Raw genomic sequence first — 57,671 nt, forward strand, 5'->3', positions numbered from 1 at the left:
ATGGTTCATAGGCCAAGACCCAACTATGGAAAAAAGCGTTGGCCTTACCACCAAGGCTACCATGCCCACTACTCCATGTAAAACCGGTGCACTTCCTGGGAATTTACACATACTTATTGACAGTACCGCTTTCGCCTGGGGTTGGAGCGAGTTTAACCTGGGTTGGAGCGCTTTTTCCTTAGTCTGGAGCGGATTCGGACTCGACTGGAGCGCTTGGACCTTGGTTTGGAGCGGATTCGGACTCGATTGAAGCGCTTAGCCTGGGGTTGGAGCGCTTGGCCATTTTTGGAGCTAGTTTAACCTGAGGTGGAGCGCTTTCCAATATTTCGGAGCGCTTTCCGTTATTTCGGAGCGCGTTCTCCTTTTTTGGAGCGCGTTCCAAAATATAAAAAAATGCCGGGCAAGAAAAATTGCCCGGCATTTTTTTATTCTCCTATTGCTTGTGCAGCGGTGATTAATGCTAAGTTGTACACATCTTCTGCACTGCAGCCTCTTGATAGATCGTTTACTGGTTTGTTTAGTCCTTGAAGGATTGGTCCTACTGCTTCAAAGCCGCCTAAGCGCTGTGCAATTTTATAGCCGATATTACCAGCTTCTAAGCTTGGGAAGACAAATACATTGGCGTCCCCTTTAATCACAGAGTTTGGTGCTTTTTTCTCTGCAACACTTGGTACAAATGCTGCGTCAAATTGAAATTCCCCATCAATTACTAGAGAAGGATCTTTCTCTTTTGCAATTGCTAAAGCGTCTGTCACTTTTTCTGTTTCTGGGGATTTGGCAGAACCAGCCGTTGAAAAGCTTAACATTGCAACACGAGGATCCACATCAAATAATGCTCCTGTTTTTGCACTTTCTACCGCGATTTCTGCTAAATCATTACTGTCTGGAGCAATATTGATTGCACAATCTGCAAATACATATTTCTCTTCATCTCTTACCATAATGAATACGCCAGAAGTTTTCTTAACGCCTTCTTTTGTTTTAATAATTTGTAATGCCGGGCGAACAGTATCAGCTGTTGAATGTGCAGCGCCGCTTACAAGACCATCTGCTTTATTTAAATAAACAAGCATAGTACCAAAATAGTTTTCATCTAAAAGGATTTTTTTCGCATCCTCTTCTGTTGCTTTTCCTTTTCTTCTTTCTACAAATGCATCTACCATTTCCCCGAAACCTTCATAATTAGCAGGATCGACAATTTCAAGTCCAGAAGTGGAGACATTAAGTTCTGCAGCTTTATCCTCTATCGCTTGTTGATTTCCAATTACTACAGGTGAAAGGACGCCATCCTCCGCTAAACGACTTGCTGCGGATAATACACGCTCGTCCAATCCTTCTGGAAATACAATACGTTTGCCATTTCCTTTTACTTTGTCTGTTAATTGTTCAAATAAACCCATTTTATTAACCCTCCTAAGATTTGACACTCCAAAGATTACAATCGCGGGCTTTTTCGCTCGGTAAATCTGTTAGTTTATCATTAAATCCTTTTTAATCATAAACCATTTAAACTTACAAATAAAGTGTTGCGAATACCTTTTTCTTCTAAAAAATAATGTAAAGGATTACATTATTTCTACCTTATTTTCAGTTACTATCCTTGCCTTAATAATCAAAAATATTACCAACCGCAGAAAAGTCTATTTTATTCTCCTTGCAATTTTGACAAAGCCTTGACAATACTTGAAATGACATGATTTTGTAGTTTTTTATATGAATCGTACCAGTTGGTTATGCTATAGTTAATATAGAATCAGTATTTAATTATGAAGGAGTGTATGAACAATGGCAGAAGCAGTAGTAACTGTAGACGGCTGGTCCGCCTTACATGATACGCGTCACTTTGATTGGACATCTTGGAAAGCAATCTCAGAGGACGAACGAAATAAAGCAATCAAAGAATTTGAAGAACTCATAAAACAATGGGAAAAGATAGAAGAAAATAAAGAAGGCAGCCATAGTATTTTCAAGGTCGTCGGAAATAAAGCCGACCTTATGTTTATATTCTTGCGCGAGACCATGGACGAGCTGGAAGAAATTAAAACAGCTATTAATAAAACGCTATTAGGCGATTTCTTAATCCCTGCATATTCTTATGTATCCATCATTGAAATGACCATGCATGATCCAATGAAGGCTGGCGATGACCGTGAACTTTCTCCTTACGTAAAAGAGCGCTTAAGACCTATTATGCCAAAATGGGAGCATGCTTGTTTCTATCCGATGGCAAGACGTCGCGAGCCTGAGGCTAACTGGTTTACGATTGATAAAGAAGAGCGTACCAGATTGCTTTATGAACATGGTATGACTGGACGCAAATATGCTGGTAAAGTTAAAGAAATCATTACCGGTTCCATTGGATTAGATGAATGGGAATGGGGCGTAACTTTATTTGCGCATGATCCGCTGCAATTCAAGAAAATCGTTTATGAAATGCGTTTTGATGAAGTAACAACAAAATATGCAGAGTTTGGCGACTTCATCATGGGGAATTATCTGGCATCAGATGAACTTTCCGATTATCTAGCACTATCCTAGTTATAAACTGGATTTATTAAAAAGAGGCGAAAAGGCCTCTTTTTTTTATGTAAAAATTTATCCTTCTTAATCTCAAAAAACAATCATGAAGACAGCCATATGAACATACATATCATTAATGAGCTTGCACCGAAAAATTGTGAGAAATGGGGTTGGTCCATAGCAATTATTGCTCATAAAGAAGCTGAGGTAGGTCTGCTCGCCCGCTTCATGCGTGCAGAAGCGGAAAGAAATGACGACCTTGGAATGCTGATGGTTGGTAACAAACGTGTCCATCTGTTCTTGCTGATTGTTTCAATTGCCCAGATATTCGAACCATAACAGATGCAGAAAAGAAAGTCCTAGAGGATTTAGGGCCTCAAATGGGATATTTTTTATCCAAGGGTAAGAGAATGGATATACAGTTGACGAAAATTCTTCAAGTATAAACACAGCATCTGCTTCCGATTCACGTTGGTTTTTATGCCTCAAGGTCCGCGCCCTGATTACTGGTACGGTCCATGGAATACAGGACGATATTTTCGCATTGCTTTTATGCTCCATTACAGCGTGAATGCCTGCCTGTTAGAACCAGGCGCAGGCAACTAGTTCTATTACATGAATAACCGTTTTAAGGAGGAGAGTGTAATCATGAGTGATCAAACGAATCCGAATCAGCCAGGAAATTATTATCCTGCTTCCTATCCTAGTCCCTATTTTTACCCAGCATCTACCGGAAGCTTTTATCCCGTTAACGCGTCTAGACAATTCCCACAACCATCAAATGCAAGTGGCGGAGGTCAGTTCACCAATCAGCAATCATTTATTGAAAATATTCTACGTTTAAACATCGGAAGCCTAGGCACTTTTTATCTGACATTTGAAGGCCAGCAGCAAACGGCATTTCGAGGCTATATCGAGGCCGCTGGAAGGGATCATATTTTGATCCGTGAAGAAGACTCCAACCGACGTTTCTTATTATTAATGGTATATTTAGATTACGTCCTATTTGACGAACAAATAAGTTATGATTATCCATTTGGCAACCAATAGCCCATTATCAACCCAATCCTCGTTAAGGGCTCAAAAGCAAAAAAAGAAGCGTAGACTATCTTGTACGTCTACGCTTTTCTTATACCGATAACTGTATTGTGAGGAGATTAAAAAATGAGACATCCTCTAGAAAAATGGATACGAATCGAAATAATTAGTATCATTGCAGGGGTATTCCTTGGTATTTTCGCTTGGATAACAGGGTGGATGCTATTTTTGTTCTTTGCCTGCTATCTTTTTGTACTTAGTATCATTAGTAATGCATTTATATTGCTAAATACAAGAAGAGCTTCTGATGCCCTGAAACAAATGGTCAGAGCAGCCTTATTATTTTTGTTTCTAACCTCTTTGTTCTTTTATCTTTCTTAACGTTTTGCGCTTTATAAAGGTATAAACGCATCTTTTATAATAATTTCATCGCGCCAATGCCTAATAGAACCCATCCTGCTAAAAAGGACAGTCCTCCAATTGGTGTAATCATCGCAAATGTTTTTACACCTGTTAAAGAATACATATAGAGGCTTCCGGAAAACAGAAGAATACCTACCAGGAACAGCCAACCGCTTGACGTAAAAAGATTACTTCCATCAAACTTCCCTAAAATAAGAGCAACTGCAACAATCGCCATCGTGTGAAACATTTGGTAATCAACTGCTTTACCCCAATTTGTCAAAGCTTTTTCCGACAATTTCCCTTCTAGTCCATGTGCACCAAATGCTCCAAATGCAACTGCTAAAAATCCAAGAATCGCTCCAATTATTAAAAATAGTTTCATCTTTTCCAACTCCAATCTTAAATTAAAAGCACGTCTACAAAACGTTTACTTAAAAATGCTATTCCCAAAGAAACCACAAAACTTTAGACTGTTTTGTTCTTAAAAGTCAAAAATTGAATCTCCATTCGCGTCCTCGTCATTTAATTTATTCTTCTGCGGATTAACTACTTTGATACTAGATTCCTTGCCAAGCATTGCTTTCATTTCTGTTTCTGAAATGTGCTCTTCTGTATCTTCTATATTCACCCGTGTTTTACCTGCAGCCATTGTAGCGGAATCAGGCTCTGCTGAAATAAATAACTCACTTAATAAACGGACGTTTTCCATATGTTTTTTCACTTGATCTTGGTGATGGGCTTTTCTTTTGGCTTCTTGTAGCTCATGGATCATTTTATCAATGATGATTTCATTGCTGACAGCCATATAACCCCTCCTTTTATGTATCATTCCATATGAATTATAGCACAGAATTAATTCTGATAAACTCCTCATGCCTAAATGAGAGATAAAAAAAAGAGCTCTAGAAGATTTCGCCTCTTTGCTCTAATGTTATAATGTTATTCATCGCAGTATCCGTTTTTTGTTTAACTTTCTTGATATTTCCTCCACCCTATAGCGTTCATACATCCATTGCAAAAAGGTAACCTCTTCTTCGTAAAGTTCTCTTCCCAAACGTGTTGAAGTTTGCCGATATAGATGAAAAAAGTTTTTCATATTTGAAAACTCCCCCTATACGCTGATGCAGTAAAATATAAAATTAGTATAGCACTGTCTTTTTTTATCTTCAATAGGAAGATATTACAACTCCCTTTTCCATACAGGCATTTTGCACGTTTAGACAAAATATAAAGTTTATGTAAATATTTCATTAAAATGAGCAACCACAGTCCCAAAGCCATATTTCGGATATCATCATCTAAACGGATGAACCTCTACAAAGTTTATAGCATTTTATCTCTTATCCACTCAAGAGGCTGAGAAAAAGTGTTTTTTTATCCAGCAACTTTCAAACTCATTTGTGCGAATATCCGCTTTCTTTTGTCCCAACCTCTTGAATCCATGTTTACTTTTGTTCTAATTCAGATTGTAACGCATATAATTTCTCATTCATTACGTTCATCATCTCGTCCATTGCCTCTTTTCGCGGCATATCTGCAGGTAAATGAATCGGATCTCCAAAAATAATTTTCGGCTTTTTACGCTTAAATAACTCTTTAAAATTATTTGGACCGATATAAGCTGCTGGAATAATAGGCACATTGCTATATGCAGCAATTGTCACAGCTCCTCTTTTGAGCGGCACTTGATTGGTTGTTCTCGTACCACTCGGAAAAATACCGATTACTTTTTCTTGTTTTAAAAGTTTACGGGGTACTTTAATCGTGCTCGGACCCGGATTATCCCGGTCAACTGGAAATGCATTCAGTTTTTTCATCAGCCACTTCAGAGGCCGTGATTCGAATAATTCCTTCTTTGCCATATAATGAACTTTCGTAGGCAATACGCTGACACCAAGCCACAAGATGTCTATCCATCCCGTATGCGTGCAGGCGATAATGTATCCTCCTGATGCTGGTAACTTTTCTTTTTGAAATACGTTCACTCGTCCAAATAAACTTAGAACTATCTTTAATGCGTATGCAGCAAAATAATACATAATTCTCTTCCTCTTCCCCATTTTTAGTACCTGGTACTTACATAAGATACTAATGGAAAAGAAGCGAAATTACAAGAATTTTATGGTGTGTCATGAACAGAGATTTCTTATATTCCTATCTATTCTGAATAAGTTCTTCACTATCTCGTTCTTTCACAACTAGGTTCATAATCAAAATATAAGTGGTAATGTTTTTGACAACCTTCATTAAATACAGAGGCACAATACAGACAGTCGTCCGTATTTACATACTGTTGGATGGTATGCTCTGTTCCGCAAACCCCACATAGGATTGCCAATTCATTAAATTCATCTTTTCCCCATACGGAAATTTTGTGATCTTCACATTCTTCATGACATCGATAGCATGGATAATATTTATTGCAGCATTTAAATTTAATCGCAATAATGTCTTTGTCTGTGTGATAATGTTTGCATCTTGTTTGGTCATCAACAATTGAACCATAAATTTTTGGCACAGCACTTCTCTCCCTCAGCTAGTTAATAGATTTCTATCTATAAAAAACGAGCAAAACACTTTCATAATTTCGAAAGTATCTTGCTCGTATGATTAATCTTCTACTATTTCCTCTTCTATTCCTTCATCCTTCGAGGAAACACCCAATTTCTCTTCTAAGACAAGAACTCTTGCCCGCAGCTCATCCATTTCATCTGCTGTCGCAAGTCCAGATTCTTTTGCTAGAACTTTCTTTTTCTCTTTACTTCTTTCGTCCCATTCGCCTTTTTTGCTGCTGCCTTTTTCAATAAAATTATCTAAAACAGTTTTTGCCTGCTCTTGTGTCAATTCATTCTTTTCCACTAATTCTTTCACTTTTTGTTCAAACTTCTCTTTTCCGCTTACTGCTGCGCCTAAACCCAGTAAGAATCCTTTACGTAAATATTCACTCATCATTTATACCTCCTATAGTATGCACTTTATGATGGTTCTTTAAGAGGATGTTCAAAAAGTCTCATTCGAACACACACTTTATAACTGGATGAACCTGTCTCTTCTTGACCTGTCATCCTTACAATACGTGAAACAGGGCAGTTCTATACATTATTTACGTACATAGAATAAAAATAAGCCCTGTCTTTATTATATATAACATTCCGTCATTCCGTAAATGATTTTGGCATCGGATTTTAAATGCTATGTTTTCTTTATTCCCATCCTATACTATAATTAACCTTCAATTAATAATTTACCATTGAATAAAATTACATTTGGTTGTATAATCATACAGTCAAATGATTTCGTATTATTATCTAGGAGGAAGAAAAATGAAACCTTATTCCTTTAGCAATATTATTAAGTTTATTATCCCGTCTTTATTAGGTTTATTCCTATTCTTATACCCCCTGCCGACAGAAGAGGGTTTTACAATACCTATTGCTTTCCTAGCAGGACATCTGGAAGGGTTTTTAGACAATTATTTATCGCTTATTATGATGATTGTTATTTTACTGACTGCCATTTTCACTATCATTGCAAAAGCAGGCGGTGAATCATCTTTTAGCAGATTCCCTTTTCTACATCAGCTATTTTATACAACTTGGTTCTGGACGATTACACGTATTTTAGCTGCCGTTTTTGCCGTTATGGTTTACTTTCAAATTGGACCGGAATTTGTTTATAGCGAAGATACAGGCGGAATGTTGCTAGACAGTCTGTTACATACGTTGTTTGTCACATTCCTTTTTGCAGGGCTCTTTTTACCTTTCTTAACAAACTTTGGCCTTCTGGAGTTTTTTGGAGGTATGATGCGCAATATCATGCGGCCTTTATTCCGATTACCCGGCAGGGCCTCTGTCGATAGCTTAGCTTCTTGGGTCGGGGATGCTACGATCGGGGTACTGTTGACCAATAAACAATATGAAGACGGTTATTATACAAAACGAGAAGCAGCCATTATCAGTACGACTTTCTCTGTTGTGTCGATTACTTTCACCTTAGTTATTTTACAGCAGGTCAATTTGGAGCATATGTTTTTACCCTTCTATATGACCATTATTATTGCTGGAGGCGTTGCTGCGTTAATTATGCCGCGTATTCCGCCGCTTTCTAAAATGGCAAATACCTATATCAATGGGGAAGAAAGAAATGATGATGAAAAAATCCCTGATTCTGATAATGTATTTACGTTTGGATTCAAAAATGCTGTAAAACGAGCTGAAAAAGAAACAAAGTTCCGTACCTTCTTTGTAGACGGAGGAAAAAATATTCTTGATATGTGGTTCGGTGTAACTCCTGTCGTAATGGCATTTGGAACGCTCGCAGTCGTTATTGCAGAATATACACCTTTATTCCAATGGCTCGGAACGCCGTTTGTTCCGATTTTAGAACTGATGCAGATTCCATTTGCTAAAGAAGCATCGGAAACAATACTTATTGGTTTTGCAGATATGTTCCTGCCGGCAATTTTAATTACTGGTGTAGAAGCAGAAATGACACGATTTATTATTGCAGCATTGTCTGTTACGCAGCTTATTTTCATGTCTGAGGTAGGCGGACTTATTTTAGGAACTAAGATCCCAGTGTCCTTCCGTAACTTGGCTTTTATCTTTTTAATACGTACAGTGATTACACTGCCGATTATAACGATTATTGCCCATATATTATTTTAAGATAACATGGTGACGAATAAAAAATGCGGAGCTCTTATTGGAGAGCTCCGCATTTTTATTCGTTATTTTTTAGGAAGATGTTCCTTTGCGTCGATGGTTAAATAAAGAACGGACCTTCGCAAGGCGTCCCTCAATTAATGGCTGGGAGATGGTTAAAACAGGTTTACTGGACAGCACAAGCACAATCAGTGCCGATAAACCGGCAATCCCAATCACATCAAACCAGTGATTTACCGCTAATAAATCAAATTGACGCAGAAACTGAACGATAAATCCATGTAATAAATAAACGTATAATGTTCTTGTTCCGAGTCTTGTTATCCAGCCAAGGTTTCTTTTAGGAATCCAAGCCAATATACTCATTGTCATTATCGCCGCAATTGCATAAACAAATAATCGGACTGCACCGCCGAAACTATCTGCACCTAAATCACTATAAGACTGTGATGCAAGCAGCCAACCAGAATCCATTTCCGGGAATTTGTAAATGAGAATAAAGAGAACTGCCATCACAGCAACGGAAGCCACTTTTACTTTGTGTTTTTTTACCACCATCATTTGATCTACGGTTAACCAATAACCGACTAAAAAGAACGGGAAAAACACAAATGTTCTCGATAAACTAAATGAATGTCCAATTTCTCCAAAGTAGCCCACCAAGATTCCTATAACAATAGATAAGGAAATACTCCAGGCAGCTGGAATCTTTTTGAATAGCACAAGTAAAATGTGCCAACTAAACAAGCTAAATAGGAACCACAACGACCATTGCGGATAGAAAACACCAGTTTGCCAATCCGCTTTTCCTATAAAGAAGTAGTAGATGGTGTATAACGTTTGAAAGATAAAATATGGGATAATTAACTTCTTCATTAAATTCCATATATATTTTTTGTTACCAGAACCCTTTGCAAAGAAACCAGCTAATAAAATAAATGCCGGCATATGAAAGGTATAAATCCACATATAAATTGCTTCGATTGATTTCGAATCACTTACAAATGGTTGAATCATATGTCCAAAGACAACGAGGAAGATTAAAAAAACCTTCGCATTATCAAAAAATGCATTTCGTTCCATATCTCATCCCTCTTATTGTTTCTTTTTTAACAGCATGAGCGTCCGTAATTCCTACCTGTTGCAGCTATTTATTCCTCGGCGGCAACGGTCGCTTCTTCTCTTCATTAACTCCACTAAGATTTTACGCTGTATACTATACTCTACATATATTTATTGAAAAAGTCTCCTAAAAAACAGAAATTTTATCGTTTTGTAACTGATTTGTTAGTAGAGCGAAAAAATGTAACATAATTTAATTGGATAGATATAATCTTAGAAAAAGTTGGTTTACCTGCAATGTCTGTATACATATTGCATTTTCACGATTGGGAAAGCCATAGAAATTAATTTAAGTTCAAGCTCTCCTTGTTCATATGACGATTGTCCCCTTTATTCTTCTATTTGAATCGTTGGTTCTAGCTCTAGTTGAACATTTCCTTGAATCGCTTTGGAAATCATACAGGTCTTTTCCGCTTTTTCAACAAGTTTTTGAGTTAAACGAATTTGTTGATCTGTTGCATCCTTTTTGAGCGTTACGTTTGGTCGATGGATGATTTTTTCATATGTAAAGATGCCATTTGTTACGTCAACAATACCTTCTGAAGTCATGCCCATCTCCGCAATGGGAAGGTCAGCGCGCTCAAACATGGCTCCTAATGAAATAATATAACAGGTTGCAGCCGCTCCAAGCAGCATTTCGTCCGGATTTGTACCCACTCCTGGCCCATCCATTTCCGGCGGGATAGATATTTTTGTCTGTAAATTTCCTGCATGAATATAGCCTTCACTATTTCGTCCACCTGGCCATTCTGCTTTTAAATGAAAGTGGTGCTGTGGCATTACGATCATCCCCTTCGTTAGATTTTCTCCCACTATTATGGCTTATTGTAAAAGATTTTACAAAAATAACATGTTAAAGTGCGTGTTCAAATTATCCGATAAACAGGCCCATAAAGCCAAGACGAGGGGGGGTTTTTGAATAACATCTTCTTTACCTGAGATAAAACCGCCCTAACTGGTCTATGTCAGGACGGTTTTATCAATCATTTAAGATTGTTCTTTATTTCGTTTTAGTTTTGGACTAGATGCGAACCACCCTACAAGTGCAATTGCTACAAGAACGATATAGAAGGAAGCCTTCCAAATGGTTGAATGCGGGAAGTGTTCTGGAAGTAATCCAATATCCGGGTTTGCTAACACAATAACAGCCAGTTTCACCCCGACCCAGCCAACAATTAGAAAAGCAGCTACTTCCAATGTTGGACGCTTATGCAAGAGATCAACAAAAATATTAGCAGCAAATCGCATAATGATTAAACCAATCATACCGCCCGCAAATACAACTAAAAATTGCCCTGTATCCAGGCTTCCAATATGGCCTAGACCTGTTGGAGGCAATGCTACCGCCAAAGCCACAGCTGCTAAAATGGAATCTACAGCAAAAGCTAAATCCGCAAACTCTACCTTAACAACTGTTAACCAGAATTGCTTGTTTGATACGGGTTCAGGTTCTTGATTAGTTCCAGCGCCTTCTTCCATTTTCTCCGTTGCTTCCTGTTTATCCGGTTCTTTCTTCTTAAATCGATCATAAAGATTTTTACCTGAGATAATTAATAGATATAAAGCTCCTAACGCCTGTACCAGCCAGAAATCGACCAGCATGGAAATGACGAATAAGGATGCAAAGCGCATAACAAACGCTCCTGCCAGTCCATAAAATAATGCTTTCTTTCTTTGTTTTTCCGGCAGGTCTCTAACCATAATAGCCAACACAAGTGCATTATCTGCTGCTAACAAGCCTTCTAATGCAACTAATACCAGCAAGACCCATAAATACTCAAGTAGTAACTCTGTTCCCATGTTCATTCTCCTTTTCTACATGTATTTTTGCAGAAAAGGTCATAAAAAGAGACCTTTACCTGCAATCGGTAAAGGTCTCGCTAACAACTTTTCTGGTTGCCACGTAAAACCGGAGATAATATTTATCTCGTAATGACGATTTTACATGTACAGCTACTCCCCTTTAGGAAATAAATATTCACACACACACACTTTATGTAGTTTCTATGACTGCATCTTTTCACTTTGAATATCAGTATAATTCATTTAAACCTTTTTTATGACCTTTGTCAATATGTTTTACACTATTTTAATCTCTATACGCTTCTTCCTCTAAATCTTTTGGTGATGTTTATGGCTTTCTAATTAAGGTTAATGTAAAATAAGGAATAAAGTGAAACTTCCTTTAGTGGGGGTTTTCTTTCATCCCCCACTGAAGGTTAGTTGAACGAATCGGGCCGTTACTGGCTGTTAGATCTCCCACTTAGAAATATAATTTTTACTCATTTATTTCTTGTAGTGGGAGTCTTACAAAAGTCCTTCGATGGGACGAGTAATCGCAGTGGTTTTCGGTGGGACGAGTAGTCCCAAATGTTTTCGATGGGACGAGTAGTCCCAAATGTTTTCGATGGGACGAGTAATCGCAGTCCCAGCCAGTTACACTGCGATAAATCATTCCAATTAAAAGAAAGTAGTGTGATTGAATGACGAAGAAACGCTGGTTTCAATTTTTTATTTTTTTCATTTGTTTATTTACATTAATTTTTCTCATTTCTTTAACACATTTCATCTTCACGCCTGTCCTTCAATTAATTGGGGCAGTTGCGCTTCCGATTATTGGTGCAGGTATTCTTTATTATTTAACAAGACCGCTTATGAATTTTCTGGTAAAACATAAAGTTCCTCGTATCCTTTCCATTATTATCGTCTTTCTTGTTTTAATTGGTGCTGTCGCCTTATTTGTACTATTTATCTGGCCGATTGCCCGCGATCAATTTGAACGTTTGATGGAAGCTATTCCTGGAATGATCAAAATGGTAGAGGGCTGGATTGCATATTGGCAAGACAATATCGCCTTAGTTCCTGACCAGGTGATTAATGCAATCAATAATTTTGCTAACGACATTCCTGGACATATTGAAAATGTATTGAATAATATTTTTGGATTCTTAGGAACCTTTATCGGTCAGCTCGTAAGCATTATTGCCGGGATCATCTTGATTCCATTCTTCCTTTTCTTTATGTTAAAAGACGGGGAAAAGCTTGTTCCTTTTATACTGCAATTTTTCAGCAAGAAGAAAGCTGATAATCTTCATGACCTATTAAGTAAAATTGATAGGGTGCTGTCCGCTTTTATTCAAGGACAATTATTAGTCAGTTTCGCTGTCGGTATCTTATTATTAATTGGTTATTTAATTATCGGTTTAGAGTATGCCGTTGTACTGGCTTTATTCGGGATGCTGATGAATGTGATACCATTCTTAGGACCTTATATTGCTGTTATTCCAGCCTTACTGGTCGGGGGATTCCAAGATCCGATGAACTTAATCTGGGTATCTATTATTATGTTCGTCGCGCAGCAGGTTGAAAGTACCTTTATTTCTCCAAACGTTATGGGACAGGCACTTAATTTGCATCCATTAACGGTAATTACCGCTATTCTAGCAGCTGGAAGCATTGCCGGATTCTTTGGTATTTTATTTGCTATCCCCATCTATGCAGTAATTCGAACCATCGTTATCCATTTTTATCAAACCTTTGTGAATTCCAGAAAAGACAAGGATGACGCATTAATTTAGGAGGGATTTTCTTGACAACAAAAGCAAAACTGGAACAACAATTAGATGAGTTGAAATCGGATTATGCTCGTATTCAAGGTGATTTGGACAAGCTCGAGTTTGTCAAAGGGCGTGTCTCCTCCGCTGAACAGCAATTAGTCCGTTTAGAAGGAGAAATTGCTGAAGTAAGAAAAAAACTAGAACAATATCAATAGAGAAGACTTGAGCAAAGCCTTGAAAGGCGCAGAATTTTTCAATGCTTTCTTTGCCTATAAGAAAAGCTGGCTCCCTTTTACGGAGAGCCAGCTTTTCTTTTAAGATAGTTTCCCTTAGTCTTGAGAGAATTCCCTTGTAGCTTCCTTCTCCTTGGTCAAGCTGACAATTTTATCCCCTAATGCTGGTACTGTACGCATTTCCTCTGAGAAAAATTTCAGCTGCCCAGAAGGTTTGATTAAAAATAAATACACTGTCTCAGGATCTTTTGACTGTTTATAATCTTCAAATGTAAATTTATCTGTCAGTGTTGTTTGGCGGATCGTAAAGCCATTTTCTACTTTATCGATCAAATCCTCCAGGGAGAATTTTTTATCAAATAAAATGCGGCCGCCAACCTGTGATACAAGCCCTGTGGAATAGGAAGAGCCATCATCATTTAAAGTCGTGTATGGACTAACCTTAAACACATTTGTTCTTCCGTATTCTGGAAGGAATGTGGTACAAAGCAATGAATTATATGCTTTATCATGCGATAGCGATAATAAATATTCATATGGAATGGTATCCAGATGATGCTCCGTTTGTTCGGAAAGCATACTTCCATGATAAAATTCTATGCCTTCTTTTCTAGCCAGAGAAAGATTGGCCCAGGATGAATCAACGATCATAGCAGGATAATTGGCCTCTTTTAATGACTTCGCTAATTGGATAGTAAATGGGTTACTCCCGACAATGAGTGCTCCTGGATTTCCTTTGTTGGATAAATCCAGCTTTTTAGAAAGCCAGCCGATAGAAAAACCATGCGCAATCACAGTAAAAATAACAAGCGCAAAGGTCAATGCTGTTAAAATAGAAGCATCTTCATAACCAGCATCTGTTAACACACCTGCAAAATAACCAGAAACCGTTAATGCAACTATTCCCCGCGGTGCAATCCAGCCAATCAGCACTTTTTCGTTTAAACTGAGTCCTGTGCCAATCGTCGATAAGAATATAGACAAGGGGCGGACGGCAAACATCATCAGCAACACATAACCAATAATATGAGGGTTGAAAATCTGCATAATGGTCGCAACATCAAGGGATGCTGTTAACATGATAAAAATCGTGGAAGTCAACAGTACAGAAATATTTTCCTTGAAGTGCCTCATGTCTGATACAGAGCGAATCCCCATATTCGCTAGGGTGATTCCCATTGCAGTTACGGATAAAAGTCCTGTCTCATGCATAATTGCATCGGCAATCGCAAAGCAAAATAAGACGACAACGACCACGGTGGGAGATTTTAGAAATTCAGGCACATGCCCCATCTCAAACATCCAGCCAAGTCCGCGTCCCAATACCCAGCCTAAGAAGACGGCAAAAATGGAGCCCGCAAAGAAAAATATAATTTGGCTTGCTTCTGGATTGGATGCTGTCATAAAAGTAATAATTTCAAAAGCAAAAACAGCAAGCAAAGCACCTATGGGGTCAACAATAATCCCTTCCCATTTCAATATCTTCGCAGGTCGCGCTTTTAACTTTGCCTGACGTAAAAGAGGCATAATTACGGTCGGACCTGTTACAACGAACAATCCGCCAATGACAAATGCCACCGCCCACGATAAACCAGCAATATAATGTGCTGTTAAAGAACCTAATATCCAAGCAATAAAGGCACCTATGGTTGAAATCCGAAAAATAGGTCTTCCGATTCCGCGTAATTCTTGAAAGCTTAAATTTAAGCTCCCTTCAAATAATATTATTGCTACAGCAACAGAGATAAGCGGACTGTACAGTTCACCAAAATCCTGTTCTGGGTTAATCAATCCAAAAATAGGACCAACGATAAGTCCAGTAGCTGCCATCACAACGATAGCCGGCATACGAAAGCGCCATGCAACCCATTGGGAAGCGATACCTAGTATACCAATTAACATTACTTCAAATAACAAAGAAGGAACCATTCATTCCCCTCCTTTTCAAAAAGATATAGACACATTCTATAGAGTCAGCGAAAAAATGTAAATTCATATGATGTTGTGCATTTAAAAATTTACAATTTCCCGGTTCAAACTCGCTTTTCAACAGTACTTGCAGCTACCACTTACAATTTTTTCTTACTTTACTTTCCAAATAAAACGTTCTAGGATAGACATAGAATAATAATCTGTGAAAAAATCGCACAAATCTCCTATATTCACGTTAAACCAACCTCTTAAAGGAGGACCTATCTATGGAAAAGCATCTAAATATATTACAGAATTACTTCGGTTATCCAAGTTTTCGACCTGGACAAGCGGAGGTCATTGACAATATTGATCAAGGCAAAAACACACTTGCTGTTATGCCGACTGGCGGTGGAAAATCACTCTGCTATCAAGTACCAGGACTTGCGATGAATGGAACTGCTATTATCATCTCTCCGCTTATTTCGCTGATGAAAGACCAAGTTGATGGATTACATGGTTTAGGTGTAACAGCAACTTACATTAATAGCTCTATTTCTGCTGCAGAACAGCATCAGCGCTTAAGAGATATGCAACAGAATCGCTATCAATTTATTTACGTTGCTCCAGAGCGTTTTGAATCCGGATCTTTTATCCATGCCTTAAAACAAACGAATATTTCCCTGATTGCCTTTGACGAGGCACATTGTATTTCCCAATGGGGGCATGATTTTCGTCCAAGCTATCGCTCCATTGTCCCTATTCTAAAGGAAATTGGCGGAGACCCAGTTATTATGGCGCTTACAGCCACGGCTACACCGGAAGTTATTGAAGATATTCAAACGCTTTTACATATAGCTCCTGCCAATACTGTGCATACTGGATTTGAGAGAAAAAACCTTTCTTTCTTTATCGAAAAGGGGGTAAACAAAACAGACTATATTCTTTCTTATCTCAAAAAACACCAAGGTGAAGTTGGCATTATCTATGCAGCAACGCGAAAACAGGTGGAATACGTATATGATTTCCTAAAAGAGAAAGGTTATGCTGTTTCTAAGTATCATGGCGGACTATCCGAGCAGGAAAGACAGGCTGCCCAAACCGCATTTATTTTTGATCAATCAGAAATCATGGTCGCTACCACTGCATTTGGCATGGGAATTGATAAATCGAACGTCCGTTTTATTATTCACTATGCTATACCGATGAATATGGAATCCTATTATCAGGAGGCCGGACGGGCTGGCAGAGATGGTGAACCAAGCAATTGCGTTTTACTGTTTTCTCCTCAGGATATTCATACGCAAAAATTCTTGATTGAGAAGTCAGAGTTAGACGAAGAAGGAATGCAGCGGGAATATCAGAAATTGAATAAAATGGTTAATTATTGCCGTACCCAAAGCTGCTTAAATAGTTATATTCTGAACTATTTTCAGTTTGGTTCTGTCGCTCCTTCGGTATCTTGCGGGCGCTGCAGTAATTGTCTAAAGCAGGGAGAAATAGTAGATATTACGGAAGAAGCACAAATGATTTTATCTTGTGTTAAACGAATGCGTGAACGTTTCGGTGTGGTTATGACCGCAAAAGTTTTAAAAGGCTCGAAAGATAAAAAGCTGATTCAGTTTGGATTAACAGGCTTAACTACTTATGGTATTTTAGCAAAGTACACGGAGAAAGAAATTATCGAAAGGATTCACTTCTTAATTGCAGAACAATATTTATCTGCAGAGGAAGGGCAATTCCCCGTATTACAATTAAATCAAAAATCAATGGATATTCTAACTGGGAAACAAAATGTTACGATGTTTATTCAAGATGTTCCGACTGCTGAAAAAGCAGATTATAATGCAGATTTATTTGAAACGCTGCGCCAGTTAAGAAGAACGATGTCCGAGCAGCTTGAACTGCCGCCTTATGTCCTCTTTTCCGATATGACATTAAAGGAAATGGCTCGTTACCTGCCAACAAATAAGGAAGATTTCTTGCGGTTAAAAGGCGTCGGTCAAAAGAAATACGAATTATATGGAGAAGCTTTCTTAAAGGCGATTGCAGACTGGAAAGAAAAAAATCCTGATTTCAAGGCACCGACAGCAATTCATTTTCAATCGCCAAAGACAAGGCATGTAAAGGAAGAGGAAGAAGACAATCGCCCATCCTATCAAAAATCCTATGAACTCCTTCAGCGTGGAAAAAGCATTCGAGAAATTGCTGCTATCCGGGATTTAAAGGAAACAACAATAGAATCACATCTATTTCAGGCTTCTCAAAAGGGATTTAACCTTAATTGGGAGCTGTTCTTTAACAATCAAGAAGAGGAAGAAATTTTGTCTACGCATGAAGCGTTAGATGCAACTGGTTTGAAAGAGTTAAAAGAAGCATTGCCGGAAGACTTCACCTATCGGAAAATTAAAGCGGTTCTTGTAAAAAATGAAAAATTTGGCGTTAAAGAAGGATAAGAAAATGAAAGATTGGAGATAAACATGATGTTTTTCTCCAATCTTTTTTATTCGTTTTTTTACTTAATATTTAGCGCCCAGGTTCCATTACGGAATACGGCTTCTGATTTACCATCTGCAGTAATTCCGTCAATATCCATTTTGTCTGAACCAATCATAAAGTCAACATGGACAAGACTATCATTCACACCATGTTTGTCTAATTCATCTAAATCCATCGAAGCTCCGCCTTCCAGGTTCGTCGGATAAGCTTTCCCTAACGCAATATGGCAGGATGCATTTTCATCAAACAATGTATTGTAGAAAATAAGTCCTGATTGCGATACTGGAGATTCATCTGGTACAAGCGCAATTTCTCCAAGGCGGCGGGCACCTTCGTCAGAATCAAGTAAATGTTTCAAGACTTCTTCGCCTTGCTCTGCCTGAAAATCAACGACTTTTCCGTCTTTGAAAGTTAAAGAGAAATTATCAATTAAACTTCCGCCATAGTTTAATGGTTTGGTACTGGAAACCGTTCCATTGATACCGTATTTATGCGGTACCGAGAAAACTTCTTCTGTAGGCATATTTGGATTAAACGTAACGCCTGTTTCCGCCTCGGCAGATCCGCCTTTCCAAATATGCCCCTCTGGTAGTTCCATTTCTAAGTCCGTTCCCGGCGCTTTGAACACTAATTTTTTATAATTTTTCTTGTTCAATACTTCTCGGGCTGTTTTTAAAGTTGCGTTATGTGCATCCCATGCTGCGACAGGATCTTCCTGATCAACACGAACAATCTTTAAAATAGCATCCCAAAGACTGGCAACCGCATCTTCTTCTGACTTGTCAGGGAAGATTTTTTTCGCCCAATCTTTTGACGGAATAGAAATAATTGTCCAAGGAATACGATCATTCATTGTATATTTACGGAAATTCACCATTGCTTCTGCAGCTGCTTTATTTGCTTTTGCGACACGAGATGGATCAATATCCTTTAGTAAGTCCGGGTTTGTTGAACGGATATTTACAACTGCTGCCCCATCCTCTGCAAATGTATCGTGTAATTTCACTTTCCATTCTGGATAATTTGCAATCACTTCATCTGGCGCATTTTCGTATTTTAACAAGGTAAGTTCGTCATCCACCCAGTTAATATGAACGTCTTTTGCGCCCATTTCATATGCTTTACGGGCCACAATCCGCGTGAATTCTGCTCCTTCAATCGGTGCATTAATCATAACAGCCTGTCCTTTTTGTAAGTTAACACCTTTTTTGAGCGTTAATTCTGCATATTTTTCTTGTACTTGCAATTGAACCATTATTCTATACCTCCAAATGACATATTTAATTAACATACACTTTTATTATTTCATATTCCCTTGAATATTTCCAAAATTATCCCCTTGCCTATTCCAACATTGCAGCTTTGATTTACTACCATTCCTATTTATGGTACCCTATATTTAAATTACTTTTCGTAACCAGCGTATACAAGCACGCATTCAAAATACAAGGTTGTTTGATGGAGGTGGAAAAATGAATCAATTATGTCCACGTTTTGAAAAAGCAATGGGATTATTAAGCACGCGTTGGGTTGGTCTCATCTTATTTGAGTTATTAAAAGGAGCTAAACGTTTTTCTGAGATGGAAGCAGATCTCCCAATTAGCGGACGCTTACTTTCAGACCGTTTAAAACTGTTAGAAAAAGAAGGCATTATACAGCGGAATATCTATTCAGAATTCCCAGTTCGTATTGAATATACACTATCTGAAAAAGGAAAAGCATTAGAACCCGTTATCAAGGATATTCAACAATGGGCAGAAGAGTATATAACGATGGATGACTTAAAAGATGTGGAATGAATTTTTTCATGTTTTACCTCTTTCGTTCACTCTCAATCTATGTAAATAAAGAACCTCAAACGTATTATTAAACTGTACCTGTTTTAAAACTGCAGTTCATATAAATAGACGGTACTTGTTTTTTAATACGTTTGAGACTATCTATCCCTTCATCATCTATTTTCCATTATCACTGCAATCCTTATCATTATTCTTTACGTTGTTATACTATATAATTCATCCAAAAAGCAAGGAGTGACAGCGCATGCGGGAACAACCAAATGGAAAGATTGCCACAGATGCCATAAAAGCTTGGCAACTCTCGGCACACTTATACGCCCTTATATCATTATTAATTACAATTGGTTCCATTGTCGTTTATAGCCTTTTTGATTTTCTGCCAATCTGGATTGTCTATACAATAGCTGGTCTTACAATATTAGAATGGCTTGTCACAGCATTTATCATTCCTAAATTAAGGTGGCGCAGATGGCGTTACCAAGTTTTTGATCAAGAAATTTATATTCAGCACGGTGTACTTATTGTCACGCGTACGATTGTACCCATGATACGTGTCCAGCACGTAGATACAGAGCAAGGACCAATTCTAAAAAAATATAAGTTATCTACCTTAAAAATATCAACCGCAGCTACCACACATCAAATCCCTGCTTTATCAGAAGAAGAAGCGTCCGATTTACGAGATCAAATTTCTGAATTAGCGAGGGTGGAACAAGATGATGTCTAAACCAAAACGATTACATCCCGCTGCAATGATATTTCATATTATCCAAACATTGAAACAATCTATCCTGGGCTTTTTACCGGTTGCTATTGCTTTCATCAGCAATGGTGGCTTATTTTATTTAATGATTGCGATTCCTATTGTGGTCGTATTGATTATTTTATTTAGTTTTTTATCATGGCTTCGTTTTACGTACCGATTGGAAGAAGATCAACTACGTATTGAGCGAGGCATATTCATCCGTAAAAAACGGACGATATCCAAGCACCGTATTCAATCGATTGATTTATCACAGAATATTATTCATCGAATTTTTGGATTAACCAAATTAGAAATTGAAACAGCCGGCAATGATTCTTCAACGGATGCAGGGTTGTCTGCGGTTACGATGGCAGATGGACAGATGCTGCACAACGAATTGAAGTATAAAAAACACGTTTCTGAGGCAGCGTCTGAAGAGTCATCCGAAGAGGTAAAAACAGAACCGGAAGAAAAGAATGAAGCCAACCTGCCTCAACGAAAGATAACCGTTAAAGCACTGTTGATTACTGGCTCTACATCAGCAAGTTTTGGTATTTTAATAGGTATTTTCGGTTTTGCTTTCTCTCAAGTAGAGACATTTATTCCTGACCGGTTTTATGATGAAACAGCTCGTTGGGTATTATCCCTCGGTCTGCAAATTATTATTATTCTATGCCTTATTGTTCTCCTATATTTATGGCTTTTAAGTATCCTGTATTCGGTTATTAAGGATTGGAATTTTACAATTACACGATATGAAAAAGAACTGTTTATTACAAGAGGATTATTGGAGAAAAAACAAACAACGATTCCATTAAAAAGAATACAAGCAGTAGGGATCAAGGAATCGCCTCTCCATCAATTATTTGGTTTTATAAGGGTTTATGTCGAAATTGCCAGCGGGGACACGAAGAATAATCAGGAAATGAACACGATTATTTTCCCGCTGTTGCGTAAGAAAGAATTTGGAGCCTTTTTGGCCACGTTCTTGCCAGAATATCACTATAGTGTGGGTAACTTGATTCGGCTCCCCAGAAAAGCATTGCCTTATTATTTATTTCGATCAATAGATTTGCTATTACTCGCTGTCATTGTTGTAGGAATCTTCTTTTCGCCTTATATCTGGATACCCGTTATCCTGATGATAATCACCGGTATCTACGGTTGGGCAGCATTTAAATCAGCAGGCTATGCAATTGATGAGCAGCAGATAACGGTTCAGACACGAAGATTTAGTAAGGATACCGTTTTTATTCCGCAACGTAGAATCCAAGCTTTGCAGCGAAAGCAACATATACTTCATCGGAAGCAATCCCTTGCTACGATTGATATGGCTATTTTAAACAAGGCATCTGGACGCCACTTTGTTATCAAGGAATTGCGCGTTACAGATAGCAATCAAATCGCAGACTGGTATTCTTCCCGGAAAGAATCCTAACCTAAATAAAAAATACCGATTAAAATCCATTGTATGAATTTTGGTCGGTATTTTTTGTGTTGTATTTATTTTATTTTTCAGTTCGATACACTGTCCCAAAGGTTTCTGCTAACTGTTTGGACTGTTTTCTTCTCTCTGCGCGCCGATTTGCACGGAGCGGTGCACTTTCATGAAGCATTTTTTCATCTTCTGTTTCTGGATAAACAGGCGGCACTTCAATTGGTTTACCATTTTCATCAATCGCGACAAAGGTCATAAACGCGGTTGTACATGCTGTTCTTTCCCCAGTTCGAATATCTTCGGTAATCGCCCGAATAAATACCTCCATGGATGTATGGTGTGTCCAAGTGACAAAAGCCTCTATCGAAATATAATGTCCAACCTTTACAGGGGCTAAGAAGTCCACGGAATCCGTTGACGCTGTTACAACATGATGATTTGCGTGCTTCACAGCTGCGATTCCAGCGATATCGTCAAGGTGCGCCATCAATTGCCCTCCAAATAATGTTCCATAATGATTCGTATCTGGTGGAAGTACGTGTGTTGTTTTCAATGCTAATGATGCAGAACAAGGTTTTGCCTTCATCTATATTTCCTCCTGCTATACTATTTTGTCTGTTTTCTTTCTATATTGAGGTTGCCAATAAACCCAGTAAAAAATACAAAATTCGATGTATTATTTCTTGTTGGGCTGTTCAAGCCTTCCTTATAATACGGGTGATATTAAACGAGAAACGGATTCCTTAAAGCGAATACCGATAGAACGTTTTTCATATAACTTTTTCGTCATTTGCGTCGAATGCTTTAAATCTTTATCAAACTCCGCGATTAGTCGGTTCACAACGTCAATATCATATAAGAATGCATTGACTTCAAAATTGAGACGGAAACTCCTTACGTCGATGTTTGCTGTGCCGACAGTAGCAATTTTGCCATCGACAATAATGGTTTTCGCATGTAAAAATCCATTCTGGTAAATAAAAATCTCCGCCCCAGCACCAAGTAAGTCTCCACAATAATACATTGTCGCCCAATAAACAAAGGGATGATCCGGTTTATTCGGAATCATAATCTTCACATCCACTCCAGATAACACTGCAATACGCAGCGCGTCACGCAGACTCTCATCTGGTATGAAATACGGTGTTTGAATATAGATATATTTCTCTGCTTCCATAACCATTTTCATATACCCATTTTTGATCTGCTCGTATTCAGAATCTGGGCCGCTCGAGACAATCTGCATGCCAATGTTGCCTCCAGAAATCGTTTGAAAATGTTCTTCTTCATATGAAATTTTTTGTTTGGAGGCTTGGTTCCAATCTAATACGAAGCGAGTTTGCATACTTTGTACGGCATCCCCGATCACTCGCAAATGGGTGTCACGCCAATACCCGAATTTCCGCTTCAATCCTAAATATTCGTCACCGACATTAAATCCGCCAATATAGCCGATTTCTCCATCAATGATGGTTAACTTTCGATGGTTCCTATAATTAATTTTAAAATTAATTATAAAGTTTGAAGGGAAAAATGATTCGACAAAAACGCCAGCTTCTCTCAGTCTCTTTATGTAGCTTCTCTTCAATGATCTCGAACCCATATCATCATATAAAACCCTGACACAAACCCCTTCTTTTGCCTTACTTATCAACGCATTGGCAAGCCGGCTCCCTAACCCATCACTTCGCATAATATAGTACTGCACATGAATATGATGCTTTGCCCGGTTAATATCTTCTAAGAGTGCCTCAAACTTTTCATGGCCATCCGTAAAAATATCTACGCCATTATTTTCTGTGTAAATGGCATTGTCATTACGAAGATGAAGATAGACTAAATCTTGATGGTTTTTTAAGTCACGATGATTTAATTGAAATGCATTATTCTCAATGGCATTAATTTGTTTTTGTACTGCTTTCTTTACATCCATCCGGCTTCGCTGATCCCATTTGAATATATGGCGATTGCTGATGGGACGTCCAAAAATTAAATATAGAATAAAACCTAAAATAGGAATAAACAGCAACACCATAACCCATGCCCAAGAAGAGGTAGGATCTTTTCGCTCTAGAAAGATAATGGATATAGCTAGTGCAATATTTATAACAAAAATTAATCCAATAATGATTGAGTAAATTCCCATGTATCCTGCTCCTATCCCTTCTTCTCCCGCAAAAGGTAGTTATGTACTTATGATAGCACAAAATGAAGATTCATTCCTTTTCTTGCACTTATCAAAACTGCGATTAGGTGGTCCTTAAAAAGGTAGATGTTGTACTCTGATGTCTCCCGCCTGGATAAAATTCCCCTTCAATCCAAAGGCGGGAGCGATGGAGCCGTTTCCTCCACAAAAATAGATTATTTTAAATGCTTCAATGCCTGGCTCAAATCCTCCCAAATATCCTGCCAAGCTTCAATTCCAACCGATAATCGAATCAAAGAATCTGTAATTCCCATTCTTTGGCGTTCTTCATACGGAATCACTGCATGCGTCATCGTAGCTGGATGCTGAATTAATGTTTCTGTATCACCAAGACTTACAGCAATATGGATAAACTGTAAATTATTGAGAAAGGCTTGTGCTTCTTCCTTCCCTCCATTTATCTCAAAAGAAAGTGTTCCACCGCCAGATTTCATTTGTTTTCTCATAATAGGGTATCCACTGGCATCCGGATCCCCCGGATAAAATACATGTTTAATCCCTGGATGCTGTTTTAGTTTTTCTGTAATTTGCAAGGCATTCTCAGCATGTTTATCCATTCGAAGCGGTAATGTCTTCATTCCGCGAACAACCAGCCAAGCATCGAATGGGGACAGGACACCCCCAATATCCTTCTGCGTCGTTGCTGCAATTTGTTCCATTAATTTTTTTCTTCCAGCTGCTATCCCTGCAATCACGTCGCCATGCCCGCTTAAATATTTTGTAGCACTATGCACCACAACATCAGCTCCTAATTCAATCGGACGTTGTAAGTAAGGCGTAGAAAATGTGTTGTCGACAACGACATAAATATCATGCTTCTTGGCAATCGTAATAACTAGCTCAAGATCAATTACTTCCATGGTCGGATTAATCGGCGTTTCAATGTAAAATACCTTTGTTTCTGGCCTGATTTTTTCTTCTATATTCTGTGCTTCCGTCATATCTACATAATCTGTTTGAATATTGTATTTCTCATCCATCATTGATAATAAACCAAAGGTGCAGCCATATAATCCAGACGAGCAAATAATGTGGTCATTTGCTTTAGTGAGGGCGATTAAAACTGCAGATATTGCAGCCATGCCAGATGCAAATGCCAGCCCCTTTTCTGCCTTTTCCAATGCTGCTAGCTTTTGTTCCAAAATTTGTACGGTAGGATTGCTTACACGAGTATAGACATGTCCTTCTTCTTCCCCTGCAAAGCGCGCTGCTCCTTGCTCCGCTGTATCAAAAGTAAAGGTAGATGTCTGAAAAATTGGCGGTGTTAAACTGCCAAGCAGTTCTTTCGAATCATACCCCTCATGAATCATTGCCGTTTCCATATGTTTAAACTTTTTATCCATTTATATTCTCTCCCATCCCGATAATATGAAACTTGATCCCAGCAGGTCTGCTTTTTAATACGCGAATCTAGCCTAAGTTAATCAGAAAATCTAGTGACCGTTTTCCCTTAATATATATGATGTTTTTCTATATCCAATAAGGGAAATTCAGACATGCATGCTTAAAGACAATTAATTTCTTCTGAGTCTCTCCCCTTATCATAAAGTATTCTTGCATCGTTGAAAATGTTTCCATTAAAAAATACCTGAATTTATGGAATTGATTCAATTTTTTCTACCGATATCCAATGCATTATTTAAAAAGTCATTGCTTCCTTTCAGATAAAGTTTTAATATTAGACTTAGTTTGATTTTTTCAGAAAGTAGGAATGAAAGATGGATAATAAACCTTTACAACAAGGAGCTATCATCACCTTTGTTGCTTATTTATTATGGGGGATATTCCCGATTTATTGGAAACTTCTCGATCATGTCCCAGCTGGTGAAGTACTTGCTCATCGGATTGTCTGGAGCCTGGTATTTATGATTTTCTTAGTACTTGTAACAGGTAGCTGGCGGCAATTCATAGAAACCATACATATGCTTAAAAAAGATAAAAAGAAAACAATTGCTATCATTACAGCTTCTATTATTATTTCAATAAATTGGTTTCTGTTTATTTTTTCTGTACAACACGGGCATGTGCTGCAAGCAAGTTTAGGGTATTATATCAATCCCTTGATCAGCATATTGCTAGGTATCTTTGTATTGAAGGAAAGGACAACAAAGGGGCAGATCTTATCCTTTATTCTTGCAGGAATCGGTGTACTTTATTTAACACTGAGTTATGGTGTATTCCCTTGGATTTCTCTTTTATTAGCAATGACTTTTGGCCTTTATGGACTCATCAAAAAAACCGTCAATCTCCATGCGATGTATGGACTCACCATTGAAACACTTGTCATTACACCAGTTGCCCTATTTTATTTAATATTTATCCCATCGGAAGGATCATTTACTTTTGCTCCCTTCTTCACCTCGGATAATCTCTTACTGATAGGCAGCGGCGTTGTTACAGCCGTTCCTTTACTGTTGTTTGCTGCAGGCGCCAAACGGATTCCGCTGGCAATGGTCGGATTTCTGCAATATGTCGCACCGACAATTATGTTCTTCTTAGGTGTATTCTTATATAATGAAACATTCACGGTACATCATATGATTACCTTTGCGCTTATCTGGGCAGCTCTTATTATTTATATGGCCAGTATTTATCGAGATACGCCACGTGCTAGAAGAAGGAATAAAGAACAAAAAGCATAACAGAATAGTTCTACCATAAAAAGACAATAGTCTTTATCGTTTTAACGACATGACTATTGTCTTTTTTATGAAGCATCTTGTTTTTCCTGCTTTCATTAATTATCTCTTTCCCATACTCTTTTTCCGTCCATTAAATATACTGAACTTGGTGGATCATCATAAAGTGAAATTTCAACTAATGAACTTTTTTCTTGTTTCAACCAGTTATATACCCTGCCTTCGTTAGTAGTAGGATGGGATGGGATAAAATATTATTTACTTGAAATGCAGTTGCATAATATTCTACGTACTCTGGATCGTCATCATCTAATCCATTGTCTGTCTCATAAAATGTGTCTGTTTTGCCTACAATTCTTAATCCACTGTTCCACTCTAATATGATTTCTACACCTTCATACTTTATTAATATAAGAAATAAAGAATCCGCATCCATAGACATCTTCCTTCCTACTTTATCCGGATGGTTTTGCTGGTGCTATATGAGCACCATCTTTCATGGTAGATCCTTCTTATTTTGATTTAACGAGATACGAAACCAGTTTACCACTGCTATTTCTTTAATTGTTGGTTAAATTAAATAATTACTTTTTCTTGTTTGCTTCCAGAATATTTATCAATTTCGCTTTGCCAAAGGTTGATTAAATCTTCATCAATTTCAATATTACTTCCAGATTCCTTCATATCATGAATCCTTTCTTCAATACTGCGAACAACAAATTTTTTACTTTTTACTTTCTGAATGAATTCTTCAAAATTGTCCCTAAGATGCTTATACAGACTTTTTTCGCAATCAAAAAAATGAATTTCTCCATTATTTTCTTTTCCGATTCCAATAACGATTATATTACCAAAGCTATCTGTTGCAATAGGTAAAAACTGCTTATCCAAGTGATTTTTCAAAAAGTCATTCTCCTTCAAAAATAAAAAATTATAATCTTTACTTGCATTCCCAAAACCAAAAAATGCTCTTATATCAGAAGAAACACCATTTATTTTAAAATTTGTTTTTGGTGTATTTCCACCATTATATTTCTTTAAAAATTCTTCATATTGTTGAGGTAGTGTTACTTTGTTCGCTTCTTTAAATTCTTTTATATTTTTCTCTACATCTTCATTGTTAAATTTAAATATTCTTAACATTATATGTTTCACCCATCCGTTACTTTTTACTTCAGGTTTATCCGAATACCATTTCCCTTTACCTGGCTCACCTTTCCATTAACCATTATTTTTTTGTAATCTTATTTTTAATTTAGATAGATTTGATAGAATTCCATCTCTGTTAATCTACTATTTTCTATTTTTTTGATACTTCTTCTTAAACAAGTTACAGGAATTTCCTGCCTGTTCTCCAATTTAAATACACCATTTTTTACTTTCCCCTCATAAATGGCATATTTTCGTAAATTATATATGATCCCAGCATTTTTAGTATTTATTTCGTGATAATCTGATTCTATTCTTCTAACGCAAAGCGCATCAAGGACTTTAAAATTTTTATTATTTCTCTATCCACTATAATGGGAGCATATCGTTTATTTAAGGTGCTAATGACCTTTTTCTTTGAAAATTAACCCGTTTACCTCTATTCATTTAAAAGAGTACTTTTTTGAAAGAATCCATCCATTTAATCCATATGAAGCGTGTATTTTATAGTAGTGATAACTATTATCTTTAATATAATTAATCAAATCCTCCACATCTTCATAATCTATCGGCCAAAAATAATCTTTTTCCTTCTCTAACAAATCTTTGTTTTCTATTGTAAATGAATCAACCTTTTCTTCAACTATATCTAATAGTACGCTATCAGGCAGTTGGTTTTCAAAATGAAAAGCCAAAAATTCTTCAAATATCATATTTAGTTGTTCCTCTTGTTCGGTTATTACTTTTATTTTAATTATTGAATTCTCGAAATCTATTTGGGAATTTAAAATTTTACTATCATGAATTTTACTCATCATTAATTCTCCTTATTCAGATACTTGTCTAGAGGGTTTTTTAAACCAATCCCACTTATGTCTATGAGGGAACACGTGAGTTCCATCAGGATTTAACAAATCAGCTGAAGAATTAGGTTCACCTTTCCCCGGCAAACTAGTTTTATTCTTCACTTCAATATGCTTTGGCATTTTTTGTCCTTGCTTTATAATTTCACCAAGTTCATCCGTCCCCCTACCAAGTGTAGAACCTTTCCTACTCCCTGAACTTGTAAAAAGTTTTATACCTTAGCTGTATTTCGCTCCCATTCATCCTGGCTCATAACTTCCGAATTGCTGAATGATTTTTGCTGCAAGGCACGTCCGCAATACTCTCTTATTAGGGCTTTTTCACTATCTACCGCTTAAACGGTTTGGTACAGAAGAAAAGCTGGATTGGCACCAAGCTGTCCAGCCTTTTCAATGTCATTAGAGGTCAAACTCTCTGGAAACCAAGATTAGTTTAATTATCTGAAAAACAAGATTGATTACTACCAGATTTTTAGCTCCACTTTATAATAATCAGTCCCTCCCTAGAGCTTTAGATTGATAACTAATTTAGCTGTTAATTTCTATCCATTTCATTACTTCTTTTTTATTACTTACCAAATAGGTAAAATCCATAATTGGAATAAGAATCCTGGTTTGCTCTTTACAAACGCCATTTTCCTCACTAATTCTATCTATTATTAAAACCGTATCTTTTGTGCTAGAAATCAAATATTGATTTCCTTCAAGAAACAAGCCTTTATATTGATTTCCTTCATATAATATATCTTTATATTTTTCTATTTTTTTCATATCATTGCTTTTAATAAAATCCAATGTTTCTTCCAAATTATCTTCATCAATTTCAGATAGAATAAAATCTTGTAGTTTGCTTATTTGCTTCCAGTTATATCTGCACAAAATTTTTTTAATAGAAAAACTACTATTCATAGTTTTAAGCCTCCTTTTATTTTGGAGCCGGTACCGGATAGGTTGTCCATACATTATTTAATTCATCATAGACAAGCTTTAAATAATTTTCTCCTTTGGATCTTATTACTTTTCCAGCATCAATTATTGCTGAAAATGATTTTTGACCTTGACTCCCTATTCCATTATCTGCAATTTTATAAACTTTCCCGTTTTTTATTACGTCTTGCACTATTTTATTTGCCTCTTCAGAAGTTGAAACATTAAATTTCCTAGAGCGTTTTGCAGTTGAATTTTTTAAGTGTTTATCTTTTATTTCGAAATCCTTAATATTAATATTTTTCAAGTTATTATTTCTGTTAGCTTGACTATGCCCGTTCCCCCCATCATTCACCTTTCTCCCTTTCCTAACCCCTGAACTTGTAAAAAGTTTTACACCATGCTTCGTCTTTGTTATCAACTGTATACCAGGTATCGGCACAAATGAAGAAGCTGCCCAAAGCTTATCTCCAAAGGAAGCATCTTCGTCAATTAGGGTATTTGCATCATCTAACCACCAAAAGTCTGCCGTTGCTTTAGCTGCATTCCACCCTATTTCTGCACCTTGTTTCCCTAAATCGAGTGCTTTATCTAAATATATGCTCATTCCTTTTTCTTCCTCTGGCTCTTCTATCCGTGCTTTTGGGATTGCCTCCACATATTCATATTGCTGTACTCCTGTACTCGTCGTATAAGACCTCACAATTCTTCCATCTTCCAGCGTCAGATATTCTCCATCCCACTCGCCTTTATAATCTTCTACAAACACTGTCTCGATAATAGTAGCCGTATTTCGCTCCCATTCATCTTGACTCAGGATTTCTGATCTGCTGGTTGATTTTTGCTGTAAGGCGCGTCCGCGATACTCTCTTGTCACTGCTTTTTCACTATCCACCTTTTGAACGGTTTGGTACAAAAGAAATACGGGATTGACACCAAGCATTATTTTAACAACATTCATTGGATGGACAAAGGAGAAGAAATAGTCTAAGAAATATTCTTTGGAAATAACCTTTTGGCTTAACCCTGCCAGCATCTCTTTATGGCTGTCAAGCTTGTTAATTTGATTCGGCTCATAGCTGCTTGGGATTAACTGATGATTGCTTGTCATGCTTGCGATATCCTGTATGTAGCTCTCCATCCGTTGCAGGTCTTCCTCGGTTGAGGTCAACTGTTCACTCGCATGGTCATCGAATGCATGAAGTTTTTCGGTAAGTCTGCCCGCCTTTTTGTCCAAATAATCGATTCCCCATTGAAATTCCTCATCGGATACGGTCGATACATCGACAATATCCATCACAGAACGAAGCTGTTCATTTGCGTCTGCTGTTAATTTTTCTGCTTTTTCACTAATCTAATGTAAATCTTCTCGGAGTGCTTCTTGTAAAAATGCTTCATCTAACAAAGCATGGTTTGATTCATCTAAGCTATACAGAAGTAATCTATATTATTCCTAGTTAAATACTTGACTTTTAACCCAAATAACTATATACTCTCTATAAATTTAAAATATTTAGCATAATCTCTTATCAAGAGTGGTGGAGGGAATGGGCCCTATGAAACCCGGCAACCTATAAACTTGGTGCTAAGTCCTACAGATGAATAGTCTGAAAGATAAGGGAGAGTTCTAAGTCGGTAACAAGAGCTCTCTTCTTTTGGAAGGGAGTTCTTTTTATAAAACAGGGGAGGAAATAAAATGTCAACTTATCCAGTGCAGAAAGACGAGACGATTTTATTACATGGAGGCCAGGTTCCAGATCCAACAACGGGCTCTCGTGCAGTACCTATTTATCAAACAACTTCTTATGTATTCCGTGACACAGAACATGCGCAAAATTTATTTGGGTTGGCAGAGCCGGGAAATATTTATACACGAATCATGAACCCAACTGTCGATACCTTTGAACAACGCATCGCACAACTAGAAGATGGCATCGGTGCTCTAGGCACGTCATCTGGAATGGCTGCTATTACATTAGCAATTCTAAATATCACTCGTGCCGGTGATGAAATTATTGCAGATAGCAATTTATATGGCGGTACGTACAATCTATTTGCAAATACCCTTCCACGTTATGGAATTAATGTAAAGTTTGTGGATGGTACGGATCCAAAAGCAATTGAATCTGCTATTACAGACAAGACAAAAGCCATTTTTGGTGAAATTATTACAAATCCGAGTCTATATGTTTTTGATGTTGAAACTGTTGCTGATATTGCGCATCAGCATGGCATCCCTTTAATTATTGATAATACTTTTGCTACACCTTATGTTGCCAAACCATTAACCTGGGGTGCTGATATCGTCGTTCACTCTGCTACAAAATGGATTGGCGGACATGGCACAACCATTGGCGGTGTTGTTGTAGATAGCGGAAGATTTGACTGGAACAATGAACGTTTTCCTGATTTTATAGAGCCAGATCAAAGCTATAATGGTTTAAAGTACGCAGATTTAGGTCCAGCAGCCTTTATTACAAAGTTGCGCGTCCAATTATTGCGTGATATCGGAGCTTCCCTTAGTCCTCATAGTGCCTTTTTATTATTGCAAGGATTAGAGACCTTACATTTACGCATCAAGCAACATAGTGAAAATGCGGAAAAGGTCGCCGCTTATCTAGAAGAGCATCCTGCAGTAGAGTGGGTGAACTATCCTGGACTCGCATCACATCCATCCCATCAGCTCGCTAAAAAGTATTTCAAAGGCGGATTTGGTTCCATTATTACATTTGGTATTGAAGGCGGACGTGATGCTGGACGAACGTTAATTGATCATGTAGCGCTTTGGTCTCATGTTGCTAACGTTGGTGATGCAAAATCACTGATTATCCATCCTGCTTCTACAACACATCAACAATTAACCGATGACGATCTAGCAAAAAGTGGCGTTACAGAAGAATTGGTTCGCCTATCTGTTGGGTTGGAAGCATTTGATGATGTTATCGCTGATTTGAACCAAGCGATTCATAAAGCAACAGGAAAATCATATGGCAACCAAAAGTCTGCAGAAGAAATTGCTGTAGAAAATTTACTGCAATCCCCTTTTGATCGCAGTAATGGTATCCGTAAAAAACGCATCGTAACGGTTGGAGTCGCTGAAACGGATGCAGCCCCTTTATATAAATTAGGCTATGAGGTTATCTCTGTAGCAGATACAGAGGAACTTACTCCACAAACATTAACAGGAGCAGATGCCGTTTGGTTACAAGAGGGAAAAACTGCGCCAGAAGAAAATACAGCTTATCAAGGAACGATTTTATTTACGAACTCAAGCTCAGAAATAACATCTGACGTATTTATCCTTTCCAATATTCAACCAGCACAGTTTGCGCTTGAACTGCGCAATTCTCAGCAATAACATGTGAAATTGACATCTCCCTACCCGTCTTTCTTCAATACATTGTTTTACGTTTTAATGTAAAGAAGGACGGGTATAATTATGTTATACTAACATTTAGTTACGTCTTCTACCTTAAAAATTAGAAGACGTTTTTCATTTAAACATGGTTTATTATTTCTATTCCTTGAGTAAACTAAGATTAGAACGACAACGTATAGGTAAACTATTAAATTTCTATCGTTTTTGAGTCAACATCAAAATCAATGGTTGGGTATATGAATAAATATGGTAATGAAAACTAGCTAGCGGAGAAAAAATACGGAGACTCCTGTGGGAAAGCGCAGTGTGAAGACCCCGCAGAAAAAGTGGTCTTCTTTTTCGAGGAGGCTGAGGACAAGCCCACGGAAAGCGTAGTGTTTTTTCGTAGCGGTAGCTATTTATCAAATTTAATTTGTCTACCTAAATTGTGGTGAAGAGCCTAGTTTTTTAAAATGAATTTTCCACATTAAAAAAATTCCTTTGCTAAGCTTAGGCAATTTTATTTGATCGAACATAAACTAGAAGAAAAGAACACGTAGGTGTGAACATGAAGATGACGAAAAAGAAATGGCTTATTCTCGTCAGTTCCATTCTTATTATAACCATAGCTGTTTTCACGATTTTACAGCTGCCCTATTTTCAATTAAGTTCCGAACAACGGGAAAGAGAAGAAGCTTTAAGAGAACAAATTATCCCTGAACCGGCGAAAGAGGAAAAAGAAGAGACGGAAGAATCAAGTGAGGATGTCATGGGAGATGTGGATGAGCAGGAAAGTGAGTCAATAGTGATCGATGAATCACTGCAACATTCATTTGAATTTGCAGCAGAAGAAAATATTGATATCGTAGCGCTTGGCGATTCACTAACTCAAGGCGTTGGGGATGATACGAATCAAGGCGGCTATGTGGGCATCTTAGATAGAACACTCCAAGTACTTGATACAAATATTCACTTTGATAATTTTGGAAAACGCGGAAACCGCTCTGATCAGCTGCTTCACCGCCTGGATAAGGATCCAGAACTTATAAAAGCTGTGGAAGAAGCTGATATTATTCTCATTACTATTGGTGCCAATGATATTATGCGCGTATTAAAGGAAAACATTATGGATTTAGATATTAGTCATTTTAATGAAGAACAGGTTCACTATGAGGAAAGATTAAGTCACATATTCGATAAAATTCGTGCACTAAATTCGGATGCCTCTATTTATCTATTAGGTGTATTTAATCCTTTTAAAAATTATTTTGAAGATATTCCAGAACTAAATATGATTATTCAGGATTGGAACGCTGCAAGCAGGGAAATTGTCAACCAGGATGAGAACAGTACTTTTGTACCGATTGAAGATTTATTTGATGATACGGCGGCAAACTTATTTTCAGATGATAATTTCCACCCTAATTATGATGGATATTATTTAATTGCTGAACGAATTCTGGAATACTTTAATTAAGTTGGGATGGAAATGCAATGAGAGTAAAGAACCGACAAATAAAAATTAATAATAAATGGAAGGCAGGATTTCTTGGCCTCCTTCTCTTTAACGGAGTTGTCTTACTCCTTCTGCTTGTTCTTATTTTTTGGCCAGTTTCTAAAAATGAGTTCCCGCAGCAAACAGCCATCGATGAACAGGCAAGCTCTGAGTTTTACATTCAAACAACGAAGCAAAACTTAAATAATTTAATCAATGCTTATATTGAAAAACTGCTTGAGGGAACAGATCATCACTACCGTATTTTGCTTGAAGATGATGTGCATTTAATGGGCGAACTGCCTGTTTTTTCATCTACGGTTCCTCTTTCTGTCCGTCTTGAACCAATTGAACAGGCAAATGGCGATCTTATTTTGCAGCAAAAATCTATTTCCATTGGACTTTTAGAACTGCCAAATAAGAAAATCATGGAATACATGGACCGCTTTTTACCAATGCCCGAATGGGTAACAATTGACCCTGACAGCCAAGAAATATACGTAGCTGTTACCGATATGGAACTCCAGGGAAACTTCGATGTTTCTGTACAGCACATGGACTTAGAAGCAAATAATATCACCCTGAAACTGGTCGTCCCTTATAAAACGCTCGGTATTCAAGATTTCTCCAAAGATGCGATGAAAAGTTTATTTAAATAGAAAAAAGTGTAGAGCTTCTATTATACGAAGCTTACACTTTTTTAGGTTTTTATCCTGGTTTAAGATAATTTTGTTAACTTCCTCTATAGATTAGAAATATAAGATAATGATGGCTGTTCAGTCGATGGTAAGGAATCTATAGCGGTATTTTTATAATGTAACAACACCCCTTTATAAACAAGTTCTAAATTAGGAGCGCTGCGAATATCCTCCGGTGTTGTAAAACAAGGATCTTTGGTTAAGGATAGACTCGATACATGTTGTAAAATTGTAGCAACAAACTGCGAACAGAAAAAGGCTGCCCGACGTGTAATTTTTATTTTCATCATAACTCCAAATAGTCCAATAAAATTATAACGGTACTTATCTTTCTCTATTTCTATATTTTGAATCAAAGAACAGATACATTCATATTCTTTTTCGGTCACTTGAAGCGCATAAATTTCACAGGTAGAACGATTTAAATACGCTGAAAAAATGTCTTCTTTTACAAAGCCACCGATAAATGGATTATTAGGCTGTTTTCTCCCAAAGCTATAAACTTCTTTTAATTCTCTATCTAAAGCAATAGAAACATGGTTTAAAGGCTCTTTTGTATACAGATGAATCAATCGTGAAAGATAGCTGCCTGTATCCGTAAACAGCAAATAAACCGTCCTGCTTTTCATCTGCTTTTTCCCCCTCTTTGGACATAACTCTTTTTATTAATATATACAAAAGTTTTCTAATATACAATAGCTGAACCAAAAATAGAAATAATCACGTCAGAATCGTAAAAATACGTTCTATCCATATAAGTTGCAAAAAATTCTACCCAATCTTTCATTGCTATATATTGTATTTACGAATAAATCCACATAAAGTTTCACTGTTTTTTAATTTCTCGCATCAGTTTTCTTCCTTGTCATTCTTGTTCCTCGTCTTAAATAGGAGTGAACAAAGCATATCGCTTCTTTTTTGTTTATTAGTATATGAAAAACATCTAAAAAAGCATCCTACATATGTGGAGAGGCATTTAAATTTATCAGCGTTCCTCTATTTCTTAAGGCTCAGAGAACATAATTTTATTTCGCTTTACACCTATCTTTATCTTATACATTTCTCTGTCCCTTCATAAGGAGCCAGCGCCATATTTCCAGCTAAGCCTTCAGGTCTATTTCTCTTTTCTTTTATAACGATTCAAATCTACATTAATTTCATTAATACAGCCATCTTATCTTGCATTGTTGCCCTAAATAACGTAAGCTTACCTTGAGGTGTAACTGTTCGTAACACTGCCGCTTCAAAACAGAAAAATGCTGTTCAGGCAGGAGATCAGGTCAGCTAACATGCAGTGGAAGTAGGATAAGCTCATCCACTGGATGAAGTTTCATTTAATGGAGGCAATTAAAAATGTTAACAGTAACGAATGTTAGTTTACGATATGGTGATAAAAAGCTCTTTGAAGATGTCAATTTAAAATTTACGCCCGGCAACTGCTATGGCGTTATCGGGGCAAATGGTGCAGGAAAATCCACTTTCTTAAAAATTCTATCCGGCGAAATTGAGCCGCAATCTGGGAATGTGTCCCTTACACCTGGACAGCGTTTAGCTGTGTTAAAGCAGGATCACTATGCTTATGAAGAACATCCTGTTTTAGAAACAGTATTAATGGGACATGAGCGTCTGTACCAAGTGAAACAGGAAAAAGATGCAATTTATATGAAAGCGGACTTTGGCGAGGAAGACGGAATTCGCGCCGCTGAACTTGAAGGTGAATTTGCGGAAATGAATGGTTGGGAAGCAGAGTCTGATGCAGCAGTGCTTCTAAAAGGACTTGGCGTAGATGAATCCCTTCACGATTTGAAAATGGCTGACATTCCTGAAGAACAAAAAGTTAAAGTCTTACTAGCTCAAGCATTGTTTGGCAGTCCAGATATTCTTCTTCTTGATGAGCCGACCAACGGATTGGACATTCAAGCAATCCAATGGCTGGAAGAATTTCTAATCCAATTTGAAAATACCGTTATCGTTGTATCCCACGATCGTCACTTTTTAAATAAAGTATGTACCCAAATTGCCGATGTGGATTACGGAAAAATTCAACTGTATGTAGGTAACTATGATTTCTGGTATGAATCCAGCCAGCTTGCATCTCGTATGGCACAAGATGCGAATAAGAAAAAAGAAGAGAAAATCAAAGAGTTAAAAGACTTTATCGCCCGTTTTAGTGCAAATGCATCCAAATCCAAGCAGGCAACTTCACGTAAAAAAATGCTCGATAATATTACACTAGATGATATTAAGCCGTCATCTAGAAAGTATCCTTATATCGCCTTTACGCCAGAGCGAGAAATTGGAAATGATTTATTGCAAGTGAAGGATTTATCAAAATCCATTAATGGTGTAAAAGTATTAGATAAGGTGAATTTCACTTTAAATCCAAATGATAAAGTGGCGTTAGTAGGTAAAGATGATATTGCCAACACTACTTTATTGCAAATTATCTCTGGTGAAATGGAACCCGATGAAGGTTCTTATAAATGGGGAATTACCACTTCCCAATCCTATTTCCCGAAAGATAATTCCGAGTTCTTTGATGGCTCTGACTTGACGCTAGTGGACTGGTTACGTCAATTCTCACCAGAAGATGAAACAGAAACCTTCTTACGTGGATTCCTAGGAAGAATGCTATTCTCTGGAGAAGAAGCGAAGAAAAAAGCAAATGTCCTTTCGGGTGGAGAAAAAGTACGCTGTATGCTTTCTAAAATGATGTTATCTAAGGCAAACGTGCTTATTTTAGATGAGCCGACCAACCACCTTGATCTTGAATCGATTCAATCTCTAAATAATGGCTTAGAGAATTTCAAAGGTTCTATCATCTTTACATCCCATGACCATGAATTTATCAACAGTATTGCTAATCGCATCATGGAAATTACGCCGAATGGCATTGTCGATAAAGAAATGTCTTATGATGAATATGTTCAGGATAAAAAGTTGCAAAAACAAGTAAAAGAAATGTATACAACTGCATAACTAAGTTGTTTATAAAAATAAAGGGTCCGGTAATTTAATTTATCGGATCCTTTTTCGGCTCTTTACCAATATCTAGGGTTGACAAATTAATTTCCATCAAAAAACCATAAGAAATCCATCGGTTAAGATTGATTTCTTATGGTTCACCTGATTCTTTATGAACTTGTTCTCTTGATTTTCTCACGGATTTTTTTCAGCATATCAACCGTCATACGATCAATATCATATTCCGCTTCAAAACCCCATTCTTCTTTCGCGGCATCTGCATTAATTGAATTCGGCCAGCTTTCCGCAATTGCTTGTCTGACTGGATCCACTTGATAATCGATTTTAAAATCAGGAACCTGCTTGCGAATCGCTTCCACAAATTGCTCCGGCGCAGCAGACATTGCCGTAATATTGAACGCGTTACGATGTTTTAATTGATGAGGGTCTGCCTCCATCAGTTTAATAATCGCATTTAATGCATCCGGCATATACATCATATCCATATACGTACCTTGCGCAATATAGGAAGTATACGCCCCTTTTCGAATGGCCTCATAATAAATTTCTACTGCATAGTCTGTTGTTCCGCCACCAGGAGGCGTAACATATGAAATTAAACCGGGAAACCGTACTCCTCTAGTATCTACTCCGAATCTAGAATAATAGTAATCACAGAGAAGCTCTCCCGCAACTTTATTAACACCATACATCGTTGTTGGGCGCTGTAAAGTATCCTGCGGGGTATTATCTCTTGGTGTACTTGGCCCAAAGGCACCAATAGAGCTAGGTGTAAAGAATTTTAAATTTAATTCCTTAGCTGCTTCTAATGCGTTAACCAATCCACCCATATTAATCTCCCAGGCTACTTTCGGAAAAGCTTCTGCCTTCGCGGATAATAGAGCCGCTAAATGAATAATCGTATCTACATTATATTTTTTAGCAGCCTCGTAGATTTCTTTTTCTTTTGTCACATCAATCTCTTCAAATATTCCCGATGGATTTTCAGGACTTCGGATATCAGAAGCAATCACATTATCTTCCCCGTAGGTACCACGAAGCTTATCCGTTAACTCTGAACCGATTTGTCCTAATGCACCAGTCACTAATATTTTTTTCATCTCGGATAACTCCTCTTACTTTTTTAAATAAGTTTCATTTCTTTACCGATTTTTTCATAGATACCGATTGCACGATCTAACATTTCTTTTGTATGTGCTGCTGTAGGCATATTACGTACACGCCCAGTCCCTCTTGGCACAGTTGGAAATACAATCGCTTTGGCATATACCCCTTCTTCATATAGTCTCTTACTAAAGGTTTGCGCCTGCTTCTCATCTCCGATAATACAAGGCGTAATTGGGGTCTCACTCTCTCCGATATCAAATCCTAAATCTTTTAATCCCTTTTTCAGGTACTTTCCATTCTCCCAAAGCTTCTCGTTAAGCTCAGTGCTCTCCATCAACATTTCAATCGCTTTTGTACTTGCTACTGCGTCTGCTGGAGATACTGCTGTTGAAAACAAGAATGGGCGAGAACGAACTTTCAGCCAATCAATGAGTGATTGTTTCCCTGCAACATAACCGCCGATGACACCAATCGCCTTCGAGAGCGTACCCATTTGGAAATCGACTTTATCCTGTAATCCAAAATGTTTTACTGTACCTGCACCAGCGCCAGTTACGCCAGAGCCATGTGCATCATCTACATATGTTATTAAATCAAATTCCTCAGCAATATCGATTATTTCAGGTAATTTCGCAATGTCACCGTCCATTGAGAATACGCCATCGGTAATGACCATAATTTTATTGTATTTGCCTGATTCTACGGCTTCTTTTGCTTTTGCCCGTAAATCATCCATATCTGAATGCGCGAATGGAATAATTTTTGCTTTTGATAAGCGACAGCCATCAATAATAGAGGCATGATTTAAAGCGTCTGATAAAATAGCATCATTTTTATCCATGACGGCTGAAATAGCTGCCATATTACAATTGAATCCGGATTGATAGGCAATGGCTGCCTCTGTCCCTTTAAATGCAGCAATTCGCTTTTCCAATTCCATATGTATATCAAGGGTTCCGTTAATTGTACGTACCGCTCCAGCTCCGACACCGTGGGAATCAATTGCTTGTTTCGCCGCTGCCTTTAACTGTGGATGGGTAGCTAGTCCTAGATAGTTATTGGAAGAAAGATTGATTAACTTTTTCCCTTCAATTGTAATTTCCGGACCATTTGCGCCTTCCACTGTATCAATTTCGTTATATAGACCGTTTACCTTTAAATCAGCAATATTGGATTCTAAAAATTGATCTAAATTCTGGCTTGTCATACTTATCATCCTTCCTTAAACAGTAATTATCGTAATCCCTTACAAGTATAACATAGAAGTAATCCGACCCAGCTATTCACAGAATTAGCGAATATGTATGAAAATTAATGTTTTCCTACTAGCCAAGATACATACATTATCCTATACTTAGATAGGTTAATATTTTTTAAGAAACAAAATGGAGGGTTGAAAAGAAACATGCGAAAGGTTCTACTTACCTTGTTCATTTGTGTTATTGCGGCAGTTGGTGCATTAGGTTATTCAAGTGCACACAACGATAGTAATGAAGAAATTGAACAAACCCCAGCATCAACAACGACAGAATTTCAGACCGAGATGGAACAATTAGGCGATCGTTAATTATAGATAGATAAAAGCAATGAATTATGCCAAAGATATAATTTATGTAAAAATACATTTGCTAGAGAAAGCTTTTTAAGCGTCATGCTTCTTATTAAAGATAGTATGGCGCCTTCTTTTATATTATGCGCTTCTATTTCTGTTTATCCGCACATAAAAAATAGCTTAAGAGTTTCATAGGACTCTTAAGCTATTTTTTATTTATTTTATATAGAAGCGTTATTCAACGATTGTAACGTTAACTTGTTGTCTTCCAAAGCTTAGCGCTTCATCTTGGCTTGGTACATGAAGATCAATTTTGTTACCATTGATTGCACCGCCAGTATCAGCAGCTGTTGCATAACCATAACCTTCTACGTAAACTTTGCTTCCTAATGGAATAACATTTGGATCTACAGCAATCACTTTTGCATTTGGATCTGCATTTAGATCTACCCCTGTTGCAGTAACTCCAGAGCATCCATTACAACCTGCTGTATAAGCAGTTGCTTCTACAGAAATTGTTTTCCCTTGTGGAGCATCACTGGAAGACTGTTCTTTTGGTTCAGAAGCAGATGCTTCGTTATTTGAAGTTTGTTCTACCGTAACTTCTTCTTGTGCAGGTTCACTTTCCTCTTCAACTGGAGCACTTTCTTGTACAGGTTCTTCAGCTGGCTCTACTACTTCCTCTTGTGGAGCTGTTTGTTGAGCTGGTTCTGCAGCCGCCTCTTCCACATTTGCTCCATCTATTGCTAATTTATCGTCAACTACAATGATATCAGATGAAAGATCATTCCATTGTTTAATGTCACTGACAGTTACTCCAAACTTTTGAGCAATACTAGAAAGCGTGTCGCCTTTTTCTACTGTATATAATGTATTTTCATTGGGTTCGCTAGATTTACTGATATATATTATATCTTTTGGATGAATAACCGTTGTTTTTAAATTATTTATGTCAAGTAAGTTTTGTACGCTAGTGTCATATTGATCGGCAATCTTCCATAAGCTTTCTCCTGATTCGACCTTGTGTTCTGTTGTTTCAGCGGAAACTGTTGTTGCAGCTGTACCAGTAATAATAATTCCAGCAGATAATGCTGCTACGAGTTTTCTCATCTGATAACCTCCTTTGTTTTTTCACAATCACTATCCTATCACAGGTGTGCATGGAATACAGTTACAGGACAATTAAGTGTGAATTACAATGATTACATATAACTGGATTACTATTACATTTGTAACACTTTTGTTATAGTACGGCGGAAAAAGCCATGTTATATGACAAACCCGAGTCAGACAGCCCCTCTTGTAATAATAAAAAAAAGAGCTCTCTATCACAGAGAACCCTCATCAAATGCTTGCGAGTATTTAATTGCTGCTAAAAAAGTTTGCAATGGAACGGAAAATATCACTAAGGAAGTTCGCTACTTTCTCCCAAAATCCTTTGTCTAATCCTAAATCCTCTGCCTTTTCGACAAGGTTATTTGTAATCCCCTCTAACTGTTCTTTCATCGCCCCAAAATCAATTTCTAAATCCTTCATTCGATTTACTAAGTCAATAAGCATTTGGCGGTCAGCATCATTCAGCTGAATTTCTAGTTTATTTAGCTGCTCGTTAACTATTTGTTCTACTTCTTCACGTGTAACTGGATTTTGCTCAGCGATCATTTTCTTTATTTCTGTTAAAAGTGTGCTGACATCTTCATCACTAACATTATCATTGTCAGCTAAATCTGTTGCTACCTCTAACTCATCACTTGCTAATTCCATTCGATCTTTATCTAATTCTACCCCTTCTACATCATAAGCTTTATATATTCCTGTTAATGCAGAATGCCCAGATACTTTTACAGGAGATACAACATCCACTGTTACGTTTTCTGCTCCAGCTGTTAAGAGCGCATTCATGTACATTTCGCTTGTTACTTCCGTTATATTTTCTGGTGTTAAGATATTTACGTCCAGTCCGCTGCCACTAGATTCCAACGTGATTTTTGCGGAAGAGTACATATTTGAATTTGGATTTCCATTTATAAAATCAGCATAATCTTGTCCGGTTACATCGTGTTCTTCATAAGCATCATCTTCTGAGATACCTAGCATCTTCTTAACTTCTGCACGTTGACTATCATTCAGCTTTTCCCCATAAATAATCGTTGTGTTAGAAGCTGCTGAAACTGGCAGTAAGATACCAAAAAATAATATTAGACTTAGCGCACCGTATTTCAACATGAATACTACCTTTTTATTCATTTTGTTTTACTCCTTTTTTCTGTAAGAGCTGTCTTGTCTTACATTTGATATTTGTTCTTAAGCAACTATCGTCATCTATTATACCTCGAAGAAAAAATGTTTACATGTTTTTAAACGATTAATTTATGTCGCTTGTTTTAAAAGAAGGATGAAAAAAGTTGCCATACCAATCAACTTTCCCTCCAATTTATTCCTGACATTTACCTGGCGGCTTCCATAAAATACACTTTTTCTACGCTGTTAAAATAATTTCTTTCATTGAGCAGAAAACTTTTCATTTCGTTCGTGTTTGTGTATATTTAGATTAGCGAAATAAATTATAAATGGATTTGGCAAAATTTCTGTTATTCCCTTATTAACAAGTATGGGGATGTAACGGGGACTCGTGGTGTAACAGAATTACGGAAGTTAAACGGACGGCTGCAAATTATTATTTTGGGAAGGTATGGGTCAATAGCACTTATGCCTTTTTCATATGTCTAAGACGTTTAGACATCATGAATAAATTGTACGTTAATCTGCAGTAGTAAATAGCTAGAAAGAAGGTTTGAAATTTATCGATAAACATTTAGGAGTAAAACGGAACTTGGTGATTATGTGGCTGGCTAATTTCTTTGTTAGCGGAAGCATGACAATGGTTGTACCTTTTATTTCTCTATACATCCAGTCCATGGGGAATTTTTCTGAATCCTATGTGCAGACATGGTCAGGGTTAACCTTTGCTGTTACTTTCGTCAGTGCATTTATCTTTGCACCCATTTGGGGAAGAATCGGCGACCGTTTTGGAAGAAAAAAGTTAATGGTCATGTCAGCATTAGGAATTGGGATTTCCGTATTTTTAATGGGATTTGCTACGACGGTATGGCAATTATTTATTTTACGATTTTTAATGGGGATTGTAACTGGATTTATCCCGATGTCCCAGGCATTTATTGCGACGCAAACTCCAAAAGAAGTTGCAGGTAAAGTATTAGGGACCTTACAGACAGGAACAATTACCGGTTCGCTGATGGGACCTTTACTTGGTGGCGCATTAGCGGACGCATTCGGTTATTCAAGCACCTTTAAATGGGTGGCAATAACTATCTTTATTTCGGGATTTCTCGTATTCTTCGGTGTAAAAGAATTGCAAATAAAATTTTCAAAAGAAGAAGATACGAAAAGCTACACAAGCAAAGAAGTACTGCACTATATTTTTCATAAACCAATATTGTTGATTGTTCTACTGATGTCCGCGCTTGTGCAGATTGCGCACTTTAGCGTGCAGCCAATCTTATCGCTGTTTGTTGCTGAAATTCATGGACCAGCCAACCTGGCCTTCTTTGCAGGAATTGCTTTTTCTGCAACCGGGGTAGGAAACCTGTTGATGACTCGGCGCTGGGGTGCCCTTGGGGATAATCATGGTTATACAAAAGTGTTAATTGTAATGTTATTTGCTTCCGGTTTAATCTATTTACCCGGCATATTTATAACCGCTATTTGGCAGCTAGTGCTTTTGCGATTTTTACTTGGTTTATTCCTTGGTGGAATTATACCTATTCGTGTAGCCTACATTCGCAAAGAAGCTCCGCTATCTACCCAAGGAGAAGTACTTGGTTATGATACAAGTTTACGCTTCTTCGGTAATATTGTTGGTCCGATGCTTGGTGGTACCATTGCTGCAGCTTGGGGATTCTCTTCTGTCTTTTTAACAACAGGCTTACTTCTTATTCTTTGTGGTTTTATTATGCTCGTTGCCTGGTATCGTTATGAACATGAACCAAATCGATCCCATTCACATACTTTCTTCTCCAGGTAAAAACATTGATTAGTTTCTATAATTATGCTAAAAATAACAATGAAACACTAATTATTATAGAAAGAAAGTGATAGCAATGGGTATCGTCGTAGTAGAAATATGTGACGGAAATGCCATCACTCTTATAGATATTGAATCCATCTTAGAGGAAGAATTTCCTGAGGTAGCGGTTCTAATGAACGAATGCTTATCATTTTGCGGACTATGCGCAGTTCGTCCGTATGCATTGGTTAATAATAAACGTGTTTTTGGAAAGACTCCAGAAGAATGTCTGGATAAAATACGTTTACAAATTAAAGAAGAGCTTGCAGTTTACGAATAACTGCAAGCTCTTTTGATTTTTTTAGATATTATTTCCTCAGGAATTATAAACTTGCTTTAAAAATTTCTACGGAGTCTTGTTTTGTTAAAGCACGGTAGTTACCAAACGTCGTATTCGCCACCACTGTTTTCTCTGCCATTTCTTCTATGGATGAACCATCTATGTCATAGTCTGCCAATCGCGAAGGTGCTCCAAGTTCATTCCAAAATTCCCGTAAACGGTCAATTCCTTCTAAAGCAACTACCTTGTCGGACTTCCCTTGTGGATCTACACCAAAGACACGGACAGCGAGCTGTTTAAATCGATGCGCATTGCTCTCGTCTAGCACATGCCGCATCCAATGGGGGAATAAGATAGCCAGACCCCCGCCATGTGGAATATCGTGTACAGCAGATACTGCATGCTCGAGATTATGCGTTGCCCAATCGCCATGATAGCCTAGGTTTAACATATTATTCAGAGCAAGTGTCCCGCCCAGCATAGCCGTCGAGCGATATTCATAATTCTCGGGGTCTTCCAGTAATTTTGGCCCTATATCGATTAATGTTAATAAAATCCCTTCGCACCATCTATCTTGAATTGGTGTATTTTCTTCGGTATGGAAATAATGTTCTAACACATGCGACATTGTATCTACTAAGCCATAAATGGTTTGATTACGAGGAACAGAAAATGTATGCACTGGATCTAAGATAGAAAATTTGGGATACGTAAATGGGGAACCCCATCCATGTTTTTCGTTGGTCTCCCAATTTGTAATCACAGAGCCTGCATTCATTTCTGAACCCGTCGCAGCTAAAGTGAGTATCGTTCCAAATGGCAGTGCACCTGCTGGTTTTTCCTTTTTGGTAACTACATCCCACATGTCTGCCTTTGTCACGGCTCCGACTGCAATTGCTTTCGTACAATCAATCGTACTGCCGCCGCCGACAGCTAAGATAAAATCAATTTTCTGCTCCCGGCAAATGGCTACCCCTTCCCGCACAGTGGAAATGCGAGGATTAGGCTCTACGCCAGAAAGTTCAAAAACCTCCGCATTGATTTTTTTCAGTTCTTCTAATACACAGTCATAAATACCATTTCGTTTAATACTTCCTCCGCCATAGACCATAAGAACGCGGTTTCCGTATGGCTGAATCTCACTAGATAATTTTTCTAGTTGACCTTTGCCAAATATTAATTTGGTTGGATTTTGGTAAATAAAGTTTTCCATATTACCTCTCCTTACGCTTTACGATATGCCACAATATCCATTTCCACAAGAACATCCTTTGGCAAACGACTTACTTCTACACAGGCACGTGCTGGGTAGGGCTCTTGTAGTGCAGAACCATAGATCTCATTAACAGTAGCAAAATCCTCCATCGAGTTTAAGAAAATAGTAAATTTCACTGCATTAGCAAAGCTTAAATCAGCTTCTTCTAAAATAGCTTGTAAATTATCTAATACCTGCTTCGTCTGTGCTTCAATTCCTTCTACAACTTCACCTGTTGCTGGATCGATAGGAATTTGTCCAGATATATAGAGAAAGTCTCCTGCTTGGATTGCTTGGGAATATGGCCCAATTGCTGCTGGTGCATTGCTTGTTTGAATAGCTTTCATAAAATCATCCTCCATCTAATTTATTTTTGTATACATGTTGATGTCATAATCGTCAGTTAACTTTTAAGAAACTTGCATCTACGCGTCATCTAGCGAATCAGCAGTCCTTCTTGATATTTAACACGCTCATTATTAACGCATAAAAAAGATATGACGACACCCTGTATGCAGAAAATTTCATACACTGTCATCATATCAGTTTTCTGACGCTTTTTCTATCGCTTCCTTATAAGACATGACAGAAGAAACATAATAAATGTCGCCATAACATGCATCTAGCTCTTCTGCTTCTTCGCGCCGGCAAGCGTATATCGAATTCTCTTTCCCCGCGTCCTCATACATATGCTGTGAATATGCGATAGCCACATCCTCCGAATATGTTTCTTCCATTTCCTGAACATATTTAATAAAACCAGGTCCAAAATTATAGGCCTGTACTGCTAAAGATGTATCACCATCTGCTTGTTGGTATATCCAAGCAAAAAAGGATACTCCCTGTTCAATAGAACGCTCGGGATCATCAATACAGCCCGGTTCCCCGCACAGGCTTTCAGATGATTGCATCGGATCCGTTCCACGCCCTCCAGATTCCTGCATCATCATAGCCAAAATCGTATTGGTTTGATCTTCTATCCCGTGTTCCTTCGCATACTTCTCAACTAATGGTTTATATTCCCAAATCTTCTCGTTTAAATCTGGTGTATGATTTCTGTCTTCAAGCTCTTGGTTAGAATAATCAGCAATTTGCTGGACGATGAGGGAAAGTACCACGAAAACCGAAACAAAAACCATGCCAATCATCAAAAGATACTTTCCTAAATCCAGCCAAGGGTGCCGTTTCCTTCGTTTCATTTTTTTCTCTCCTTTAGTCCTTTGAGCATCCACCATACAAAAAATCCATATACGAGATGTCCCAGCAGCCAGATTATCCATGCGGCTATATTATCCACTTCTGGTGTTCGATCGGATAATATCGTCGTTGGAAAAATTACCAGAGCGATAACTCCATTGAAAAGTAAATATGGCAAAAGGTTCTGTTCTCGTTTTCTCTTTTTTAGGATGAAATACAGAATCCATACGACACAAATGGAAACAATCAAATGCAGTGAAAGCTCGACCCAATTTGGCAAATGCATTTTTCCAAGCACCGGAAAATAATCGACATTCATTAGCAATGTATGAACAGGGATATGTAGCCATAATTCGAAAATATATAAAAATCCATTGAGTATAAATCCTGACAACAAACCTACTAGCCAAATCATGGATGACTCTCCCCGTTTAAGCATCTGCAAATAACTTCGTCTCTCTCCATTTTCCAAAACGGTAATACATCATCGCAACGATACTACTTAAAATAAAACTTGCTCCTACTCCTATTGCAATACCGACTTCTCCAAATAAATAAGAGCAAAGGGCTGCTAGCGGATAACGCAGCACCCAGAAAGAAATGATATTTAAAATAAGAATCGGGTACATTGCCCCTGCTGCACGAACGACACCGTTTAGGATAAAATTAATACCTAAGAACGGATAGCACAATGCAACAATTTGCAGATAAATTGTTCCGAACCGTACTGCTGCTTCCTCTTGAATAAATAATTTTACACCGTACTCGGCAAAAATTGCGACAATAATGCCAATGAAAAACATTGTAAGGAAATTATACATAACGCCATACTTCGCTATTTTTCTTACTCTTTCCCAATTTTGCGCGCCAATGTTTTGACCTGCCATGCTGGAGACTGCAATACTCAAAGCATGTGCTGGCAACATCAATAAACTATCTAAACGCTGTGCCGCACTATATCCCGAGACAACCGCTCCCCCCTGTGTAGCCACAACACCAATAATTGCCGCTGCTCCAGCAGAAATAACAGCCATTTGCAGACTGGATGGTATACCAATATGAAGAATTAATTTTATCTCTTTTAATTTAGGCAAATGTGGTACAGTAAAAGGAGCTAAATCTCTCTTTAAAATATAAAAGAATCCAATGAAAAAGGAAACTCCTTGAGAAGCAACCGTCGCGTAGCCTGCTCCGGTAATCCCCCATTCAAATACTTCTATAAACAAAGGATCTAAAACTGCATTTAACAGCACTGCTGCTATCACAAAATAAAGTGGCGTCTTACTGTCTCCAATTGAGCGCAGCACCGTACTTATAAAGTTATAACCAAATAATAAGAGGATCCCAATGAAATTAATTCGTAAATAAGTAACTGCACCTGCTAGCATTGCTTCTGGTGTTCCCAATAATCGAAGCAGCAGCTCTGCAAAAATATATCCTAACAAGCCTAATATCACCGCAATACATATCATAAGCACGACAAAAGCATTTAAGTAACGCTTTAATCCCTCTTCATTCTGCTTCCCTTGTTGCTGAGACAAAATTGTTAATGCAGCATTATTTAGGCCAATGATAATAGAGAGCACAACAAATAAAATACTGCCCGAAATTGCTACAGAACCTAACGCATTTGCACCAAGCAAGTTTCCTACCCACAAGCTGTCTACAAATTGATACGATGTTTGAAATAAGTTCGCTAAAAGTATCGGTCCTGAGAAATAAAATAGACTTTTAGCAATACTGCCTTTTGTAAAATCAAATTTTTTCGCCATTTGGTTGCACTCCTGGTTTTCACTTATCCTCATCCTCTTATTATAAGGGGAAATCTGCAAAAAAAGAAAGAAACTCTCATTATAAACTGGACCCTATAAAATAGACACGGATAAAACACGACCTATCCATCCTACCCTTTATAGGGTTCTTTGTCGTATACATATTTTATCAAGAATGGAAAGCCAAAAATTTTACAATGCACTGTTGTGTACCAACTTTTAAGTTACATAAGTATAATATAACTACGACCAGTAAAGATGTTCAATTAATTTAAAATAAATTTTGGGTAACAGATGAGAAATTGCACAAAAAAGATTAAATCATTATAGAAATCAATTGATTCAATCTAATCACAAAATTATATAAAAAATACATCTGTAAATTCTTTTTGTATGATATAATTTATCTGTTCTTACATACTATTTTTTGGTAGAATAAATAATTGTTTTTTGAAAAGGGATATTTTCTAATTTTTATTTAGAGGTGATTTATGTTATACAGAGCTTTTAATTTTGGACTTTCTTTGACTATATCTGGTTTTGCTATGATATTTTTTGCAAGAATTATATCAGATGCAGCTCTTTTAGGTTGGGAAACAGATATAGATGATTTTTTTGGTATATTTAGCGGAAGTGCATATGTTATACCTTTTTCATTTTTAATTATTGGACTTCCTTTCGTTATTATTATTCCGTTTGTTTGGCTTAATAGATGGGCTAATAAAAAAAATAAGGATTATGATGAAAAATAAGAAAAAAATGGGATTATGTGATAATGAATTACATAGTCCCATTTTTTCTTTAATAATATTCTTTATTCTATTCCAATTTTCTTTTTTGCGGTTACTGTTTTGGATTTACGACCATCCATACTAATCCATTCTTTCAAATTTTCTTATAGTGCTTAGAGACGCTTCTTGCTTGAAATTTTCAAGATATTTTATCATCTAATTGGGGTAAACACCATATCTGTGCTCTTCTTGGAAAAAGGAAAACTCTAAGGCTTTCAAACTTGATAAATAATATCTATTTTTTCACATTGGTTGCACTCCTGATTTTCGCTTATCCACGCCCTCTTTAACTGGCCTGTGCTTTCCTTTTTCGTGTTGTTTTATCCCTGGACATAAACTGGATAACTAACTGTACAGCGAATAACACAAAGCCAATGATGTCCGAATATCCTTCTGGATAAATAAGCAATAGCCCTGTAACGATAGCCAAAATGCGTTCAAACCATTTGATGTTGCGATACCAGTACCCAATCATTCCAGCTCCAATTGCAATCATTCCCAGAACCGCTGTAAATAATGCAAATATAATCTCAAAGATTGTGGAATCAATCATTAAAAGTGTCGGGTTCAATACGAACATGTACGGAATAATAAATGCTGCAATCGCTAATCTTGCTGCATTTGCTCCTGTACGTATTGGTTCTCCTCCTGAAATCCCACTCGCTGCAAAGGCAGCTAGGGCAACTGGTGGAGTAATATCTGCAACAATTCCAAAGTAGAATACAAACATATGTGCAGCCAACACGGGAATTGCAACTTCTAACTGATTATTTAATGCCAAAATAGCTGGCAATGCGATGGTTGAGGTAATAATATAGTTTGCCGTAGTAGGTGACCCCATCCCAAGAATGATTGATGTAATCATGGTAAATACTAAGGTTAGCATTAATTGAATTTCCGGTGTTGTGGCGATTGTACTAGCAATAGATACTAAACTGTTTCCAAGCTTTAGCCCCAGACCTGTTTTTGTAACTACGCCGACAATAATCCCCGCACAAGCCGTGGCCGCCGCTACACCTAGTGCGGTTCGAGCTCCTTGTTCTAATGCAACCAAAAATTTGGCCGGTGTGATTCTCGTATCCTTTCGGAAAAGGCTCACAATAATAGTAGCTAGAATACCATAAATAGCAGCTCTTTCTACACTCATTCCGATAAACAGAAAATAAACAATTGCTACTATTGGGAGCAGCAGGTGGATTTTTTTCGCCACAGATCGTTTACTTGGGATATCTTCATCCGGCAATCCCGTTAATCCTGTTCTCTTCGCTTCAAAATGTGTCATAATCCAAATGCCTGCAAAGTATAAAACTGCTGGAATAACTGCTGCTTTAGCGATATTCCAATAGCTTTCTCCTGCAAATTCTATCATTAAAAAGGCCGCAGCTCCCATAATTGGCGGCATGATTTGCCCCCCTGTAGAGGAAGCCGCTTCTACTGCACCGGCAAAGTTCTTTCGGTAACCGAGCTTTTTCATCATTGGAATCGTATACGACCCAGTTGTCACTGTATTTGCAACGGAACTTCCAGAAATGGTACCATTTAAAGCGCTTGAAAATATCGCTACTTTCGCAGGACCACCTACTCTTTTTCCAGCGATAGATATCGCTAAATCATTAAAATAATTTCCTACACCTGTTTGTACTAAAAAAGCTCCAAATAAGAGGAATAAGAAGATATATGTAGATGATACCTGCAACGGTGTACCTAGAATTCCCTCTGTCGTAAAAAACATCGATTGGATAAGCTGTTCCAGTGACAAACCACGGTGTGCAAACATTCCCGGTATATGCGGTCCAAGCAGCGCATAGCCAAGAAATATCACTGCAATAATTGTAATCGGAAGACCTACTGCGCGCCTGGCTGCTTCTAACACAAGCAAGATTGCCAGTCCTCCCACCACCATTTGCGCTAAAGAAATCCCGCCAAACTGCTGTACTAGTGTGTCATAAAATACAGGCCAATATCCACAAACAAGAATAGATAACAGCATTAAAATATAATCATACCAAGGGATTTTATTCTTCTTCATACCGCGGGCAGCCGGGAATAATAAAAAAATAAGTGAAAGTGCAAACCCTAAATGGATTGTCCGTTGAATATAAGCAGTTAATTGACCGAATATCCCGGTATATAATTGAAAAACAGAAAATGCAATCAAAACTAAAAAGATAACATGAGCCAGCTTCCCCGTTAAGTTTCGTGTTTTTGATTCTGCATCATATTTTTCTAATAGTTCCTGCTGTTCTTTTTCTGAGAGTTGATCACTATTTTTTTCACTCACTGATTCTCTCTCCTTTCCAATAATCAAGTAATGTTATGTTTTCTACGCTCACTTTATACCAGTCTCCAGGTACAAAATAATCGTTAAAAGGAACTTCACAACACTCCTTGACAGTTGTAGTATCATGCCAGGCTAAACGATGATTCGAAACAACTTCCCCATTACGAATATTTAATGATTCAAATTGATGTTTCATATTCCTAATATGATATTTCCCATCGTCATAGATAAATTCTTCACCCTCACCCGCATTACTTGGCATGCCTATGCCAAATTCTTCATAAACAATCTCGTATTGCTCAATCTTTAAATCTTCCGTCACCCTATACTTCTCTACCACGTCTGTTAAGTGAATAGAATGAGTGAAAGTAATTGAAAAATAATCATTTTCATTTAGAGGTAAAAAAGCCGTCAATTTTCCAGATTCACCATCATTGAAAACCAATGCTGTCTGAATCGGATAATTCACGCTAATACCGATCACCCCTCCAACCAGGACTAGTACAATAAGAAACTTTATCCCCTTGGTCTGCATTCTTCCATCACCTATTTACATCATTCAAGCAATTTTACATTTCGTTAGAAAAAAGCCGGCAGCCTATCCCTACTTTTTTGGGTGGAGCCGGCTTATAAAATTTAATTAACTATTCAATACCCTCTTCATCAAAATACTTCTGTGCACCTGGATGTACTTCGATCCCAATACCATCTAACGCAGACTCTAATTTAATAAAGGATGCTTTATCATGTGCCATTCCTTCTGCATTTTCATAGATTGATTTCGTAATATCATAGACAAGGTCCTCAGATAATTCATCTGTAACCGCTAACATAGCTAGAACTGCAACAGTATTTACGTCTTCTGACAATCCATAAGTACCTTCTTTAATCGTGTCCGGAGCATAATAAGGATATGCTTCAACCAGCTCGTCTATTTTAGCTTGCTCGATTGGGACAATAGCTACATCTACAGTAGCAGATAGACCTTCTACCGCACCCGTTGGTGTTCCAGCAGTAATAAATGCCGCATCGATGTTACCATCTTGGATACCGCCAGTAGATTCACCAAAATCCAGATTCTGTGCATCGATATCATCCATCGTCATGCCATGCACTTCTAAAATCTGTTCCGCGTTGATATACGTTCCTGAACCAGGAGCGCCGACAGAAACTGTTTTCCCTTCCAAATCCTCTACAGACTCAATGCCAGAATCTTTTGTAGTTACAATTTGGATTGTCTCAGGATATAAAGAACCTAATGCCAGAACATGTTCTACAGGCTCATCAAAGGCATTAATTCCTTCTACAGCGTGCGCTACAACATCAGTTTGTACAAAAGCAATGTCTACGTCCCCATTTTCAATCGACATCACGTTCTCTGCGGAAGCGTTGGAAGAAATTGCATCCGCGGACACATCGGTATTATCTGATATAATCGATGCCATCTCTCCTCCAAGCGGATAGTACGTTCCACTTGTTCCACCGGTAGCAATTTGGATCATCTCCGGATCAGATCCACTGTCCCCAGCATCTCCGCCTCCATTATCTTTATCCTCTCCGCCACTGCTGCTATCGTTCCCTCCACAAGCTGCTAATAACAACAATAATGCAAAGATAAGTGCTAATGGGCTTAACCATTTCTTTTTCACAAAAATTCCCCCTTTTTGCCTAAAAGTATATTTCTAATCCTAGTTTACAATATTAGTAACACAAACGTCAAATTATTCTCAATATGGCAATCGGTTACATTTTTAATTTAGGGAATTTTTAAACCTCTTTTAGTAACCACTTAATGAAAAAAATCGAATTTTATTCGTACGTCTAAAAAGATATGATGGCCACATAAGAAAAATACGCTATTTTCTCTCTTTATGACAATACTTTAAAGAATCGCCCTTGACTATTTTTGAATATTCCATACAATTATCATAACTAACTTCGAGTGGGGTGATCAACTGTTGTCTTTAAACCAATTGAAACATGCTATTTATTCCATGAAGCCATTGCCGCCAATAACGATTTGTTATCTTATAAAATCTGACGATAAGTATATTGCTTTTAACGCGAATAAACCGCTTCGTTCCGCAAGTATCATCAAACTGTTTATCCTCGCAGCTGCCTATTACGAAGAGGAACAAGGGGGTATTGATTTGTCCAAGCAGGTCAATATACCTCGCTCTCATATGGTCGGCGGTGCAGGAGTTATCTCCTATCTATCAAACAATCATACTTATACGTATCAGCAGCTGATTGAATTAATGATTATCGTTTCAGATAATACAGCAACCAATGAACTTATTGATTTCCTCGGTTTGGATAAAATTCAAGCATTTATCCAAAAGATTCATTGTACAAATACCAAATTAGAGCGAAAACTAATGGATGCAAAGGCACAGAAGCTAAGTTTGGAAAACATAACAACTTGCAGTGATGTCATGCTTTTGCTCGATTTATTTACTGAACCAAATGATTTTCTGCCTGAAGACCGACAACAGCACATCTTAACCATCCTAGAAAATCAACAGTTTAACAGTAAACTGACGGCCTTTTCCTCCCATGATTCAGATGTGAGGACATTTCATAAAACAGGAGAATTAACTGGCGCGGAGCATGATGCTGCTATATTTAAAACAGAGAGTCAGCTCCTAAAAGCGGTCATGCTTACGGAAGGTTGGGCAAATAATGGCGCCGGCCAACAATTTCATCAAGCAATAGGAGCTCAGATCTATCGTTATTTAAAACAATGAAGCGACCAAGAAATTTAATCACCGCAAATCAATAAGTGTTGATCAAACAAAAAGACGGCTCAGACCGTCTTTTTGTTTGGAACCTGAAACCCTGCACCTTATTCAAAAGGCAGAGAACTTCCCGTGCTATATTTATCTAGAACTTCCGCTATTAAGACAAGTTTAAAAGCTCCTTAATATCCGCTTCACTTAATGAAGAAAGCATTGTCTCTCCTGGCTGGATGACTTGATCAATTAATTCTCTCTTCTTCTGCTGCAGTTCATATATTTTTTCTTCAATCGTTCCTTCTGTGACAAGACGAATAACCTGCACAACATTTTTCTGGCCAAATCGGTGGGCTCTGCCGGTTGCTTGATCTTCAACAGCTGGATTCCACCATAAATCATATAGAATAACCGTATCCGCACCAGTTAAATTCAAACCGGTACCTCCCGCTTTTAGAGAAATAAGGAAGATATCATTTTCTCCATTGTTAAATCGTTCACTCATTTCCACACGATTTTTTGATGGTGTTTCTCCATGCAGGTAAAAGTACCCGTAATTCGCTGCTTCCAACCGGTCCCGAATAATCTCTAACATGCTTGTGAATTGAGAAAAAATAAGCAGTCTCTTGCCGTTATTTATTGCAGATTCCACGGTTTCCATCAGCTGTTCTAATTTACCGGATTGCCCCTCATAATTTTCGACAAATGTAGAAGGATGACAGCAAATCTGACGCAGCCTTGTTAATCCTGCCAAGATTTTCATTCGATTCTGCTGGAAAGCATCCTCTTGCATAGATACAGCTGCTTCTTGCTGTAATTTTCTCAGATAGCCAACATATAGGTCTTTCTGTTCACTTGTTAACTCAGAAATATGAACAGATTCAATTTTATCCGGCAGCTCTTTTAATACATCGCGTTTCAAGCGTCGTAAAATAAAAGGCTTTGTAATCGAGGACACTTTTTTCGAATCAAGCTGTTTAAACGTCTTCTGATCTGGCATTAAGCCGGGTAAGACAACTTGGAAAATGGACCATAATTCATCAATGGAATTTTCAATTGGAGTCCCGCTCAATGCAAATCTTCTCGTTGCCCGAATCGTACGAATGGCTTTCGATGTTTTTGTTTGATAGTTCTTAATATACTGCGCTTCATCTAATAATAATGTTTGGAATGTTATATCCTGATAATATTCAATATCCTGACGAAGGGTAGCATAAGAAGTAATCCACACATCTTTATCCATTGATTTCTCCATATACGCATGTCTTTCCGCTGGCTGCCCAGTCAAAATAGCAGAGGTTAAATGAGGCGCAAATTTCTCGAGCTCATTTTTCCAGTTATACACCACCGAGGACGGAACCACAATAAGATGAGGGCCAACAGGATCTGCCTCCGACTCAGATGTGATGTACGCTATACTTTGCAATGTTTTTCCTAAGCCCATATCATCAGCTAAGATTCCGCCAAGCTGATACTGGCTTAATGATTTGAACCATTGATAACCAACCTTCTGATACGTTCGCAATGACGCTTGCAGCGTATCAGGAAGTTCATAAACTTGTTCTTCCGGTGATTTCAAATGGCTTAATAGTTCTCTGAAATGAGAGTCATATTGTTTTTTCGTATCAAGCAATTCATCTAACTGAGCACCACGGTATACCGGCACGTGTAATTGCCCATCCTGCACCGCATCTTTATCCATTCCCAAACCGTCAAAGAAGTTTTGAATAGAAGAAAACTCATCCGTATCCAAATTCAACATTTGTCCGGAATCCAAACGGAAATACCGTTTCTTTTCAATCACTGCTTGGAGAACACGATTAATTTCATTATCATCGACGCCTTCAATGGAAAAACCAATTTCTAATAGATTATTTTGGCTCTCCATGCGGACATTCGTACTTGGCTGTGGATCATAGTCAAAAAATAACCTCTTAAATTCGCTTGATAAAAATAACTCCACAGCTTTATCCAAGGACGGTAAAATTTTATATAAGAAATAATATAAATCTTCTTCGTCGACAGTCATATAAAGCTCTTTGCCATTGTATCTAAAGTTTGCTTCTTCAATATGCTGCATAATAAGACGTTCTTTATCTACGTCACGGATCAGCATCACATCCAAATCTTTTCTCCCTTGGAATGGATCAATGACATGGGAGCCATAATGATATTCAAGACGGCCAACAATCATGTCTTCCTTCAGTTCCAAATAGCATCTTGCCTTTAATGGTTCTTTAATGACTTCATCTTCAATTCGTTCATCCAGCTGAATCTCTCCAACTGTCTCAAGTGCCGGCATAACTTCTGAAAGAAAAGTATCTGTCTGTTCAATTGGAACATCAAAGTAAATATTCTCTAAGCGA

At 37.6% G+C, this 57,671-nt stretch carries 53 protein-coding genes, 1 pseudogene and 1 riboswitch (1 of these 55 running past the window's edge); of the genes and pseudogenes, 21 read left to right on the forward strand and 33 right to left on the reverse strand.

Going from position 1 to position 57,671, the window contains the following annotated elements:
- Positions 1-425: 425 nt before the first annotated feature.
- Entirely contained in the window at positions 426-1,400 is a 975-nt protein-coding gene (gene pta / locus KI343_RS14565; RefSeq protein ID WP_212927150.1) for a phosphate acetyltransferase, read from the reverse strand.
- 385 nt (positions 1,401-1,785) lie between these two features.
- Here pta and hemQ point away from each other — a divergent pair, with 385 nt between their 5' ends.
- The 4 genes from hemQ (at position 1,786) to KI343_RS14585 (ending at position 3,939) form a co-directional block, all read left to right on the forward strand.
- Positions 1,786-2,538 carry a hydrogen peroxide-dependent heme synthase gene (gene hemQ / locus KI343_RS14570; protein ID WP_212927151.1) on the forward strand — a complete coding sequence of 251 codons (753 nt, stop codon included), beginning with the start codon at positions 1,786-1,788 and terminating at the stop codon, positions 2,536-2,538.
- 99 nt (positions 2,539-2,637) lie between these two features.
- A complete protein-coding gene (locus KI343_RS20205; protein WP_244856968.1) occupies positions 2,638-2,859 on the forward strand; it encodes a hypothetical protein in 222 nt (73 codons plus the stop codon).
- 309 nt (positions 2,860-3,168) lie between these two features.
- Positions 3,169-3,570: a spore coat protein GerQ gene (gerQ, locus tag KI343_RS14580; protein ID WP_212927152.1), complete on the forward strand. Its 402-nt coding sequence runs from the start codon at positions 3,169-3,171 to the stop codon at positions 3,568-3,570.
- A 114-nt stretch (positions 3,571-3,684) separates the two neighbouring features.
- Positions 3,685-3,939 carry a hypothetical protein gene (locus tag KI343_RS14585; RefSeq protein ID WP_212927153.1) on the forward strand — a complete coding sequence of 85 codons (255 nt, stop codon included), beginning with the start codon at positions 3,685-3,687 and terminating at the stop codon, positions 3,937-3,939.
- 34 nt (positions 3,940-3,973) lie between these two features.
- Here KI343_RS14585 and KI343_RS14590 read toward each other — a convergent pair whose 3' ends face one another.
- The 5 genes from KI343_RS14590 to KI343_RS14610 form a co-directional block, all read right to left on the reverse strand.
- Positions 3,974-4,345: a DUF423 domain-containing protein gene (locus KI343_RS14590; RefSeq protein ID WP_212927154.1), complete on the reverse strand. Its 372-nt coding sequence runs from the start codon at positions 4,343-4,345 to the stop codon at positions 3,974-3,976.
- Between the two features lie 99 nt (positions 4,346-4,444).
- Positions 4,445-4,768, reverse strand: coding sequence for a YwdI family protein (locus KI343_RS14595; RefSeq protein WP_212927155.1), 324 nt, complete (start codon positions 4,766-4,768; stop codon positions 4,445-4,447).
- Between the two features lie 640 nt (positions 4,769-5,408).
- Entirely contained in the window at positions 5,409-6,002 is a 594-nt protein-coding gene (locus tag KI343_RS14600) for a lysophospholipid acyltransferase family protein (protein WP_212927156.1), read from the reverse strand.
- Positions 6,003-6,142: 140 nt separating this feature from the next.
- Entirely contained in the window at positions 6,143-6,481 is a 339-nt protein-coding gene (locus KI343_RS14605) for a CHY zinc finger protein (RefSeq protein WP_212927157.1), read from the reverse strand.
- Positions 6,482-6,573: 92 nt separating this feature from the next.
- Entirely contained in the window at positions 6,574-6,912 is a 339-nt protein-coding gene (locus KI343_RS14610; RefSeq protein WP_212927158.1) for a phasin family protein, read from the reverse strand.
- A 374-nt stretch (positions 6,913-7,286) separates the two neighbouring features.
- On the opposite strand from KI343_RS14610, the gene KI343_RS14615 reads away from it, so the two are divergent.
- A complete protein-coding gene (locus tag KI343_RS14615; RefSeq protein WP_212927159.1) occupies positions 7,287-8,630 on the forward strand; it encodes a YjiH family protein in 1,344 nt (447 codons plus the stop codon).
- Between the two features lie 69 nt (positions 8,631-8,699).
- On the opposite strand, the gene KI343_RS14620 is transcribed toward KI343_RS14615, so the two are convergent.
- The 3 genes from KI343_RS14620 to KI343_RS14630 form a co-directional block, all read right to left on the reverse strand.
- Positions 8,700-9,710: an acyltransferase family protein gene (locus KI343_RS14620; RefSeq protein WP_212927160.1), complete on the reverse strand. Its 1,011-nt coding sequence runs from the start codon at positions 9,708-9,710 to the stop codon at positions 8,700-8,702.
- Between the two features lie 369 nt (positions 9,711-10,079).
- Positions 10,080-10,529: an OsmC family protein gene (locus tag KI343_RS14625; protein WP_212927161.1), complete on the reverse strand. Its 450-nt coding sequence runs from the start codon at positions 10,527-10,529 to the stop codon at positions 10,080-10,082.
- 207 nt (positions 10,530-10,736) lie between these two features.
- The gene (locus tag KI343_RS14630; protein WP_212927162.1) at positions 10,737-11,549 is read right to left on the reverse strand and encodes a TerC family protein; all 813 of its coding nucleotides are present in this window, start codon (positions 11,547-11,549) and stop codon (positions 10,737-10,739) included.
- 683 nt (positions 11,550-12,232) lie between these two features.
- Here KI343_RS14630 and KI343_RS14635 point away from each other — a divergent pair.
- Together KI343_RS14635 and KI343_RS14640 are read left to right on the forward strand one after the other, a co-directional pair.
- A complete protein-coding gene (locus KI343_RS14635; protein WP_212927163.1) occupies positions 12,233-13,327 on the forward strand; it encodes an AI-2E family transporter in 1,095 nt (364 codons plus the stop codon).
- Between the two features lie 11 nt (positions 13,328-13,338).
- Complete coding sequence (locus KI343_RS14640) at positions 13,339-13,521, forward strand: SE1832 family protein (protein WP_212927164.1); 183 nt, start codon at positions 13,339-13,341, stop codon at positions 13,519-13,521.
- A 114-nt stretch (positions 13,522-13,635) separates the two neighbouring features.
- Here KI343_RS14640 and KI343_RS14645 read toward each other — a convergent pair whose 3' ends face one another.
- Positions 13,636-15,468, reverse strand: coding sequence for a cation:proton antiporter (locus KI343_RS14645; protein ID WP_212927165.1), 1,833 nt, complete (start codon positions 15,466-15,468; stop codon positions 13,636-13,638).
- A gap of 269 nt (positions 15,469-15,737) precedes the next feature.
- Between KI343_RS14645 and recQ the strand changes: the two genes are divergently transcribed.
- The gene (gene recQ / locus KI343_RS14650) at positions 15,738-17,906 is read left to right on the forward strand and encodes a DNA helicase RecQ (RefSeq protein WP_212927166.1); all 2,169 of its coding nucleotides are present in this window, start codon (positions 15,738-15,740) and stop codon (positions 17,904-17,906) included.
- A gap of 59 nt (positions 17,907-17,965) precedes the next feature.
- On the opposite strand, the gene KI343_RS14655 is transcribed toward recQ, so the two are convergent.
- A complete protein-coding gene (locus tag KI343_RS14655; protein ID WP_212927167.1) occupies positions 17,966-19,204 on the reverse strand; it encodes an aminopeptidase in 1,239 nt (412 codons plus the stop codon).
- A 217-nt stretch (positions 19,205-19,421) separates the two neighbouring features.
- On the opposite strand from KI343_RS14655, the gene KI343_RS14660 reads away from it, so the two are divergent.
- The 3 genes from KI343_RS14660 (at position 19,422) to KI343_RS14670 (ending at position 21,931) form a co-directional block, all read left to right on the forward strand.
- Positions 19,422-19,748 (forward strand): winged helix-turn-helix transcriptional regulator, encoded by a 327-nt coding sequence (locus KI343_RS14660; RefSeq protein WP_212927168.1) that lies wholly within the window; start codon positions 19,422-19,424, stop codon positions 19,746-19,748.
- A gap of 244 nt (positions 19,749-19,992) precedes the next feature.
- Positions 19,993-20,475, forward strand: a complete 483-nt coding sequence (locus KI343_RS14665; protein WP_212927169.1) for a PH domain-containing protein — start codon at positions 19,993-19,995, stop codon at positions 20,473-20,475.
- Positions 20,465-21,931, forward strand: coding sequence for a PH domain-containing protein (locus KI343_RS14670; protein ID WP_212927170.1), 1,467 nt, complete (start codon positions 20,465-20,467; stop codon positions 21,929-21,931). Before KI343_RS14665 ends, KI343_RS14670 begins: the two co-directional genes overlap by 11 nt.
- Positions 21,932-22,001: 70 nt before the next feature.
- Here the strand turns inward: KI343_RS14670 and KI343_RS14675 are convergent, their stop codons facing one another.
- The 3 genes from KI343_RS14675 to megL form a co-directional block, all read right to left on the reverse strand.
- A complete protein-coding gene (locus KI343_RS14675; protein WP_212927171.1) occupies positions 22,002-22,517 on the reverse strand; it encodes an acyl-CoA thioesterase in 516 nt (171 codons plus the stop codon).
- A gap of 120 nt (positions 22,518-22,637) precedes the next feature.
- On the reverse strand, positions 22,638-24,077 hold the full coding sequence (gene cls, locus KI343_RS14680; RefSeq protein ID WP_212927172.1) for a cardiolipin synthase: 1,440 nt from the start codon (positions 24,075-24,077) through the stop codon (positions 22,638-22,640).
- A 215-nt stretch (positions 24,078-24,292) separates the two neighbouring features.
- Positions 24,293-25,480 (reverse strand): methionine gamma-lyase, encoded by a 1,188-nt coding sequence (gene megL / locus KI343_RS14685; RefSeq protein ID WP_212927173.1) that lies wholly within the window; start codon positions 25,478-25,480, stop codon positions 24,293-24,295.
- Between the two features lie 375 nt (positions 25,481-25,855).
- Here megL and rarD point away from each other — a divergent pair, with 375 nt between their 5' ends.
- Positions 25,856-26,779 carry an EamA family transporter RarD gene (rarD, locus tag KI343_RS14690; RefSeq protein ID WP_212927174.1) on the forward strand — a complete coding sequence of 308 codons (924 nt, stop codon included), beginning with the start codon at positions 25,856-25,858 and terminating at the stop codon, positions 26,777-26,779.
- 95 nt (positions 26,780-26,874) lie between these two features.
- Here the strand turns inward: rarD and KI343_RS14695 are convergent.
- From KI343_RS14695 to KI343_RS14715, 5 genes and pseudogenes are all read right to left on the reverse strand, one after another.
- Positions 26,875-27,212, reverse strand: a pseudogene (locus KI343_RS14695) (hypothetical protein).
- 140 nt (positions 27,213-27,352) lie between these two features.
- The gene (locus tag KI343_RS14700) at positions 27,353-27,919 is read right to left on the reverse strand and encodes an SMI1/KNR4 family protein (RefSeq protein ID WP_212927175.1); all 567 of its coding nucleotides are present in this window, start codon (positions 27,917-27,919) and stop codon (positions 27,353-27,355) included.
- 449 nt (positions 27,920-28,368) lie between these two features.
- Positions 28,369-28,740, reverse strand: coding sequence for a hypothetical protein (locus KI343_RS14705; protein ID WP_212927176.1), 372 nt, complete (start codon positions 28,738-28,740; stop codon positions 28,369-28,371).
- A 576-nt stretch (positions 28,741-29,316) separates the two neighbouring features.
- Positions 29,317-29,697: a hypothetical protein gene (locus KI343_RS14710; RefSeq protein ID WP_212927177.1), complete on the reverse strand. Its 381-nt coding sequence runs from the start codon at positions 29,695-29,697 to the stop codon at positions 29,317-29,319.
- Positions 29,698-29,713: 16 nt separating this feature from the next.
- Positions 29,714-31,069, reverse strand: a complete 1,356-nt coding sequence (locus tag KI343_RS14715) for a T7SS effector LXG polymorphic toxin (protein WP_212927203.1) — start codon at positions 31,067-31,069, stop codon at positions 29,714-29,716.
- Between the two features lie 169 nt (positions 31,070-31,238).
- Positions 31,239-31,336, forward strand: a riboswitch (SAM riboswitch).
- Between the two features lie 75 nt (positions 31,337-31,411).
- Between KI343_RS14715 and KI343_RS14720 the strand changes: the two genes are divergently transcribed.
- The 3 genes from KI343_RS14720 to KI343_RS14730 all read left to right on the forward strand — a co-directional run bounded on the left by KI343_RS14720 (position 31,412) and on the right by KI343_RS14730 (position 35,227).
- A complete protein-coding gene (locus tag KI343_RS14720) occupies positions 31,412-33,073 on the forward strand; it encodes an O-acetylhomoserine aminocarboxypropyltransferase/cysteine synthase family protein (RefSeq protein WP_212927178.1) in 1,662 nt (553 codons plus the stop codon).
- A 574-nt stretch (positions 33,074-33,647) separates the two neighbouring features.
- Positions 33,648-34,550, forward strand: a complete 903-nt coding sequence (locus tag KI343_RS14725) for an SGNH/GDSL hydrolase family protein (protein ID WP_244856975.1) — start codon at positions 33,648-33,650, stop codon at positions 34,548-34,550.
- Positions 34,551-34,567: 17 nt separating this feature from the next.
- The gene (locus KI343_RS14730; protein WP_212927180.1) at positions 34,568-35,227 is read left to right on the forward strand and encodes a YpmS family protein; all 660 of its coding nucleotides are present in this window, start codon (positions 34,568-34,570) and stop codon (positions 35,225-35,227) included.
- Between the two features lie 83 nt (positions 35,228-35,310).
- Here KI343_RS14730 and KI343_RS14735 read toward each other — a convergent pair whose 3' ends face one another.
- On the reverse strand, positions 35,311-35,895 hold the full coding sequence (locus tag KI343_RS14735) for a hypothetical protein (RefSeq protein ID WP_212927181.1): 585 nt from the start codon (positions 35,893-35,895) through the stop codon (positions 35,311-35,313).
- Between the two features lie 724 nt (positions 35,896-36,619).
- Here KI343_RS14735 and KI343_RS14740 point away from each other — a divergent pair.
- Entirely contained in the window at positions 36,620-38,245 is a 1,626-nt protein-coding gene (locus KI343_RS14740) for an ABC-F family ATP-binding cassette domain-containing protein (RefSeq protein WP_212927182.1), read from the forward strand.
- A gap of 155 nt (positions 38,246-38,400) precedes the next feature.
- Here the strand turns inward: KI343_RS14740 and KI343_RS14745 are convergent, their stop codons facing one another.
- Together KI343_RS14745 and KI343_RS14750 are read right to left on the reverse strand one after the other, a co-directional pair.
- On the reverse strand, positions 38,401-39,351 hold the full coding sequence (locus KI343_RS14745; protein ID WP_212927183.1) for an L-threonine 3-dehydrogenase: 951 nt from the start codon (positions 39,349-39,351) through the stop codon (positions 38,401-38,403).
- A 23-nt stretch (positions 39,352-39,374) separates the two neighbouring features.
- Entirely contained in the window at positions 39,375-40,565 is a 1,191-nt protein-coding gene (locus KI343_RS14750; protein ID WP_212927184.1) for a glycine C-acetyltransferase, read from the reverse strand.
- 198 nt (positions 40,566-40,763) lie between these two features.
- On the opposite strand from KI343_RS14750, the gene KI343_RS14755 reads away from it, so the two are divergent.
- The gene (locus KI343_RS14755) at positions 40,764-40,925 is read left to right on the forward strand and encodes a hypothetical protein (protein ID WP_212927185.1); all 162 of its coding nucleotides are present in this window, start codon (positions 40,764-40,766) and stop codon (positions 40,923-40,925) included.
- A 219-nt stretch (positions 40,926-41,144) separates the two neighbouring features.
- Here KI343_RS14755 and KI343_RS14760 read toward each other — a convergent pair whose 3' ends face one another.
- Both KI343_RS14760 and KI343_RS14765 read right to left on the reverse strand, forming a co-directional pair.
- Positions 41,145-42,020, reverse strand: a complete 876-nt coding sequence (locus KI343_RS14760) for a 3D domain-containing protein (RefSeq protein WP_212927186.1) — start codon at positions 42,018-42,020, stop codon at positions 41,145-41,147.
- A gap of 252 nt (positions 42,021-42,272) precedes the next feature.
- Positions 42,273-43,157, reverse strand: coding sequence for a DUF1002 domain-containing protein (locus KI343_RS14765; RefSeq protein WP_212927187.1), 885 nt, complete (start codon positions 43,155-43,157; stop codon positions 42,273-42,275).
- Between the two features lie 595 nt (positions 43,158-43,752).
- Here KI343_RS14765 and KI343_RS14770 point away from each other — a divergent pair.
- Both KI343_RS14770 and KI343_RS14775 read left to right on the forward strand, forming a co-directional pair.
- Positions 43,753-44,955 carry an MFS transporter gene (locus KI343_RS14770; RefSeq protein ID WP_212927204.1) on the forward strand — a complete coding sequence of 401 codons (1,203 nt, stop codon included), beginning with the start codon at positions 43,753-43,755 and terminating at the stop codon, positions 44,953-44,955.
- A 76-nt stretch (positions 44,956-45,031) separates the two neighbouring features.
- Positions 45,032-45,277 (forward strand): YuzB family protein, encoded by a 246-nt coding sequence (locus KI343_RS14775; protein ID WP_212927188.1) that lies wholly within the window; start codon positions 45,032-45,034, stop codon positions 45,275-45,277.
- 43 nt (positions 45,278-45,320) lie between these two features.
- On the opposite strand, the gene KI343_RS14780 is transcribed toward KI343_RS14775, so the two are convergent.
- The 5 genes from KI343_RS14780 to KI343_RS14800 all read right to left on the reverse strand — a co-directional run bounded on the left by KI343_RS14780 (position 45,321) and on the right by KI343_RS14800 (position 49,501).
- Positions 45,321-46,490, reverse strand: coding sequence for an iron-containing alcohol dehydrogenase (locus KI343_RS14780; protein ID WP_212927189.1), 1,170 nt, complete (start codon positions 46,488-46,490; stop codon positions 45,321-45,323).
- 11 nt (positions 46,491-46,501) lie between these two features.
- Positions 46,502-46,879 (reverse strand): RidA family protein, encoded by a 378-nt coding sequence (locus KI343_RS14785; protein WP_212927190.1) that lies wholly within the window; start codon positions 46,877-46,879, stop codon positions 46,502-46,504.
- Between the two features lie 195 nt (positions 46,880-47,074).
- A complete protein-coding gene (locus KI343_RS14790) occupies positions 47,075-47,731 on the reverse strand; it encodes a lysozyme family protein (RefSeq protein WP_212927191.1) in 657 nt (218 codons plus the stop codon).
- On the reverse strand, positions 47,728-48,144 hold the full coding sequence (locus KI343_RS14795; protein WP_212927192.1) for a hypothetical protein: 417 nt from the start codon (positions 48,142-48,144) through the stop codon (positions 47,728-47,730). Before KI343_RS14795 ends, KI343_RS14790 begins: the two co-directional genes overlap by 4 nt.
- Before the next feature lie 16 nt (positions 48,145-48,160).
- On the reverse strand, positions 48,161-49,501 hold the full coding sequence (locus KI343_RS14800; protein WP_212927193.1) for an MATE family efflux transporter: 1,341 nt from the start codon (positions 49,499-49,501) through the stop codon (positions 48,161-48,163).
- 491 nt (positions 49,502-49,992) lie between these two features.
- On the opposite strand from KI343_RS14800, the gene KI343_RS14805 reads away from it, so the two are divergent.
- The gene (locus KI343_RS14805) at positions 49,993-50,253 is read left to right on the forward strand and encodes a hypothetical protein (protein ID WP_212927194.1); all 261 of its coding nucleotides are present in this window, start codon (positions 49,993-49,995) and stop codon (positions 50,251-50,253) included.
- Between the two features lie 325 nt (positions 50,254-50,578).
- Here KI343_RS14805 and KI343_RS14810 read toward each other — a convergent pair whose 3' ends face one another.
- The 3 genes from KI343_RS14810 to KI343_RS14820 form a co-directional block, all read right to left on the reverse strand.
- A complete protein-coding gene (locus KI343_RS14810) occupies positions 50,579-52,573 on the reverse strand; it encodes a TRAP transporter permease (RefSeq protein WP_212927195.1) in 1,995 nt (664 codons plus the stop codon).
- Complete coding sequence (locus tag KI343_RS14815; protein ID WP_212927196.1) at positions 52,566-53,108, reverse strand: DUF1850 domain-containing protein; 543 nt, start codon at positions 53,106-53,108, stop codon at positions 52,566-52,568. Before KI343_RS14815 ends, KI343_RS14810 begins: the two co-directional genes overlap by 8 nt.
- Before the next feature lie 109 nt (positions 53,109-53,217).
- Positions 53,218-54,222: a TAXI family TRAP transporter solute-binding subunit gene (locus tag KI343_RS14820; protein ID WP_212927197.1), complete on the reverse strand. Its 1,005-nt coding sequence runs from the start codon at positions 54,220-54,222 to the stop codon at positions 53,218-53,220.
- A gap of 309 nt (positions 54,223-54,531) precedes the next feature.
- On the opposite strand from KI343_RS14820, the gene KI343_RS14825 reads away from it, so the two are divergent.
- Positions 54,532-55,320, forward strand: a complete 789-nt coding sequence (locus tag KI343_RS14825) for a serine hydrolase (protein WP_212927198.1) — start codon at positions 54,532-54,534, stop codon at positions 55,318-55,320.
- A 151-nt stretch (positions 55,321-55,471) separates the two neighbouring features.
- Here the strand turns inward: KI343_RS14825 and KI343_RS14830 are convergent, their stop codons facing one another.
- Positions 55,472-57,671, reverse strand: partial view of a DEAD/DEAH box helicase gene (locus tag KI343_RS14830; RefSeq protein ID WP_212927199.1) — the 3' portion only. The gene runs 959 nt beyond the window's last position; 2,200 of the gene's 3,159 nt are visible here — the last part of the coding sequence; its start codon lies off the right edge, out of view; its stop codon occupies positions 55,472-55,474.

Origin of the sequence: Oceanobacillus sp. J11TS1 (assembly GCF_018333215.1) — a bacterium.
Classification (GTDB): Bacteria; Bacillota; Bacilli; order Bacillales; family Amphibacillaceae; genus Oceanobacillus.

Excerpts from the sequence above, each read along its gene's own strand:
- pta (WP_212927150.1), bottom strand. The coding sequence starts at position 1,400 with ATGGGTTTATTTGAACAATTAACAGACAAAGTAAAAGGAAATGGCAAA.
- hemQ (WP_212927151.1), top strand. The coding sequence starts at position 1,786 with ATGGCAGAAGCAGTAGTAACTGTAGACGGCTGGTCCGCCTTACATGAT.
- KI343_RS20205 (WP_244856968.1), top strand. The coding sequence starts at position 2,638 with ATGAACATACATATCATTAATGAGCTTGCACCGAAAAATTGTGAGAAA.
- gerQ (WP_212927152.1), top strand. The coding sequence starts at position 3,169 with ATGAGTGATCAAACGAATCCGAATCAGCCAGGAAATTATTATCCTGCT.
- KI343_RS14585 (WP_212927153.1), top strand. The coding sequence starts at position 3,685 with ATGAGACATCCTCTAGAAAAATGGATACGAATCGAAATAATTAGTATC.
- KI343_RS14590 (WP_212927154.1), bottom strand. The coding sequence starts at position 4,345 with ATGAAACTATTTTTAATAATTGGAGCGATTCTTGGATTTTTAGCAGTT.
- KI343_RS14595 (WP_212927155.1), bottom strand. The coding sequence starts at position 4,768 with ATGGCTGTCAGCAATGAAATCATCATTGATAAAATGATCCATGAGCTA.
- KI343_RS14600 (WP_212927156.1), bottom strand. The coding sequence starts at position 6,002 with ATGTATTATTTTGCTGCATACGCATTAAAGATAGTTCTAAGTTTATTT.
- KI343_RS14610 (WP_212927158.1), bottom strand. The coding sequence starts at position 6,912 with ATGAGTGAATATTTACGTAAAGGATTCTTACTGGGTTTAGGCGCAGCA.
- KI343_RS14615 (WP_212927159.1), top strand. The coding sequence starts at position 7,287 with ATGAAACCTTATTCCTTTAGCAATATTATTAAGTTTATTATCCCGTCT.
- KI343_RS14620 (WP_212927160.1), bottom strand. The coding sequence starts at position 9,710 with ATGGAACGAAATGCATTTTTTGATAATGCGAAGGTTTTTTTAATCTTC.
- KI343_RS14625 (WP_212927161.1), bottom strand. The coding sequence starts at position 10,529 with ATGCCACAGCACCACTTTCATTTAAAAGCAGAATGGCCAGGTGGACGA.
- KI343_RS14630 (WP_212927162.1), bottom strand. The coding sequence starts at position 11,549 with ATGGGAACAGAGTTACTACTTGAGTATTTATGGGTCTTGCTGGTATTA.
- KI343_RS14635 (WP_212927163.1), top strand. The coding sequence starts at position 12,233 with ATGACGAAGAAACGCTGGTTTCAATTTTTTATTTTTTTCATTTGTTTA.
- KI343_RS14645 (WP_212927165.1), bottom strand. The coding sequence starts at position 15,468 with ATGGTTCCTTCTTTGTTATTTGAAGTAATGTTAATTGGTATACTAGGT.
- recQ (WP_212927166.1), top strand. The coding sequence starts at position 15,738 with ATGGAAAAGCATCTAAATATATTACAGAATTACTTCGGTTATCCAAGT.
- KI343_RS14655 (WP_212927167.1), bottom strand. The coding sequence starts at position 19,204 with ATGGTTCAATTGCAAGTACAAGAAAAATATGCAGAATTAACGCTCAAA.
- KI343_RS14660 (WP_212927168.1), top strand. The coding sequence starts at position 19,422 with ATGAATCAATTATGTCCACGTTTTGAAAAAGCAATGGGATTATTAAGC.
- KI343_RS14665 (WP_212927169.1), top strand. The coding sequence starts at position 19,993 with ATGCGGGAACAACCAAATGGAAAGATTGCCACAGATGCCATAAAAGCT.
- KI343_RS14670 (WP_212927170.1), top strand. The coding sequence starts at position 20,465 with ATGATGTCTAAACCAAAACGATTACATCCCGCTGCAATGATATTTCAT.
- KI343_RS14675 (WP_212927171.1), bottom strand. The coding sequence starts at position 22,517 with ATGAAGGCAAAACCTTGTTCTGCATCATTAGCATTGAAAACAACACAC.
- cls (WP_212927172.1), bottom strand. The coding sequence starts at position 24,077 with ATGGGAATTTACTCAATCATTATTGGATTAATTTTTGTTATAAATATT.
- megL (WP_212927173.1), bottom strand. The coding sequence starts at position 25,480 with ATGGATAAAAAGTTTAAACATATGGAAACGGCAATGATTCATGAGGGG.
- rarD (WP_212927174.1), top strand. The coding sequence starts at position 25,856 with ATGGATAATAAACCTTTACAACAAGGAGCTATCATCACCTTTGTTGCT.
- KI343_RS14700 (WP_212927175.1), bottom strand. The coding sequence starts at position 27,919 with ATGTTAAGAATATTTAAATTTAACAATGAAGATGTAGAGAAAAATATA.
- KI343_RS14705 (WP_212927176.1), bottom strand. The coding sequence starts at position 28,740 with ATGAGTAAAATTCATGATAGTAAAATTTTAAATTCCCAAATAGATTTC.
- KI343_RS14710 (WP_212927177.1), bottom strand. The coding sequence starts at position 29,697 with ATGAATAGTAGTTTTTCTATTAAAAAAATTTTGTGCAGATATAACTGG.
- KI343_RS14720 (WP_212927178.1), top strand. The coding sequence starts at position 31,412 with ATGTCAACTTATCCAGTGCAGAAAGACGAGACGATTTTATTACATGGA.
- KI343_RS14725 (WP_244856975.1), top strand. The coding sequence starts at position 33,648 with ATGACGAAAAAGAAATGGCTTATTCTCGTCAGTTCCATTCTTATTATA.
- KI343_RS14730 (WP_212927180.1), top strand. The coding sequence starts at position 34,568 with ATGAGAGTAAAGAACCGACAAATAAAAATTAATAATAAATGGAAGGCA.
- KI343_RS14735 (WP_212927181.1), bottom strand. The coding sequence starts at position 35,895 with ATGAAAAGCAGGACGGTTTATTTGCTGTTTACGGATACAGGCAGCTAT.
- KI343_RS14740 (WP_212927182.1), top strand. The coding sequence starts at position 36,620 with ATGTTAACAGTAACGAATGTTAGTTTACGATATGGTGATAAAAAGCTC.
- KI343_RS14745 (WP_212927183.1), bottom strand. The coding sequence starts at position 39,351 with ATGAAAAAAATATTAGTGACTGGTGCATTAGGACAAATCGGTTCAGAG.
- KI343_RS14750 (WP_212927184.1), bottom strand. The coding sequence starts at position 40,565 with ATGACAAGCCAGAATTTAGATCAATTTTTAGAATCCAATATTGCTGAT.
- KI343_RS14755 (WP_212927185.1), top strand. The coding sequence starts at position 40,764 with ATGCGAAAGGTTCTACTTACCTTGTTCATTTGTGTTATTGCGGCAGTT.
- KI343_RS14760 (WP_212927186.1), bottom strand. The coding sequence starts at position 42,020 with ATGAGAAAACTCGTAGCAGCATTATCTGCTGGAATTATTATTACTGGT.
- KI343_RS14765 (WP_212927187.1), bottom strand. The coding sequence starts at position 43,157 with ATGAATAAAAAGGTAGTATTCATGTTGAAATACGGTGCGCTAAGTCTA.
- KI343_RS14770 (WP_212927204.1), top strand. The coding sequence starts at position 43,753 with ATGTGGCTGGCTAATTTCTTTGTTAGCGGAAGCATGACAATGGTTGTA.
- KI343_RS14775 (WP_212927188.1), top strand. The coding sequence starts at position 45,032 with ATGGGTATCGTCGTAGTAGAAATATGTGACGGAAATGCCATCACTCTT.
- KI343_RS14780 (WP_212927189.1), bottom strand. The coding sequence starts at position 46,490 with ATGGAAAACTTTATTTACCAAAATCCAACCAAATTAATATTTGGCAAA.
- KI343_RS14785 (WP_212927190.1), bottom strand. The coding sequence starts at position 46,879 with ATGAAAGCTATTCAAACAAGCAATGCACCAGCAGCAATTGGGCCATAT.
- KI343_RS14790 (WP_212927191.1), bottom strand. The coding sequence starts at position 47,731 with ATGAAACGAAGGAAACGGCACCCTTGGCTGGATTTAGGAAAGTATCTT.
- KI343_RS14795 (WP_212927192.1), bottom strand. The coding sequence starts at position 48,144 with ATGATTTGGCTAGTAGGTTTGTTGTCAGGATTTATACTCAATGGATTT.
- KI343_RS14800 (WP_212927193.1), bottom strand. The coding sequence starts at position 49,501 with ATGGCGAAAAAATTTGATTTTACAAAAGGCAGTATTGCTAAAAGTCTA.
- KI343_RS14805 (WP_212927194.1), top strand. The coding sequence starts at position 49,993 with ATGTTATACAGAGCTTTTAATTTTGGACTTTCTTTGACTATATCTGGT.
- KI343_RS14815 (WP_212927196.1), bottom strand. The coding sequence starts at position 53,108 with ATGCAGACCAAGGGGATAAAGTTTCTTATTGTACTAGTCCTGGTTGGA.